Below are 57671 nucleotides of genomic sequence, written 5' to 3' on the forward strand. Positions count from 1 at the left end.
GGCGATGTCGGGCGTGGTCACGTCGATCCAGGAGATCCTGCGTAAAGACATCTGGCAAAATAACAGCGCCCCGACGCCGACGCTTAGCAACGTGCCGCTCAACGGCACGACGACGTTGCTTCCCAATCGCGACGAAGGCAACGAGCCGTGGGATGCACCGGGCATCGACGACCGCTGGCTCGCTTCGTCCATGCCGTATTTGACGCTTCAACTTGATCCGGCGCTGCCGGGCTACGGCAAACCGCGTCTGTTCCAGACGGGCCGAACGCTGCCCGATCCCGTCGTGGAGGATCAGGTCCTGACGTGGCCGCACGTTTCCTACCTGGGAAACGACTTGACGCAATCGGCCTCGACGAACGCCTTCACCTGGGGGCGCAACGCCAGGAGCCCCGCGGTGTCGCAGCCGGTTCGGTACAGCGCCGATAACCTGTCGAACGTTCGCGTTCAACAGGTTCCGCCGCCGGGCTTCAACAACGCGATGGTGACGGGTTCAACGACCAATGTCACGATCTCCGAGGCGCGGCAGATCTGGTCCGATGCGTCGCACCTGCTTAGTCCGTTCAATCCCGCGAACACGCCGCCCGCCGGCTTGGTTCCGCAATTCCCTTATTTCGACACCAACGCCGACGGCCAAGTGGATCTGTACGACGCCGACGGGGACGGCGTTCCGGATTCGCCCTTGAGCTTCTGGATCCCGCTCGATGGGCGTAATCCGAACTCGGCCAGGCGGCTTTACGCGGCCGTGCGCATCGTCGATCACGGGGCGATGCTGAACGTGAACACGGCGTCGAGTCTGCGGCTGCCCGGCGGCGTGACGACCGTACTGATGTTCGACGAATCGACGCCCGATTTGCAGCGGCGCGGTCGCCGCGTCGGTGAGATGCTGCTGGACGACCTGGTTCATCCGCAGGACGGCGCCTTCGGCAACGATCGCACGCGCAACATGGTGAACCATCGCAGCGGGGCTGATCCGATCGCATGGGAGTACCTCATCCGCAGCAAGCTGGTAGGCGGCGCGGCGGCACTGCCGCCGGTTGCAGGCTCGTTCGTCTATCGCCTGTACGGCTTGTCGGACGAAGCGTCGCTGCGGCACCGCGGCATGCTGGTGCCCTATGAACGGCGCGGCGATCTTTCACTCGACCAGTACGACACGATCGATCGCGCGCTGGCCGGGAGTCTGCTCTGGACGCGCCAGGTCGATTCGGCGGGGAATTACTCGGGTACGATCGCCCGGTGGAATCGCATGTCGGCCAACATCATGGGCGCGGCCAGTTCGTACGAGGGGTACGATTCGGCCGGCGGCGCGGGCTGGCGCAAGCTGATGACCGAGGACGAGACGTCGGCCGTTCGCCGGCGGATGATGACGACGGTCAGCCATGAGGTGGCGCTGCCGCCGCGCGGCGTTGTGCTGGATGCGTCCGGCGATTACGCCGCCAACCTGCTTCCGGCGGCCTCACCGTGGGCGCCGGTGCGATTCATCGATTTGCCGAACGTCTATACTTCACCGGACTATTCGCTCATGGAATGGCCGATTGTCGGGCGCACGGCCTATCCGACCGCGAACGAGAACCTGCGCATTCAAGCCATCGATCTGAACATGACCTACGCGGGCAACGCCGCCCTGGCCAAGCGCGATTTCATCCTTTACAGCGCCGCGGCCATGTATCGCGCGCTCGCCGGCGTCAGCCACTATCAGGGCTTCCGCCTCACCGATGATCCGGCCACCCCCTTCGACGAATCGGCCAATCGCGTCTGGCTGGCGTGGCAGTTCGCGCTGAACCTTGCCGACTACCGCGACGGCGACAACGAACCGACGGCGCTGGAGTGGCCGGCCGGTTCGGGGCGATACCTCATCGGCATCGAGCAGCAGCCGTTCTTCACCGAAGGTTACGCATACCTGATCGCGGGCACTGGTCCGCAGCCGGGGCCACAACCGTTCGAGGACCCCAACGCCGAGGACAAATGGTTCCACGCGGTCGAGCTGTACGTGCCGCCGCATTACAACATTTCAACGACGGACTTGTACATCCGCACACCGGGCGCACAGCCGAATCCCGGCCTGTTGCCGTTGACGACTTTCACGCGGGTGGTTGGCGGTTCAACGCCTTCGCTGGTCGGCGGCACGGCGGGTCAATACATCGTGCTCTGTGGCGGACTGACCAACAAACCGGCGACGCTCGTGGCGGATTCGTTCTATCGCAACGGGCTGTTCCGCATGGCGGTCGACGGTTCGGCATCGGTCGAACTGGTCTATGCGCCGGGCGGCAATGTCAACGATCCGCGTTCGTACGTCGTCGATGCGCTGTCGACCGCGTTTGCGCCCGGCGCCGCGCTGAGCTCGACGCCCGACCCGACGACGCCCTCGCCGTGGGCCTATCGTCTGCCCAGCATCGCCGCGGGCAATCACCATGCTTTCAGCCTCCGCCGCAGCACCAAGGGTTGGCGTTTTGCCACCGGCTGGCACCACGCGTCGGATCAGCAGCAACCAGCCCCGTTCCAGCTTCCCGGGTTTGAAGAATCGCTCGGCCGCGCGAACAGTGTCAACTCACTGGCATTCTCCGGCGGATTGGACGTCGAACTTCCCGAACTGCCCTGGCCCGCTCGCGTGGGAATCGGCACGCCCGGCAACCTGCCGACCGACGGTTTCGCCCTCGCGCAGCCGTACTCGGTCTTTGATTCACCGGGCGAACTGGGCCGCATCATGATGCTCGGTCCGATCAATCGGCCGACCGGCACCGAACCGCCTTATCTGCCATGGACCACCTGGACGGCGCAGCAGATTCCGGTGACCGGCGTCCTCGGGCTGATCACGAATACGCGCGGCGCGGGCATGGAAGACCTGCCGTCGAGTATCAAGGCACGCGTCGCGGTCGGCCGGCCGGACTTCGCGCCGTTCCCGCCGAACGACGGCTTGCCGGACGAACAGCTGTGGGCGCGGCGGCTGCTGAACTTCTTCACCTGCGCCGGGCCGATGTACGACGGCATCAACAACGACGGCGTCGGCCCTGTGGACGACGCGCTGGACGGCTCCGGTACGCTCAACCGCATCGCCGGACGGATCAATCTCAACACGGCGCCGGTCAGCGTGCTGCGCGTCGTGCCATACATGTGCCTTCTCCCGATCTCGGCGGAATACGAACATCACGCCGGCCCGGTGGCCGACCCGTACGCCGCATACACCGCGCAGCCGGCGGCGTTTTGGGATCTGGCCAGCGCGATCGTCTCGCGCCGCGAAGAACGTCTGGTGCCCGTGCGATTGCTCGATCCGACACCGGGACCGGATCAGGGCTTGCGCGTCGTGGCGGTCGCCGGCAAAGCGGCCGGCCCCGCACCGACGCAGCCGCCGCCGGGCGGAGCAGCGTTTCGCAACGTCGCGCAGATTCTCGATCTGGCCCGCACGTCGCCCCCGATGAGCGACGTTTACGCGCTGGGGCCGGGCAACAATTTGATGTTCCGGCCGGATCGCTATCTGTTGAACCCCGCGGTCACGCTCGGCCAGCACAAGCTACCGACCTCGGCGGAGCCGGCCCTGGGTCCTGCGGATGTCTACTCGCCCGACTATCGCGCAAGGCAGGTCGGGCCTAACCAGTACGTCGCCGATTACGTCGCCCCGGAGACGGGCCTCTTCGTCGAAGACAGCGAGATCGAGACGGCCGGCATCCGTGCCCGCGACGCCTTCCTTGCCCGCTGGGCCAACGTGCTGACGACGCGCTCCGATGTGTTCACGGCGTACATCGTGCTGATCGACGAGAACGGGCAATACGTGCTGCGCGGCCAGGTGACGCTGGATCGCAGCGAATGCTTCCGCGAAGACCCGACGCGCACCCCGCGAATCCCGGTGCTGCCGAAGATTCTGCTGCACACAGTGACCAGCTATACAGATGATTTGAGGTGATGCTGTGTGCAGATTACCGGCCGAGAGCGGCGCTTCGCGTCGAGTTGAAAGAACCTGGTCCGATGACCATGCCGGACATCTGGGAGCGGCTATAAAGAGGGTGGCGGTCCGACCTTACCGGGCCATCCGGCTTTACATGCGTCCAAGTGCCCGCCTAGAATAAGGATGGGCACCGGCCGCTCGAAATCATACCTTCGTTCGTCCTGCAAGGAGAGCCTGTCATGAGGTTGCGAAACAAGACAAGCAGAGCTTTTACGCTTATTGAGCTGCTGACGGTGATGGCGATCATCACCCTGCTGATCGGCATCCTTACGCCGGCGCTGGGCGCGGCGCGAGATCGCGCTCGACAGACGGCGATCAAGGCCCAACTCAACGCGATGGAGGTTGGACTCGAGTCGTTCAACGGCGTGGAAGGGTTTTACCCGCCGTCCAATGCGTTTCTGATGGCCAACAATCCGGCCGCCCCGGGTACGCAGTTGCAGACGCCGGGCTGGGAAGTGCAGACCGGCTCGACGGTTCTGCAAGGCGCGCACCTGCTGCTCGACGCGCTGGTCGGCCGCGATTTCCTCGGCTACGACCCCAAGGCACCGGTCCCGGGCCACGGACCGAATACCTACGATCGCTGGAATGCGCTGAACGATCGACGTCAGCCGTACATTCCGGTCGACGGCGTCGACACCACGTCGCTGACCGACCCGCCCGAAGACAAATTCGGCACGATTCCCAGCACGCTGGGCGATCCGCAGCCGACGATCGACAATGTACTCTGTCGCGTCTTTCGCGATCGGTTCGGCTGGCCAATTCTATATTATCGCGCGAATCCCTCGGCCAACGCCAACACGCCGATCATCAACCAGACCGACGCGGTGCCGGCGCCGGATGCCAGCGGCAACTTCGGCAACGGCATCTACGATGGCGTGGATAATGAGGTGTTCACCAGTTACAACGCCGCGGGGCCCATCAATCAGCGACATCGCATTTCGGATGCGAACATCCCGATCACAACAGCCAGCTACGACATGCTGGAGGCAATCAACCACAACTTCGCCGAGTTCATCCGGTCGTTCCGTTCAACGACCTACCGCCCGCCGCCCAACGATCAGCAGATCAGCTTCCCTCGCCCGGTGAAAGCGGATCGCATGATCCTGCTTAGCGCCGGCAAGGACGGCATCTACGGCACGCTGGATGACGTAGGCAACTTCCCCGTGCTGTCGACGGAGCGCTGATTGGCACGACGCAAGGCTGCATCGGGCGTCCCTGTTTGACGCAACCTCCAGGCCCCGGGCAATCGCCCGGGGCTTTTTTATTTTCTGCGAATCGGAAACAATCCAAGCGGTGCGTGCACCGATCAAGGCTTGGCCGGACCCAGCGCCTTGTCCACAGCCTCCCGGCAGCGTTTGTAATCGCGGTTGATTTCCGTCAGCTTCGGGTCCAGTTCCGCGATTTCCTTCAGCTTGCCGTCGGCCTCGCGCCAACGCTCGGCGTCCACGTCCTGCCGAACTTCCTTCAGCAGCAGACGCACCCGGGCCTCTTTGTTCATCTGCGGCTCGATCTGGCGCTCGACGCCATGCGTCAGGAACTGCACCAGCTTCACGCTGCCGTATGTGCCGCCGCCCAGCACCGTCGCGAGCAATACATATTTCACGAATAGATTGCTCATCACCGCGCCGAACGCATCGGCGATCTTCACCACCAGCGTGCGCTTCTTAGGAAGTTCCTCGGTCGGCCGTTTCTTCTTCCCCTCGGCCTCGGCTTTCTTGTCTGCTTCGGTTTTCCCGCGCCCGGTGAGCTGGTCGTAGCTTTCGATGAGTTTGTTCTGCTCGGCCTTGTAGGCGGCCTCGTCCTCGAAGGATTTCTGCTTTCGCTTTTGGGCTTCTTCGTAGCGTGCCAAGGCCGCCATGATATTGGGAGCGTCGTCGCCGCCGGATTTGGCGTGTTTGCCGGCCGGTTTCACCGCCGAGGACTTCGCGGGCGCCGCGTCAGCTTCGGGCACGCGCAGGGGCGACTTGCATTCCGGGCAGCGGACGGCCTTGCCGGCGAGGTGCTCTTTCACCTTGAAGTGTTTTCCGCACTTGCAGGCGACCTGGATCGACATGAGGCAACGTGTGCTCCACCGGACGGATTCGGGCCGAAAGACGGATCGTGCCGGGATTGCAGGCCCTTTAATGAATTATTGGCAGACCCATGCCCAAACGCAAGCAGCCGCATCCCCCTTCCGAGCCGGAGGCCTCCGCACCCCCGTCACTTGACCACTCCCATGACGGCTGTACGATCATGCGACCATCATGCCTCGTCGTACTCCCCCCAACCAGCGTTGGCCGTTCCGCCCGGCGATGACACTCGTCGAAATGGCGATTGTCCTGTGTGTCGTCAGCGCCGCGGTGTATCTGCTCGTCGGCTGGACCAGCCAGCTTCAACAGCGCGCCAAGCGCGACCTCGCGATGCGTTTGCTGTCGGACCTCGATAAGGCCCTTTGGCGTTATTTTCGCGCGACCGGGAGTTACCCAGTTTCCTACGGTCCGGACTCCGCCATCACAGCCATGGTCTGTTTCCTCGATCACGATAAGACGCGACCCATCATGGAAGCTCTGCCCGACAGCCTGTGGCGCGGCCCCGGTCGGCGCATACCGGTGGATCCATGGGGGACCCAGCTTCAATACCTCGATGCCAAGTCCGGCTCGCCGCTCGTGAAGGCCAACGACGGTCGCCCGGTCTTTGTGTCGGCAGGGCCGGACCGGGATTTTGGCGACGTGAATCCGATGGGCAAGGGCGACAATCTTCGAAGCGACGATCCCGGGCCGGACGGATTCCGGCTGCACGATGTGCTGCGCGAATCGATGGGGGAGGAGGGAGCCACGGGTGGCGAAAAAGGTAATTGATCAAGTGGAGGTCGCTGGGCGACGCGTGCTGATGCGCGTCGACTACAACGTCCCAATGGAAGGCGTCGCGATCACCGACGATCGGCGCATCCGCCAGTCGCTGGAATCGGTTCGCAGCGTGATGGAGCGCGGCGGAAAACTTGTGTTGATGAGCCATTTGGGGCGGCCCCAGGGCAAGGGTGTGGAAGCGCAGTTCAGCCTCGCGCCGGTCGCGCGGCATCTCGGAAAGCTGCTCCAGCGCGACGTGACGTTCGCGGCCGATTGCGTCGGACCGATGGCGGATGAAGCCGTCGCGGCAATGAAGAATGGCGACGTCCTCTTGCTCGAGAATCTGCGCTTTCATGCAGCGGAGACGCTGATTGACTCCGCGAAGAAAAATCCCGACAAGAAGCCGACGGCCGAACAGCAAGCTGCCATTGAGTCGTTCGCAGCGGGACTGGCACGACATGCGGATATTTACTGCAACAACGCGTTCGGCACCTGTCACCGCAAACACGTGAGCATGTACGACGTGCCGATGCGCCTGGGGCCGGGGCGGCGCGTGTGCGGCCACCTCGTGCAGAAAGAGTTGAAGTTCCTCGGCGAGGCGACGACCCAGCCGCGGCGGCCGTTCGTTGCGATTCTTGGCGGCGCCAAGGTTTCCGACAAAATCGGCGTGATCGAGCGCCTGCTGCCGCGCGTCGATTCGATCCTGATCGGCGGCGCGATGAGCTACACCTTCTATGCGGCGAAGGGCCTGGGGGTCGGCGCGAGCCTTTGCGAGCGCGACAAGATCGACTTGGCGCGCGGCCTACTGGACAAGGCCGGCGCGAAACTGCATCTTCCGCAGGACAGCGTCTGCGCCGCGAAACTCGAAGCCGCTGCGGCAACATCAATCCACGCCGGCAGCGTTCCGGATGGCTTGATGGGTCTGGACATCGGCCCGGCGACGGCGGCCGCGTACGCGAAGCAGATTGAAACCGCCGCGACGGTGCTGTGGAACGGGCCGATGGGCGTGTTTGAAACGCCTCCGTTTGACGCGGGCACGCTCGCGGTGGCGCAAGCGCTGGCGAAGGCGACGCAGCGCGGCGCGACAACAATTGTCGGCGGCGGCGATTCGGCGGCGGCCGTCGATGCGGCCGGTCTGGCGGATTCCATGTCGCACATCTCGACGGGCGGCGGTGCAAGTCTCGAATACCTGGAACGAGGTTCGTTCGCCACACTTGACCTGCTGGACGACGCGTGAGCCGCGCGGACGGAACCCGCCATGGCTAAACTGATTCTGGTTGCATCGGGCGAGACCGACTGGCGCGCGCAGGAGCGCTTCGCGGGCGATGTGGATCTCGCGCTGAATGAAACCGGCCGACGGCAAGCGCTGACCGCGGCGCAGGCCATCGCCCCCCTGATGCCGCAGGTAATTCGATGCGGACCTGAACAGGCGACGCATCAGTCGGCGGCGCTCATTGCCCACGAGCTGGCGCTGAAGTTCCGTGCGGCGCCGGAGCTTCGCGAAGTGGATCTCGGCGTCTGGGAAGGACTCACGCTCGACGAATTCAACAAGCGATTCAATCGCGTCGCGAAACAGTGGAGGCAGGATGCCTCCTCGGTCGAACCGCCCGACGGAGAGTCCATCCCCGCTGCCGAGGCGCGGCTGCTGGCGGGCTTGCGAAAAGTGCTCAAGCGTCACAAGTCCGAGACGATAACGCTGGTGCTGGGGCCGATGGCGCTGTCGATCCTGCGCTGTCGGCTGGTCGAGGGGAACTACGACAATTTCTGGGAACATTTTGAAGCGGCCCCCTCCCATTATGTGATGGATCCCGCGCCGGCGCTGTGAACCGAAGGCAAGACGCGGCAAACGAGCGCGGGCCGATCGCCTGGTGGCCGCTTGATGACCGCGCACCGATTGAAGTATCATGAAGGACCGGGGGGAACAGGAGCGACACCATGACCGAGCGCGTACGAGAAATCCTGAGCTGGTACAAGAGTGAAAATCCCGGCGTCCTGACCAACTTGGCGCGAATGCTGAACCACGGTCGACTGGGCGGGACCGGTCGCATGGTCATTCTCCCGGTGGATCAGGGTTGGGAGCATGGCCCGGCGCGGAGCTTCGGCCCGAACGACGCAGGCTACGATCCGCACTATCACTTCAAGATCGCGATTGAAGCAGGGCTGAACGCGTACGCGGCGCCGCTGGGTTTCCTCGAGGCTGGCGCGGCCGACTTCGCGGGCGATGTTCCGTTGATTCTCAAGGCGAACAATCACGACTCCCTGGCGGATGAGAGGGATTCGTGGCAGGCCCTGACGGCGTCTGTGAAAGATGCGCTGCGCCTGGGTTGCGTCGGCGTGGGCATGACCATCTACCCCGGCTCGGCGCATCGCAAGCAGATGTATGAAGAAGTACGCGCGTACGCCGAGGAAGCGAAAGCAAACGGCCTGACCGTGATCATCTGGAGCTATCCGCGCGGCAGCAGCTTGAGCAAGGATGGCGAGACGGCGATCGACGTGGCGGGCTACGCGGCGCAGATCGCCTGCCAGCTTGGCGCGACGATTGTGAAAGTGAAGCTGCCCTCGGCGCACATTGAGCAGGAGGCGGCACGAAAGGTGTACGAAAAAGAGAAGATCGTCATCGGCACGCTGGCGGATCGCGTCAGACACATAACACAGTGCGCCTTCGCCGGCAAGCGCGTGGTGATCTTCAGCGGCGGTGCGAAGAACGACAACGACGCGGCGGTTTTCGAAGAGTGCAAGGCCATTCGCGACGGCGGCGGCTTCGGCTCGATCATCGGGCGGAACACGTTCCAGCGAAAGCGAAACGACGCGCTGAAGTTCCTCGATGAGATCCTGAAGATTTACGGGAAATAATGCCAGCGGCCCGGGTCGCTCGGGCAAGTGAAGCTTTGCGGCGCGAACAAAGCCGGACCGCCAACTCCGACGGCGTTCGCCGTCATTCAGCGTCCAGCATTTTACGTTGAAGCAAACTTCTCCATTTCCATCGCAATCGCCGTGATGCGATCGTTCGCCGCGGACCGCGCCGCCGCCAAATCACGCGATCCGATCCGCGCGAGAATGTAAAACTTGATCTTTGGCTCCGTGCCGCTGGGCCGGGCGATGACTTTCGTCTCGTCGTCGAGCGTGAAGACCAGCACGTCGCTCGATGGCAGTTGATAGCGGCCGATGAGCGCCCCCCGCCCGTCGCGAATCTCGCCCGATTTGACGTCGCCGATGGACACGACCGGGCGACCGGCGATCTGGTCCGGCGGGGCCTGCCGCAGCGCCGCCATCAACGCGGCGATGCGCGCCGCGCCATCCGCGCCGGGCATCGTGATGCTCTTGGCGCCCTCCGCGTAAAAACCATGCCGAAGGAACAACTCATCGAGCAGGCCGGCGAGCGTCTTGCCCTCCTTCGCCAGCGCCGCCGCCAGTTCCGCGAGGATCGCCGCGGACGTGACCGCGTCCTTGTCGCGCGTGTAAGTGCAGGGCATGTAGCCGTAGCTCTCTTCCGCGCCGAAGAGAAACTGCCGCGCGGGTTTGCCGGGCGCGCCGGCCAGCTCGTCCTTTCGAATGGCCTCGGCGATCCACTTGAAACCCGTCAGCGTTTCGACGACTTCCACGCCGTAGGACCGCGCGATCACTTTCATCAAATCGCCCGACACAATGGTTGAAAGTACGACGCCGCTGGACGGCAGTTTGCCGCCGCGCTTTAACTGCTCACAGATGTACCAGGTGAGCAGCGCGGCGATGTGATTGCCGGTCAGCAAGCGGTAGTCGCCGGTCACTTCGCGCACGGCAATGCCCATTCGGTCGGCGTCGGGATCGGTGGCGAGGACCAGTTCGGCGCTTTCGCGACGGGCGAGCTTCAGGGCCAGGTCAAACGCCGCGGGTTCTTCGGGGTTCGGCGATTTCACCGTCGGAAACGCGCCGTCGGGCTTCATTTGTTCGTCGACAAGGTAGACGCGCGAGAAGCCCCGGCGAGCCAGGGCATCGGGAATGAGCGTCGCACCGGTTCCGTGGAGCGGGGTAAACACAATGCCGAGCCTCGGTCCGAACTCGCGGCACGCCTCCGGATTCAAACAAGACGCCTGTACGCAATCGAGGAAGGCATCGTCCAACTCGCGTCCGATCATGCGGATCAAGCCCGCCGACTTCGCGATCTCAAAATCGCTCGATTTCACGTTGGAGAATGCGCCGACCCGTCGGACCTCGTCGATGATTTCTCCGTCGATCGGCGGCGTCACCTGCGCGCCGTCGTTCCAGTACGCTTTGAAACCGTTGTATTCGGGCGGATTGTGGCTGGCCGTGATGACGACGCCGGCCGTGCAGCCGAGGTGCCGGACGGCGAAGGACAACTGCGGTGTCGGGCGAAGCGCCTCAAACAGGTGCGCTGTTATGCCGTTGCCGGCCATGACGCAGGCGACGCGCCGCGCGAACGTCTCACTATTATGACGACAATCGTATGCAATCGCGCAGCCGGCGCGCTTCGCCGCGTCGCCCTGCCGCGCGATCACGGCGGCCAGGCCCTGCGCGGCCGCGCCGACCGTGTAGACGTTCATCCGATTCTGCCCCGCGCCCATGACGCCGCGCAAACCGCCCGTGCCAAACTCCAGGTCGCGATGAAAACGGTCGGTCAGCTCGCGTTGGTCCCCCGCTTCGATCAGGCGGCGAATCTCAATCTTGTCCGATTCGGCGATGGCCGGATCTGCCAGCCAGGCCTCGGCCCTGCGAAGGGCCGCATGGTCACTTGCGTTGCTCATGGCAGGCATGATAAGGCAATTGAACGAGGCCCGTATCGGCTTCGTGCGGGAGGGTTGAACACCGGGACGACCCGCATAGAATACCTCTCCGTCACACGGGCGATTAGCTCAGTTGGCAGAGCGTTCGGATCACACCCGAAAGGTCACAGGTTCAAGTCCTGTATCGCCCAGTCCCGCTTTCGCAGACCGGCCCAGCTCCGCCGGGGCAAGCGGCTACGGCCGAAGTGGCGGAATGGCATACGCGCCGGTTTCAAAAACCGGTTCCCGTAAGGGATTGAGGGTTCGAGTCCCTCCTTCGGCAATCTTTGCAGGTTCACGCCCTTTCATTCGCCGCGCTCGCCTCTGAACCCTTCTCCCTACATCCACGCCTGCCCGCGTTCTGGACGCGCAACAGCGCATCGACACGTCAATTCAGGCTTATCTCCCGGTCACAACCCCGCCGATGACACTGGTGGAGTGTTTGAGAGCTCAAGTCTTGCAACCTTCAGGGTTCACGAATCGTGATGTCCTTTAGTCCCCAGTCCCGTGTGCGTACCGGCGCGGGAAAGCGGGCGATTAGTTTCCGCCGCCGCATTCTTTTCCTGTCGATCCTTCTCATCGCGATGGCCGCTGTGCTTGAGTTGGGCACGCGCGGGTACAACCGCCTGCGCACCGGTCGCTGGACCGTCGGTGATCCCGAGCGCGCCGCGGTCAACGCGGGCCTCTACACGAGCAATGTCTGGACCGGTCAGATTCCGCGGCCCGGCGCGGTCGTCGAGTTTCCTGGTCGCAGCATTCACATCAACAGCCTGGGCTTTCGCGGATACGAGATTTCGCCGCACAAATCCGCCGGAACGGTGCGCATCGCCTGCCTCGGCGGATCGACCACGTTTGACGTCAAGGTGAGCGATGACACGCGCACCTGGCCGGCGCAGATGGAAGCCGTGCTTCGCGCGCGGCATGGTATTCACAACGTCGAAGTCATTAACGCGGCGACGTGCGGCTATTCACTGCAACGGTCGCTGATCGACCTGATGACGCGCGTGCTCGACGTGCGACCCGACTGGATCGTCTGCTACGCCGGCGTCAACGACCTCGCCGCGGCGCACCGGCCGGATCATCAGATCGGCCGGTCGCACCTTGCAATCGTCACGCCGCAGGAGACACCCTGGTATCGCCGCTTGATGGGCACAAGCGAATTCTGCAACGAGGTGATCTCCCGATTGCGCTATGCCCGCCAACTCAAGTATGGCAACTGGGAGGGCCGACCGATCGAGCGAAGCGACGAGCCGGACGCACGAGGAATCGCCGCGTTCGGCCGCAATTTGAAGACCCTTGTTGGAATCTGCCGGGCGCACGACATCCGCCTGGCGCTGGTCACGGTGCGCACGGCCTATGCCCCCATGCAGCCGATGGACGTGCAGATGGAGCTGGCCCGCATGGACTTGATGGACCATTCGAATCTTTCGCTTCAGGGGCACTACCGCGGCTATGCGCTCATCAATCAGGTGATTCGGGAAGTCGGCCGGGCTTATCAGGTGCCGGTGATCGATCAGGCGACGGCGCTGCCGGCGGGCGACATGCACTTTGCCGACTCGGTGCACTTCAACGATGCCGGCGCGGCGGCACTGGCGATGCTGGCGGCGGACGAGCTGGCGCCTTACCTTAAGCCCGACACCCTGCCGGGCGAGCCGATTGTCGTATCGCCGATTATCGCAGAATAAGCAGCACCGCGAGCGACGCGACGGCGACGAGGCTCAAGATCGTCGCGGCGATGGTCTGCCGTCGCGCTTGATTCGCACGATGTCGCTGAAGGCTGGCATGCGCTTCACGAACCAAGGCCCGCCAGTCCGGCGTGATCGGCGACCGAGCCAGTTCAATCGTGACTCCGGCTGAATCCCAACGATCCAAATCAGCGTGGTTCTTCCAGATCATTTCCCAAAGCGCGTCGAGATCCGCGAACAAAACGGACGTGAATCGCCCCGCCGACAACGCGCCGTTCAACTCGTCGTCGTCCTTGGCTTCAAACCACGCCGGCTCGGCGCCGGGATGCGCGGAAAGGTACTGCGCGAGAGCATCCCGCCCGGTCGCGTCGCTCGCGCGGCGCGCGGCCCAGAGGCCCCTTGCCGCTTGAATCTCTCGTTTCACGCTGCTCATGGCGTTGAGCCTCCGAAGGCATGATGCACGATCGCCGTCAGCGTGACGAGCGCGGCGATACCCACGACGCCGGCGAATGGAAAAATGCTCGCCCCCGTCAACCACGCAGGCCCGGCGTAGCGCACGAACGGACGCACACCCATGATGACCAGGATGCCGCCTGCATGCAGTCCGGCCGCAAGCCAGAGCGATCCGGTATCGAGAAACGCAACCCCCAGAAGCACGCCAAGTGCGACATGGCCGGGGAACGTCCAGCGTCGCTTCACCGTGCGGACGTAATGCGCGATGGCGAAGACCAGCCCGCTGATTGCCACGGCCGCGCCAGGCGACCAGTCGGCGTGCAACAGATCAGCCATGAGCACGCCGCGAAACAGAAGCTCCTCGACGAATGCGCCGAACAAGGCCGTCGGCACGAGCAACACAAGACGGCGGATCCACTTCTTGCGCGCGTGATGGACTTCTACCACCAGGCGCTGGGTCGCAAGCCAGATCACGCACAGGACGGACAGAAACACTGCCGCAGATGCGACGCCGTAGCCGAAGTGCACGGCAGCCGGCGCATGAGGCAGCAGGCGGCCGTAATAAACGGAAGGCGTCTCCCCGCGCAAGAAAGGGTACAGCACGATGACGGCAAGCAGGCTCACCTGGGTCGCGATGCGCACGACCAGGCGCAGATGCTCCGGCCCGCCGCGCGCGTCAATGCGCCAACGAATTGGCTGTCGCGCTGCCGCCAGCCAAGCGGACTGCACCGTCCAAAGGACGATTGGAATCACCAGGAGCATCGCCAGCGCGGTCATCGAACCATGCCCCTTGTCGCGCTCCCGGGAACAGCACCGCGGTACGCGGCGTCCGTCTCTTCCAGGCGCGTGACATATCGCTCATCGGTGAACTGAAACACGCGTGTCCAGCGACTGTCGCCCCAGAGGAACCACGCATCGGGCGACGCTCGAAGGAACCGCTCGAATCCCGCGGCCCATTGCCGCATGGCCGCCGCCAGCCCTGCTTTGCGCCCGCCCTCGACGCGCGAGCGCGCGCGCACCTCGATTGGCGTTTCGGCGTACAAAACCTGTCTTCCGTTCACAATCCGCCCAAACAGCGGAATCAGCGGCGCTTCGGCCAGCATGGCGATCGACGCCGGACCACTCGGCAGATACATGCGTCGGTCGAACAGTTCCACCGGTACGCCCTTGTCGGATTTCTGCGCGATGTCGGGTGTCATGACCAGCGCCGCCCCGCGTTGCAGGGCCTCGACGCACGCGGCGGCGCGACTCGTCGGATCCGTGGCCATTGGCTGCTCGATGATCAACGGCAGCCTCGCGGCGTCGCACCAGATGCGCTTGAGACGCAGCCGCCTCGCGTCGGCCGTCCAGCGCAAATAGACACTGATAGGTGTTTGCTGATTGAGCCGTGCGAGCGTGAGGAGAAAGTTGCACGTATGCGCCGCGGCGACGATCACGCCCCGCCCGGCCGCCAACGCCTCGCCGATGATCGCGGTCGAAGGATCAAGCACGATGTGCCGCGCAGCCAACTCCATAATTCGCTCGGGCCGGCGCTGATGCTTGAAAACCATCGCCGAACACGCAAGATGCAGCCCGACCTGATCGAAATACGCCGCGACGGCATCCGGCCGATCAATTCCCGCGGCAATCAGATTGCCCCGAACGAGACGTCCCAGCTTCGGCACATGTGGCCCCGCTCGGGCGATGACACGCCCCGCGCATCGAATGAAACCGACGGGCAGGATCGGCGCGCACGCGCAGGCGGCGTTCGTCGCCAGACTCGTCAACCATCGGCGAACGGCTCGGGCGGAGATGGGCTGCCTCCCAGCAAATTCGTCGTGTGCGTTGAGATGCGTCACGACGCGTATCGCTCGGCATCTTAGGGGCGCGGCGCAAGCCGCTCAATTCGCACGGAGGCCGGTACTGTCCTGATGAACTGATCCGGTTAGAATCTTCGCCTTCCGTTTCGCGAGCCTGAAACACGATTCAACTGGAGGAGCGTTTTCCATGTTTCGCTGCACCGTCCGCCGATTCGTCGTTGCCCTCTTTCCGCTTGTCGCCCTGTCGGCGCCGGCCGCCGCAGAGCCGCATCCGTTCAGCATTCACGACATGCTGGCGATGAAGCGAATCGGTGCGCCGGCCCTGTCGCCCGATGAACAGCGCATCGTCTTCACGCTTCGCACGACGGATCTCGAAGCCAACAAGGGCCGCACCGATCTCTGGATTGTGGATGTGGATGGCGAAAACCTCCGCCAACTCACCACTCATCCCGACGCCGACGGCAGCCCGCAATGGAGCCGCGACGGGAAGTTCATTTACTTCCTCTCCTCGCGCGGCGGGTCGTCGCAGGTCTGGCGCATCTCGCCCGACGGCGGCGAAGCAACGCAAGTCACGACTCAACCGCTCGACGTCGCGGGGTTTCTGCTCTCGCCCGACGGCAGACACCTGGCCCTCGCGATGGAAGTCTATCCCGACCTGCGAAAGCCGGCGGAGACCAAGGCCCGCCTCGACGAAGTGGCGAAGAAAAAGTCGAGCGGACGTATCTACGATCGTCTCTTTTTTCGCCACTGGGACACCTGGAAGGACGGGCGACGCTCGCACCTCTTCATCGTTCCAGTCGATGACAGGGGCCGCGCCGTCGATGACGAGGTCGTGGACCTCACCGCCGGCATGGACGCCGACATCCCCAGCAAGCCTTTCGGCGGCATGGAGGAGATCGCCTTCTCGCCCGACAACAAGCAAATTGTCTTTGCGGCGCGCGATGTCGGACGCAACGAGGCGTGGTCGACCAACCTCGATCTGTTCGTCGCGACCGTCGACGGAAAGGACTTGCCTCGTCGGCTGACGAAGGACAACGAAGCGACGGACACGGCGCCCGTCTTCTCGCCCGATGGCAAAGCACTGGCCTACCTCGCCATGTCGCGCCCGGGCTATGAGGCCGATCGCCAGCAGATCATGCTGATGGACTGGCCGGGCGGCAAGCCGATGGTACTGGCCGAGTCGTGGGATCGCTCGGCGTCGGAGATTGCGTGGGCGGCGGATGGGCGCAGCCTGTTCGTCACGGCGCAGAACCTCGGGCAACATTCGCTGTTCCACATTGATCTCGTGACGCAAGAGGTCAAGCCTGTTGTGTGGGAAGGGACGGTGCACAACCCGATGCCCGCCAGGGATCGCGTGTACTACACGTTGAACAGCCTCACGTCGCCCGCCGAACTGATGAGCGCGACGCTCGCAGGAAAGGATGTTCGCGCGGTGACGAAGATCAACGCGCCGATGCTGGCGGCGGCGAAACTCGGCGATCCGGAACAGTTCGCCTTCGAGGGCGCGGGCGGCGATCAGGTCTATGCGTACGTCGTCAAACCGGCAGATTTCGACCCGGGGAAAAAATACCCCGTCGCCTTCCTGATTCACGGCGGGCCGCAAGGCTCCTTCGGCAACGACTTCCACTATCGCTGGAACCCGCAGGCATACGCGGGTGCGGGCTATGCGGCTGTCATGGTCGATTTCCACGGTTCAACGGGCTACGGCCAGGCGTTCTGCGATGCGATCCGCGGAGACTGGGGCGGCAAGCCGCTGGAAGATCTGAAGCTGGGCCTTGAGGCGGCACTGAAGCGCTACCCGTGGATGGACGGTGAACGCGTCGCGGCGCTGGGGGCGTCGTACGGCGGGTACATGATCAACTGGATCGCCGGCAACTGGCCCGATCGGTTCAAGTGTCTGGTCTGCCACGACGGGAACCTGTGCGAGCGGATGGCGTACTTCGACACCGAGGAACTTTGGTTCCCCGAATGGGATCACATGGGCAATCCGTGGGACAACCCCGAGCATTATGAGAAACACAACCCCATCAACCACGTCGGCAAGTGGAAGACGCCCATGCTGGTCATCCACGGCGGCCAGGACTTCCGCGTCGTCGAGACGCAGGGCATGTCGACGTTCACCGCGCTCCAGCGCCGCGGCATTCCGAGCAAGTTTCTTTACTTCCCCGATGAGAATCACTGGGTGCTCAAGCCGGCCAACAGCATTCTCTGGCACGAGACGGTCCTCGGCTGGCTGGACCAGTGGACGAAGGAGTAGAGTTGCCGCATCGCACGCATCATCAAATCGCCTACTTTATCTAGATGGATTTCGATACGGACGATCCGGGCAGCCGTCTGCGCATAAACTCATATCGCAGGCAAGCTTGCGCAAGCCGGAGACGATCGCGGTCCATCGGGCGACTGCTCCGGAGCGGATCAAAAACCAGCCGCGTCATATTGACGAACTTGAATTATCGCGTGCCGGCTTGCATTCAAGACCCGTTTTGACTTATTATGAGTCCAGCAGGTTGGATTATGGTGTTCGGATCCACCTGCAAGGAGTCGAAACCGTTGTTTGGCGCAGCCTGCCAGTGCACCGCCAGCAGCGGTTGATGGAAAGCGAACACATGCACAGTAGGAGGAGACAACCATGTATAAAACACTCACTACCTTGTCGGCCGCCCTTGTTCTGTGCGCATTGAGCTCCCAATCACAAGCCGCATTGATTACGTTTACCGGCGGCACGGTCTATCGACTCAATTCGACAACCGAGACAACCAACAACCTCGTGTCGTGGGATAACGTCGACTACTACGAGGAAGGCGGCTTCCGGATCGACTTTATCCCAAACAGCGGTTCGGCCGGTTTCGCCAGCCACATCGGCAACTACTACGGTGCCGGCAACGACGTCATTCACATTCACTGGGCTACAGGCGACTTTGGCGGCGTCACGGCTGTCGAAATCACCAAGATCGGCGGCGGCGCGTTTGATATCAACTACTTCGACCTGACATCCAACACCGATACGGGCGGCTCGTTTGCGAGCGGCAATGAACTCGCCTGGGTCGAAGGTTTCCTCGCCGGCAACCCCGTCGCCGGCCCCTTCCTGCTGCCGCAGGAGGACTGGGGCTTCCCGGCGACGCAGGTGGGCCTGGGGGCCGCGTTTGACAACGTGGACATGGTTCGCTTTTACGTCACCAACACCGTCGATTGCTTCGGAATGGACCAGTTTTTCATCGATGAAGTACCGGAGCCGGCAAGCCTTGGCTTGTTCGCGCTGGCGGGCTGTCTCGCCCTGCGGCGGCGACGAAGCCGCTGTTAAGCCGGACTTGCTCAACATTGGCGGATGACTAATCAATTGAAAGCCCCACGTTTGCATGCGTGGGGCTTTTTTTTCGCAGCATATTTAACCCACTGTGATTCGGCATCCGGCATGGCGAGCGATACCCGCCCTGTGAACCGCGCCCTGTTCCCGGCTTCCTGTCCACGTCGTTCCCCTGTCCTCGTTTCGATTGATTGACGATCCGGTGTTTCAGTCTTCCCACTGCGTATAGTCATCCGTCGTTTTTTTCTCCGTCATCACCCAGTCGATGGCCGCGGCGATGTTCTGTCTGCGGTAGCGCGTGAACATGCCGCCGGCGTTGCGCATCGGCTCGGGAATCTCGTCGTACTCGTGCAGCAGGACGCCGACGAACAGCGGCCGCGGCGTGGCGTCGCGAGCCGTTTGCAACTCCCAGTTGACCCAGTCGCTCTGGGCCGTCAGGTACGAGATGACGCACAGAACGATGTTGCACCGCGCCAGTTGCTCGCGCGTCGCCCGCTTGTGCGGTTCGGCGCCGGGTGATTCGATGGGCACGGCCGCTCGCGCGACGTACGCCGTGAGGTCATGGTTCACGACGGGGAATTCGAGCAGCTTTTCGGCGCAGGAAAGCTGCTCGGGGTCGAAACAGAGATACACCTTCACATCTTCGGCGGAGTAATCAGCCGGCGCGGCGGCGTCTTTGACCGGGGAATCCGGCGACGCAGCGTCCAGCCTGTCGTCGTGTTCATCATGATCGTGGCCGGCGTGCTCGTGCATATGGATTAGCGATACTCGGATTCACACTGCTTGAAGCAGGGGTACGCGTCGGTGTGTGCCGCTGCTTCAAGCGGGGTCACGAGCGTGCATCATGCCGCGCGGGCGCCCATCGCGCGGGCCATGGCAATCGCCAGCGCATCGAACACCAATCCGACGTTGGCGTTCAGTTCCAACTGGCGCTCGGCGGCCGACACCGCGCGAATCGCCTCGCCGATGCGCCGCGGCGAGGCGCCCGCAGCGATCGCCCTCGCCTGCCCCTCCTCCGTCAGCGCGTGTGGCAAGACGCCTGCCGCAGCCCGCAGCGCATCTCCCAGTAGCGCTCCCAAAACCGCCAGCAACAGCTGCTGTCCCTCGCGGACGGTTCGCGCGTCCGGGCCGGTTTCGATCTCATCGCCATCGTCCGCATCCTCGTCGTCGTCATCAGCGGCATCGTCACCCTTGGGTTTGAGCGGCGCGATGGAGCGCTTCGATTTGGCGGCCGGTGCTTCATCGGCCTCGTCCTCGTTGTCGGTCTCGTCCGGCGGTTTGAATCCGGTCAGCAGCTTGGCCAGTTCCTGCCACTGCCGGCTGGTGCCAAGCGGGTCAGCCGTTACGCCCCGCAATGACGCCATGACGGCATCACGCTGCGCCACGACCCCGCCGCGCGTGAGTTGCAGGGCCGCGCCGAGACTCCCCTGCGACAGCGCGGCAAGAAAGCGGGCTTCGTCCGGAGCCGTCGCGCCGCGCGCGATCAGTTCCTGCACGATGTAATCCGTCGGCAACGCCTGAAACGCCACATGATGACAGCGTGATCGCGTCGTCGGCAACAGCTCGTCGGCGCTGGATGCGATGAGGATCAAATAGCTGTGGCCCGGTGGCTCCTCAAGTGTCTTCAGCATGGCATTCTGCGCCCCAATGCTCAACCGCTCGGCCTCCGACACGAGGAAAACCTTCGCCCGCCCGCGCGACGGCCGCAGCGTCACCGCGTCCAGCAGGAAATGGCGAATGACCTCGACGGAATGCTCCAGGGCCTTGCGCTTCTGCACAAGCTTGTCGGGGTGATGACGATTCAAGCCGCGGTAGATCGGGTGATAATCCGGGTGCGTCCCGGCTGCGAACATGCGACAGTCCTCGCACGTGCCGCAGGCATCTGGCGCCGGCGTCTTGGCTGGCGATTGCATCGGCTCACTCGCCGACGAGAACAATCCGCCGCCATCGGCTTCGGCTGCGTCGTCCTGCCGCGCCGCGCAGAGCAGGTACTGCGCCAGCCGCTCGGCGAACATCTGCCTCCCCACGCCCGGTCGCCCCGTGAACAGGTACGCATGCGGCATGCGCCCCGATTGCAGCGCCCGGCGCACACGGTCGCGCGCGATGCCCTGGTGTTTCACATCGTCAAAAGGCACGGGCCAATGCCTCCATCACGCGCGCCTCCACTTCTTCCACGCTGCCGTGGCCGTCGACAATGGCCATCGGCCGCGGATACAGACCGGGCAAATCGAGAAACATCTGACGAACCTTCTGGTGAAACTCCATCGGTCGCGCTTCCATCGCGTCGGTGTGGGCGTCGTGAAACAGGACGGGGTGGCCGACGGCGCCCTTCTTCTTCTGCTCGTTCAGTCGCTCGGCATGGGATTTGCGCCCCGTGCGGCTGAAACCCGTGTCCGGCGGCAGGTCGATCACGATCGTCAGATCAGGCCACGTGTTGTCGATGGCGAATCGCGCCAGCTCGATGACACGCTTCGGGTCGTAGCCGGCCGCGCCCTGATAGGCGCAGGTCGCCGAGACGAATCGATCACAAAGTACGACGTGCCCTGCCGCCAGGGCCGGATCGATCACCTCGCGCACCAGCTGCGCTCGCGACGCCATGAACAGGAACGCCTCGCAGCGCACATCCATCGCCGACAGGTCGTAATCCAATAGCACATGGCGGATCCGATCGCCGATCACCGTGCCGCCCGGATCGCGCGCCATCACGACGGTCAACCCGGCGGAACGAAGCGCCTCGTGCAGGCGCTTGATCTGCGCGCCCTTGCCGGCGCCGTCGACGCCGTCGAAGACGATGAACTTCCCCCGCAGGCGCGTGAGATCAAACGGCGGTTCAGGATGCCCGTGCGGCGTGGATCGCTTCATAAACGGCGTCGGCGTTGTAACTGGACCGGACAAACGGACCGCTCGCCACGGACAAAAAGCCCATGTCGCGCGCCTCGCGGCCGATCGCCTCGAACTCCTCCGGCGGCACGTACCGGACCACCGGCACATGCAAGTCGGACGGCCGAAGATACTGGCCGACGGTCAGGATGTCGACGCCCACGTCGCGAAGGTCCTGCATTGTGCGCGTCAGTTCGGCGCGCGTCTCGCCCAGCCCCACCATCAGACCGCTCTTGGTGAAGAGCGACGGGCGAATCTCTTTGACGCGGCGAAGCACGTCGAGGCTGCGGCGATAGCGCGCGGCGGGTCGAATAAACGGCGACAGGCGCTCGACCGTTTCCTGGTTGTGGTTGTAAATGTCCGGACCGGCGTCACACAGGGTCTGCAACAACTCGTCGCGCGCATGAAAGTCGGCCGGCAGGACTTCGATGGCGCAATCAGGCACGGCGGCGCGAATCCCGCGCACACATTGGGCGAAATGCCCGGCCCCTTCGTCGGGCAGATCGTCGCGCGCGACGGCGGTGATGACCACGTGGCGCAGGCTTAATTCCGCGACGGCCTTGGCAAGCCGAATCGGCTCATCAGCCTCGGGCGGATCGGGTTTGGCGGTGTCCACGGCACAGAAGAGGCAGCGCCGTGTGCACTTGTCGCCAAGAATCATGAACGTGGCATGGCGCTTCGACCAGCACTCGATGAGATTCGGGCAGTGCGCCTCTTCGCAGACGGTGGCCACGCCGGACCGCTCGACGATGCCGCGCGTTTGCAGCAGAACCTCCCCGGTGGGCAGCCGCTTTTTGAGCCAAGGCGGCAGGCGCGGGCCGCCGGGCCTGGGAGCCGGGAGTACGTTCAGTCGCACCATGCCGGGATTGTATCGGACAGCCGCGCCGTCGGGCAACTCGACGCCGATCAGGCAGCTACTTGCTATAATCCTCCGTCGAGTGATTGTCGCGCCGACACACCTCTTTCATCGGAGGCGCCCGCCCATGAAACTCGAACGCATTCTTTTCCCGACCGACTTTTCCGAGTTGTCGCTGCACGCGCTGACGTACGCGCGCTCCTTTGCGGAGTCTTACAAAGCCGAGTTGCACGTGCTGCACGTCGTTGATGATGCATATCAATACTGGATGCCGATGGGGCCGGGCAGCGTGCCGGTCGGGCCGCCGATGGAAGAGCTGATCAGCCTCGCCAACAGCGAACTTGGCAAGTTCGCGCGGGAACACCTGAACGGCGCCTCGTTCAAAATCGTCACCGCGTCGGCTGCCGGGCGGCCGTTCATGGAGATTATCAAGTACGCACGGGATCGCGCCATCGATATGATCGTCATGGGCACGCACGGTCGCAGCGGCCTGCGCCACGCGTTGCTAGGCAGCGTGGTGGAGAAAGTCGTGCGCAAAGCACCTTGCCCCGTGCTGACGATCCGCGATCCCAGGCACGAATTTGAGATGCCATAACCGCCTCGCGACGGCCCTTTCGGAGTGGGATCGTTGAATCCGCAAGCCCAGCCCGTCTACGCGCTTCGCATCGCGTCCAGCCCCAATCAGCCCGAATCGCTCGCCCTGTGCCTGCGTGCGATCCTCGGCTGGAGCGGGAGCCATCTCGACTACAGCGAAATTTGTTGCGCGCTCGCAACGGCGGTGATGGTCTCTTACTGCCGGACGGCTCGCTTGGAAGATCGCTGGAACACCTTCGGCCGACATGCGTTTGTCGAGGAGGCGGCGCGCGAGGCAGGATTGGAGCTGCGAGCGCTGCATCCGCCGCAAGCCGCGCCGACGCCGCCTGCGCCGAGTGAATTCGAATGGCATTGGCGTGACAGCTACATGCCACTCGTCCGTGCGTCGCTCGAACGTGGCGAGCCGGTGCTGGCGTGGATGGGCTGGCCGCCGCCGAACGATTCGGACTGGGGAATCATTACGGCGATTGACAACGACGGCGTCGCACGGGGGGTGACGCCCGGTTGCGGAAACGTGCCGGTCAGACTGGCCGGCCCGCCGGTTCAAGTGTATTGCGCAACCAGGATTGATGCGCAGGAGACCCTCCGACACGACCGGCTGAAATCAATGCTGATACGATTCGGTCGTGTCTTGCGAAATGAGCTTCCGGAAGCGTTCGGAGTGGTGACCGGTGTTCCGGCGCTGAAGGCGCTGCAAGGCCAGCCCTCCGCGGAGATCGTCCAATCCGCGATAAAGCGAATGGTGTCGGATCGCGCCGGCGCCGGTTCCGTGTTGCTCAAGTTTGCCGTGGATGCCGATTCGCGATGGCGCACACGCGTCGAGCGAATCGCGGATGCGATCAACGAGCAGGCGTCCTTCGCGGAACGCGTCGATCAATCGCCCCAGCCGGATGATATAGACAAACTAATTGAACTCGAGGAGAGGATTGCGGACTTGATGCCGTGACGGATTCCTGCCCGCCGGGCAACCTATTCAATCTTTCGGCGACGAACGTTGCGCAGATCGCAACTCGGCGCGTCGTCGTTCCCGATCCAGCGATCCCACGCGCCGTGATCCGAAATGTCTACGCCATCGGCCCGGGCTTTACGCTGCAAGTGATTCTGCAACTCGATCAGAAAATCCGTATCCATCAGCTCGGGATGCTCGCCCAGATGCTGGTGCAACACGCGGTAAATCAGCTTCAGTTCTTCGCCATCCAGCGCGGCGATCACGCCTTCGCCCTTTTCCTCGAAACTCATGCCAGCTCCTCCCGCAAACCGGACATTATAGCTGCGGCACCGGCTCGCGGGATTTTGCGTTTTCGCGCGAGTTCACTGGCTCGCGCGAGCGCGGCTTGCGGCTGATTGTCTGCGGCTGCGGCCTGGGCTTCATTTCCTGATGCAATGCCATGTTGGCCATGCCGTTCAGTAACGGGCCGTATTGCTTCAGCACTTCGTTCAGATTCGGCAGGCCGGCAAGACTCATACGCACACTGAATTGGCTCGGCCCCTGTTCGACCGCGATGCAGGCCACGGTGTCGCGACAATAGCCCGCCACCTGCTGCGCCACCATTGCGAGGCCCGGCTCGCCGGAGTCAACCGCCACCGCAGCACATCGCCCGATGTGCGCCGCGCCCATGATCGTGCAATCAGCAGGAAGTTTGGCGATCACCGCGCCAAGCTGCGCATCCTTGAGGATCGACTCGCCCTTCGTCGATGCGCGAATCGCGGACTTCAACGCAGTGCGCGTCAGCCCGAGCGCAATGCAGCCATCAAGTTCTGCCAGGTAGATCGACCCGACCGACGGAATCTGATAAGCCGTGACCGGCGTCTCGCCGATCTTGATCCGCCGCGGCGGAGCCGGATCATGCCCTTCCACGAGACCGGGCAGCGAGAGAAACTGGTCCCATAGCGCCCGGCTCCGCGCGACATCATTCACCGCGATGATCACGCCTGCATTGGGCACACGTTCCAGTTCCGAATCCCCTTCGCCCTTCTGCATCTTGCCCGGAACGACGAACGCACACACTTCCTGAATGTTCCCGAAAAACTCGCGACCGATGTCCATCGCACTGATCGCCGGTGATGCGCCGGCGGAGGAAAGCGTTTCCGCACCCTCCTTGCGTCCGCGCGAGGTCGAGTCGATCGCGAAGTTCGCCAAAGCCGGATTCAGGCCAAACCCGAAGACGGCCGCCGCGTCCATCGGCACCTTCGCAAGCCCCTTGCGCGACATCGGCGGGAGCCGCGTGAGGTTGTACGCGATGCTTCGATGGTTGTCGGCCAGTCGCAGTGTGATCCGCGAATTGAGCACTCCGTCGTGAATGCCCCACGAATACGACGCCCAGCGGAAGCTCTTGAGATCGGCGATGGCATCAACGACCGCCATCTCCTTGCGGTCACGCTCGCTCATGTGGCCTTGCGCGACTTTCAGAATCGCCTGAATGTCAGCCAGCGCGAAGATCGTCGCGCCGCTGCGCGAGGCCATCAGTTCGGACAAGTCCGGGCGCGAAGCCAACGACGGCACGTTGCTGTCGTTCAGCCGCGCCACCGCACCTTCAACCAGGTCCCGACTGGAACCGACGATCAGCAGCGCCTCGGTCAGCACACCGACGACGCGGACGCCTTCTATCGTGACGCCGAAGGTCGGGAGATCCATGATTTTTTCAGTGGTCGGCGCGAACTGGAATGCGGTCTCGAGCAACCCTCGCAAAAGGTTCACATCCCCATGGTGAATGACCATCACGCCGCGCGGGTTGTCGCCGATCTCCGAATCAATTCCGGTGATGGAAACCGCCGCGCCGCCAAAGCTGCGCAGCACCTCAAACAACGCGGGGCTGATGGCCACCTGCTGCGGAATGTGAAAGAACGCGTTCGCATCCGTGCCGGGGCGCTGCGCGAGCACCTGACTCATGTCCGTCGTCGTCAGGCCGACCATCGAGGCGAGCTTCTCAAACACGTCACCGGGCCGGCTCAACTCGACGTAGCCCAATGCGTCGGGCGGCATGATCGTCGCGAAGTTCTGCGCTACCAGATGATCGCGGCAGCGGTTCGCCCCGGCTCGCGCGACCGCTTGCTGATCCGCCGGCAAATCGGACTCGATCGCCGCAAGGTACAATTCGCGCGCGGCCGAATAGTCACGTTCCTGATGTTCGAGGAAGTAGGCACGGTACAGGTCCGGCTTCTCGGCGCGCGTCTCCGCGACCGGCATCCATACGGCGGTGAGGGATGCAAGGGAAAACGTCGCTCGAATCATTAAAAGGGACGCGGTCATTTCACACCTCCAGGCCAGGCTCGCAACGTCCGCTGAACAGGATGCAACACGACGAGTCGCGCACGGCCATGGAGACCGAGCGCGCATTGAGAACGCAAACATCATCTCCCTATTGTAATGAGTGGACGGGATATTTATTGGGGGCGCGGAATTCAATCGGAGGCCCCGCAAGCCGAGCGGATGGCGATGAACTGCCAAACCGAATCAGCCGCCTCACCGGCCGGGGATGGACTGGTCGTCTGCGGTTCCGGTCGAGCGCTTACTGCGGCGTCGGCTGGTGGGGCCTGCCCATCGCGTTGTCGACCGGTTGCACCACGCCACAGCTTGGGGAAAAGATCGGCCCAGAAACACCGATGGGGAATGCCGTGAGAGCCCCCATCCCGGGAGCAAGTGGCGAAATTCCCATCATCGTGCGTGCGGGTACGTGGGATGCGGGTATCGACTGCTGGGCGATCTGGCGCAGCGTGTTATCCGCCGGGGCGAACTCGCGATCCTCCTGTTCGCGAACAGCATCGCAACTGGTCGCCAGGTGCTGCATCAATCGCCAGAATCGAATCCACAAACGACCGGCGGTCTCGGCGTCGCACGCCACGTCGTACGCGGCGCGCAATCCGGACAAGGCGATGTGCGCCGGCATGCGCGAATCGCCACCCGATTCGATCCAGCGGAAATCCTGCTCGGATGCTCCGGACGCGTCGGACGCGAGCAACCACTCGCGCACGCGCTGGCCGCGCTGCGCGTCGCTCGCCAGAAACGGCTCGGCGACATCCACAAGCCGCGCCATGCCCAGCGCCGTCAACGGCGTGAAGGCTGCGAGCTGCGCGACGGCCCGGCAATCCATCGTCCAGCGGCCCCAGGCAGCGCCAAGCGACGCGCCGTAGCGCTCAAAATCGCCAAATGTCTGACGCAGCGTCCGCTCCCACTGGTTCGCACTGTCCGCGAGGTTGAGCAGGTGCAGCGCCTGGATCATGACCTGCCACCGGATCAGCGGAGGCGGTGACTCGGACGTTGGAGTCAACGCCGCCACCGTCGCGGGAGACGCGCTCCATTTTTCAATCGTCCCACTCAAATAGGCCGGTCCGAGTTTGATCGTTGCGAACACATCGGCGAATACGACGCTGCTCCAGCACGCCCAGAGCCGCGACGAGATCGTCCAAAACGACGAATCCCCCGTCCAAGACGCGGCGCCGGATTGAATTCTTGCCGCGATCTCACTCTCCAAATTCAGATCGTCCTGAAGGCAGCGACCGACTTCGAACGCAAGATCAACCAGATTCCACGGCTCGGCCAGCCGGCGGCGAGGGATGGTCACCAGCGACAGCGGCAGTTGTCGGCCGCATCGGGAGGAGACCATCGCATGGTGTCGCCAGGAGTGAATACTCTCCGCGTCGTCCGTCACAAAAGCCAGCGGCGTGCGCGAGAGCGCCTCGCGCGAAAGCAACCCGCGCTGGTGCGCCGTCTTGGCGGTCGGCAGGTACAAGCTGCGCAGAATGGCGTCAATCGCGCCGAGCTTCTGGTGATACTCGTGGCTTGCATGCTGCGCAAGGCAACGGAAGAAGAAACCAAGCGTCTCCTCGTTTGGCTCGATCAACCGGGCTTCGAGATCGGCGAGCGCCGCGACGCATTCCCGGCCGCGCGACTGCTCCTGGAGCGCGGCGGCGTGATCCAAACGTGCGAGAACCTGTTCGAGGACAAACTCATACCATTTCATCACCGTCTGAATCTGCGCGGACACCGGTCGCAACCGCGTCCGGGTCAATTCCAGATCGGCCTGAAAGGCCGACTCCTCGGCCGGGGTCATCCGACCGAGGAGCGGCGCCTTCCAGTCATGGGGTACCTGGTCGTTGTAGAGCGCCCATCGCCGTAGGCAGGTTTGCAGTTCCACCGCCCTGCACCGCAGGCTATTCAATCGTTGTCGAAGCAGGTTCATCGCCATCATCCTTCCTGGGATTCACCCCAACGCCTGGTCCCCGTTCTCATCAACCACGCCTCCCAGCCATCAAATGCAGCCAGTCGGCGAACACGTCATCGGAGCTGTGCCGTAGCCGCTGTTGACGAACGGCGTCGTGTTCCAGTTCGCGATGGTGTTCCAGGGATTGCTGAACATTCCAGGTGTTCGGTTGAACAGCCAAGGTGTGTTCACGGCGCTGTTCCACGGCGTCGAAACGGGAATCGTGCCGTACGTCGCCGCCAGATTCCAGGCGGGATTGAACGTGCCGAAGGGATTACCCGGATTGAAACCGTTGATCGGAAACCCGTTGTAGCTGTTCCAGCTGTTCAGCCACGGGTGGTTGATGGTGTTGTACGTCGGGTTCACGAACGACGCCGGCGTGCCGACGTTCGACGCGAAGAAGGGGTTGACGGTGCTGAAGTTCGCCGCGCCGAACGTGTTGAACGGCGCCGCGGCGTTCGGGATCGTGGCCTGGAAGTTGTTGGGAAAGCAAAAGGGATTGGGTTGGCCTCCCCACAACCCGGCCGGCGAATAGAACATGTAAGGGTTGGTGTTCACGAACGGATTGCCGGCGTTGGCGAAACCGGTGCAGCCGATTGTCGGATTGACCGTCGCAATCACGTTGGAGTACGGATAGCTGACCCAGTTCGGAGTGTTGACGTACGGGTTGAAGGCATACGGACTGGTGATCGGCGTGTTGAAGCCGTAGGTGTTCGGGGTGCCGTAACCGGGGATTCCGAAACCGTTCACGCCCATTCCAAACGTGTTGATCGGAGTGGTGATAAACGGATTGACGTACGGCGTGTGAGCGAAACCGGTGAACGGATTCACGTTGCAGCCCCACGGCGTGTTGACGATCGGCGTCGGATAGAACGACGGGATGCCGAAAGTCGTCGGCGTGTTGCAGAAGTAGGGGTTGACGCCGATCGTCCCGAACGCGGGGTTGTATACACCCGTCGTCTGAACGGGAATCTGGCCGATCGGGTTGAAGGCCGTGGGTGTGCCGTAATTCACGCCGGGGATGCCGGTCGTGGGGATCGCACCCACGTTGTTCTCGGGGATTCGCGACTGGCCGTTCATGCCGGGGGCCTGGCCCTCCAGCGTGGCGGCGCCGCCCTGAAAACCATAAGGCTGAAACATAGACACTTTACTCCTTGCCCGAAGGCAAAAACGGTGCGGCACGGCTGACGCTGTCGGTCCTTCCGATTCGACCCGGTGACCGCCCCGGATCTCAACACAGCCGCGCCAAATTGACTGTGAACCACGGATCACCCTCGGTCGCGCATTCGCCGGCGAACGCCGCCGCCGCACGACCTGCACGTTAAGGGGATGTCCGTCCGCACATTTATCGTCCGTGAAACGTCCGCGGCGTGTGCCATCGGTCGATGGTTCGACTAAGAATTTGTTGCCTCAATCTGAATCGGCGTCACCGTCAGCGGGGTCGATACGCCAACATCGCCGTAGGCCGCTCTTTCAGTACTGAAAATGCGATTCGAGTCGTGTAGTCCATCAGGCCGACCGCAAGCATGCGGCGATACCGCGCCCGGCGGACCCGCGGCTGGCCGAACGAATCCATTCAGCCGCCCGCCGGCTTTGCCGAGCGCCATCGCCAACCGCGCAAACCCTGCGCCCGTCCATCAGTTCCCAAGTCCGGCTTTCAGTATTGAAAACAGCATGAGGCGTCGGCCCGCAAGCAAGCCGCGTTATCAGTACGATTTTTCGGGGTTGGCATCCGCCTCGACCGATGCGGCCGATCAGGCCCCTGTCCGGGCTGAATTTCGAGGTCGAAGTCACTAGAATGCGTGCATGGGTGAAGTGTCGAACGGGAATGGTTGTGGCGTCGATTTTGGGCGATGGATACCCATTTTTCCCCTGCCCGGCACCGTCCTGCTCCCCCGCGTGGTTCTGCCGCTGCACATTTTCGAGCCACGCTATCGGCGCATGATGCGGGACGCCCTTGCCGATCAGCGGGCCATGTGCATCGCCCTGCTCAAGCCCGGTTACGAAGCGAGGTATCACACGCTCGAAGCTGCCATACAGCCGGTCGTGGGCGTGGGCCGCATCCTCAAAGCCGAACAAACAAATGACGGTCGTTACTACTTCCTGCTTCAGGGTGTGTGCCGTGCCCGGCTCGTCGAAGAAGATCGGAGCGGTCCCTATCGACGAGGGATCCTGAATCCGATGCATCCTCAAGCCCTGGCCTGCGACGAAGAATGTTCGCTGCGCCGAGAGATCAGAACCCTGCTCTCCGCGCCGCCCCTTGAAGAAATATCCCAGCAATCGCACTGGATGAATCTGTTCACATGCAATGACCTCACCCTATCAGACATTCTCGATGTGCTTGCCTCTTCGCTTCTGACTTGCCCCGAAGAAAAGCAGGTCTTTCTCTCCGAGCCGTGTGTGCGACGCCGCGCCGCCGTGATCCGCGATGCGCTGCGATTGCTATCAAACGAACTGGTGGTCGCGACGGCCCGCTGCGCCAAGCCGCGCTCCTGGCCTCCGCGATGTTGTGATAATTGAACCTCCACGCCCCGTTTTGCAGCCCACTGCCGGCTTTCCCGAGTGGCAATCTCCCGGCGAACGGCCGACGGCCTGACCTGAAACCACCCGATCCAAGCTCCTTCCGGACCTCGTCGCCGGCAGGAGGAGTCACTGGCCGATCTTGGTAGAGGCGATTAGGATAGCGGGCGTCAAGCCCGGCGAGGGTGCCGCAGCCTGACGGGAGGATGCCACGTGCGCAAACGGATTTCGCCTTGGAAGATCGCCCGATGGAGCGGGCTGGTGTCCGCGTTGACCCTGTATCAGGTTGGTTGCCTGCCGGACGGGGCCTTCGCGCAGGTCACGGCCGAGAACGTGATTTTCTCGTTCGCCGTCGCCATTACATCGTTTACCTCACTCTTCTTCAACACGCTCTTTGGCGTCATTTGACGGAGGCTCACGCATGCGACCTGCCCAGCGCCGATCCGCCGCTACAAGTCATGTTTCGCGCGGTCTTGCGATGAACCGATGGAACCACCGAGCGCGAAGGCTTCTGGTCGTCGCGGCCGCCCTGCCGATCCTTCAAGGCACGGGCTGCTTCCCTGACCCGATCGGCGCGCTGAACTTCCAGCTTCAGCAGCTCGTCAACACGACGCTCATCGACTGGGTCAGCGTTATCGTCGCCAACATCTTCCGGCTGTAGAATGGGCTGCCCCTGCGGTGAAGGCTGCGGGTGACCAGTCTTCGCGAACAGATCCTCTGGACCGCCGCGAACCCGGGAGGTGCGAACGATGGACACGTTGCTTGATCGCTTTCTTCGATACGTCAAGATCGAATCGACGGCTGCGGAGGATTCGAAGACCTACCCCAGCTCGCCCGGGCAGTTGGAGATGGGCAAGCTGCTGGCGAGCGAGCTGCGCGATTTGAAAATCACCGATGCGGTACAGGATGAGCATGGCATCGTCATGGGGACGGTGCCGGGGAACGTACCCGGCGCGCCGACGATCTGCTGGTGCTCGCACGTCGATACTTCGCCGGAGTTCAGCGCGAAGGACGTGAAGCCGCAGGTCATTCGCAGTTACGATGGCAAGGACATCACGCTGCCGGGCGACAGATCCCGCGTCATCAAGGTCGCCGAGTGCGAGGCGCTGAAACACCTCAAGGGCAAGACGCTCATTACCACCGATGGAACGACGCTGCTGGGGGCCGACGACAAGGCTGGCGTGGCGGTCATCATGACGGCCGCGGCGCACCTGATGGCGCACCCGGAACTCAAGCACGGGCCGATTCGGATTGTGTTCACGTGTGACGAGGAGATCGGTCACGGCACCGACAAGCTCGATCTCAAGAAGATCGGCTCGCACGTCGCCTACACGCTCGACGGCGAGGATGAGGGCAACATCGAGAACGAGACGTGGTCGGCGGATCTCGCGACGGTGACGATCACCGGCAAGAACATTCACCCCGGCTTCGCCAAGGGTCGGATGATCAACGCGATTCGGTTGGCGGCGGAGTTCATCGCGCAGATCCCAATGGACATGGCGCCCGAGACGACGGAGGGCCGCGTTGGATTTTTACATCCGTATGTATTGGACGGCGGCGTGCCGGAGGTGCGGCTGAAGGTGCTGTTGCGGAGTTTCGTGACGGCCGAGTTGAAACAGCAGGCGGACCGGCTGCGGGCCATCGCCGACGCGGTGATGAAGGCCCACCCGGACGCGACGATCAAGATCGAGCAGACCGAGCAGTATCGCAACATGCTGGAGTACCTTGCGAAGGAGCCGCGTGCGACGAAGCTGGCCGAGCAAGCGATGAAAAACGTCGGCCTGACGCCGAAGTATCAATCGATCCGCGGCGGGACGGACGGGTCGAAGTTGAGCGAGAAAGGCCTGCCGACCCCGAACCTGTCGGTGGGCATGCACAATTTCCACTCGCCGCTGGAGTTCGCGTGCCTCGAGCAGATGGAAAACTCGGTGAAAGTGCTGGTGGAGCTGGCGCAGTTATGGGGGAAGGAGAAGGTTTGAGCCAACAATAGATGGAGGCGTTGAGGATGTTGTAGAATGCCGTCGCGTTTCCAAGCGGCCCGCCCGTTTCAAAACAGCGGCCTGCGGGCGATCGCTTTCCGCCTTTGTCATTCAACAACGCCACATTCTGCCGTCCGTACTCCTGCGAATCCCGTCCCCCATACGGAACCCCATTCATGTCCGACCCAAACGCCGTCGCAACGCACCTTCCCGAGAATGCCTACCGCGAGTTGAAGCCCGGCGAGATCTACACGCCGATGGTGCCGGCCGCGGTGACCGTCCCCGAAATCACCGGCCGCTCGATCGTCTTCGGCATCATCATGAACGTCATCTTCTCGATGGCGGCGACGTATCTGGCGCTGAAGGTCGGCCAGGGCATCGAGACGGCGATTCCGATTTCGATTCTGTCGGTGGGGCTATCGGGATTTCTGCTCAAGACCGGCCGGCGGGCCAGCAGCCTTCTCGAAAACGTCAACATCCTGGCGATCAGCACGACCAGCGGCATCGTGGCCGGCGGCACAGTCTTCACCATGCCGGCGATTTACATACTCAAAATCAATGAGCAACTCGACATCAGCAACGTGCAGTTGTTCTTTACCATCTTCGCCGTGCCGCTGATCGGTGCGATTCTCGGCGTCGTCTTCCTGGTGCCGTTCCGGCGCTACTTCGTCAAGGACATGCACGGCAAGCTGCCCTTCCCGGAAGCCACCGCCACCAACGAAATCCTCGTCACCGGCGCATCCGACAGCACGGGACAGGCGTGGGTGCTGATCTACTCGTTCATTGTTGGTTTCGTTTACAACTGGCTCGGCGGCACGATGAAGCTGTTTAGCGAAGTCTTCACCACGGCCGTGATCCCGAAGCTGCACGACCTCACGCACAAGGCGAAGGCGGTGTTCTTTCTCGGCACCGGCGCGGAACTGCTGGGGCTGGGTTTCATCATCGGCCTGCGCTATGCGACCATCATCTGCGCCGGCTCGTTTCTCTCGTGGTTTGTCATTGTGCCGCTGCTTGGCTCACTCAATCTTGAGCAGCTGGCGGTCCTGAATCCAGCGATCAAGGGTGACGATGCCGAATTGATTTTCCGTGCGATTCCTCGCAACATCGGCATCGGCGGCATTTTCGCCGCTGGGCTTATTTCCATCCTCAAAATGAGCAAGGTCATCGCCACGGCCTTGCGCCAAGCGCTGGGCGGTCTGTTCGCCGGCAACAAAGGTGGGCCGGCGCTGCGCACGGACGATGATTTGAGCTATCCCAAACTGCTTCTCATCGGCCTGATTGCGACGATCGCCATGGCGATCTTCTTCCGAATGATCGTGCTGAATGGGATGGAAAACGCGAACAAGCTGACCGCGATTTCGGTCTTGCTGGCTCTTGGCGCGGCCTTCCTGTTCACGACCGTGTCGGCCTGGGCCATTGCGATGATCTCCACGACGCCGATCTCCGGAATGACGGTCACCACGCTCATTATTACGGCCGTCGTGCTGCTCAATGCCGGGCTGCCCAAGTCGCCGGCGGGGATGCTCGCCGTGCTGCTTGTCGGCGGCGTGGTGGCGTCGGCCCTCTCGATGGCGGGCACGCTGGTGACGGAAATGAAAATCGCCTACTGGACCGGCGCGACGCCCAAGCGCGTGCAGTGGAGCGCCATCGTCTCCGCCGTATTGGCGTCGGCCCTTGTGACCGGAACAATCATGTTCCTCTCGAAATCCAAGGGATTCGAGATCACTCCGCAGACGCCCGACGCGCTCTCCGCGCCGCAAGCCAACGTCATGGCCAGCGCGCTGCAAAGCTTCGTCGGTGGCGGAACGGTGCCCTGGGTTCTGTACGCGGTTGGTGCGGTCATTGCCATCATCATGACCATGCTCGGAATTTCGGGCCTTGCCTTCGCTTTGGGCATGTACCTTCCAATGGAACTGAACACGCCGATTCTCGTGGGCGGTTTCATCGCCGCGATGATCCCCAAGGGGGCGAAAAACGAAGCGATCGCCAAAGCGCGGAACGACAAGGGCGTTCTGATCGCATCCGGCCTCATTGCCGGCGGCGCGATTGTCGGCGTCGTCAATGCAGTGCTCACTTCCGTTAACGAGGAGCTGATCAAGCCCAGGAGCGCCAGCCAGCCGGCGGAAGGATTCGACCTGATGCAATGGCTCAACATGGGAAATCGACTGCAAGCATCGGGCTGGTCGAGTGATCGCGTCGAGCAGATGACGAACTGGCTGGGCCTCGCGGCATTCGGATTGCTGTGCCTGTGGGCATTTGCCGTATGCCGTCGCGCGAAACCCGGTGCGTCGTCGGGTCCGTCGTTGCAGCATTAGGCGCGAATCCCAATCGTTCGTCAGCCGATCGCGCGAGCGATCCATACAACTTTTTGTTTACTCGGTGACACGATGACGACCGCGCCGGCCGCCGCAGCGCAATCGCCCGACTCCGCACCGCGCGGGTTCTCGTTCGCCTACTGGTTGTTGATGACCATCGAGATGTTCGAGCGGCTGGCGTATTACACGCTTCGGCCGATCGCGGGCATCTTCATCATGCAGGCCACCGAGCCGGGCGGTCTGAAGCTCACCGCGCAGCACAAGGGCACGATTTTCGCGTGGTGGGCGATTATTCAGGTTGTCCTGCCGATCGTCACCGGCGGCTTCGCCGATCGTTACGGCTACAAGAAAATCATGGCCTTTGCCATGCTGTTGAGCGGCGCGGGCTATGCGACGATGGCGACGTTTCACTCCTACGAGGGCTTCTTCATCGGCGTCCTGCTTCAAGCCAGCGGGCTGTCATTCTTCAAGCCGAGCATCCAAGGCGCGCTGGCGCACTCGCTCTCGCGCGAAAAATCATCGCTGGGCTGGGGAATCTTCTACGGGGTCGTGAACGTTGGGGCGTACTTCGGCCATCTCGCTTCGCCGTTGATTCTGGGGAAAAATCACTCGGCCCAGGCCTATCAAACGCTGTTCATTTCCTGCGCGGGCTTCTGCATTCTCTGCATCGTCCTCGTTTTGATGATGCGGGACATTCCATCCGGCGGATCCAAAACCGACAGCCCGTTCACCGTTCTATGGAAGACCATCGTCAACATTTTCGAGCCGCGTCTGCTGGCCTGGCTGGCCATCATGTCCTGTTTCTGGATGATGATGTACCAGTTGTGGGACCTGGGGCCCAACTTCATTGAAGACTGGGTGGACAGTTCGCACGTGGCGTCGCTCGCTCCCTTCGACACCTGGCGCGAAACCGGGCCCGACGGCCGCCTTCGTCTGCCGCAACAGGTGCTCCTGTCGCTCAACTCTTTTCTGATCATTTTCTTCGTCGCGCCGATCTCACACCTGGTACGCAAGATGCGCACCCTGTCCGCCATGCTGCTGGGCATGTTCGGCGTAACCTTCGGCGTCCTCATGGCGGGTCTGACGCAAAGCGCGTGGATGCTGCTGGCCGGCATTGCTTTCTTTTCACTGGGTGAGATGCTGGTCGGACCGAAGAAGAGTGAATACCTCGCGCTGATCGCGCCCCCGAGCAAGAAGGGGCTGTATCTTGGGTACGTGGTCATCCCCACCGGCATCGGGCAGGCCGTCGGCAATTGGATTTCCGGGCATATCTACGGGCGCTTCGGTGAGAAAGCGACTTTATCGCTTAAGTACCTGCTTGAACACACCCCGTTTGGCGAAGGCAAGTCGTGGGACGGCAGCGCGAAGTCGCTGGAACTCGCCGCCGGCGTGACGCGCCCGGAAGCGTTTGCGAAATTGCAGGAAGTACTCGGCGTGGACGGTCTCGCGGCGACGCGGGTTCTATGGAACCAGTATCATCCGCAATACTGGAGTTGGCTGCCGTTCGCCGCGATCGGCGTTCTCGCGGCCATCGCGTTGTACATCTTCGGGCGGATGGCGCGACGGTGGGCGGACATGAACGCGTAGCAATGACGGAAGTCGACGGATTTCAATCCGCCGGCTTCGAATAGGCGTCAGCGAATGCAAGACTGGCGCCGACTCACTTCACGCCATGCATCATCTTCTTCAACACCGGCACGAGCAGGAACAGCAGCACGCCGGAGGCCACGGCCGTCAGCGCAATGTACTTGAAGACGACATCAAATCCGTAATGCTCCGTGCGACTTCCGACCCAACCGCCAAAGACGTTCCCCAACGAAGATGACAGGAACCAGACACCCATGAAGGTGCTGACCATGCGCGCGGGGGAAAGCTTCGTAATGGTTGAGAGCCCGACCGGAGAAAGGCACAACTCGCCCGTCGTGTGCAGCATGAAGCCAAGCACCAGAAAACTGATGTTGCATTTTCCGGTCGTACCAGCCTGCGCGGCCCCCAAATACATGATGAAAAAGCCTGCGCCCAATTGGGTCAGGCCCAGCGCGAACTTCAGCGGCGACGACGGTTCCATTCGACGTTTGTCAAGCCAGACCCAGAGTTTCGCGAACGGGAATCCCAGGATGATGATGAACAACGGATTGATCGACGCGGTCAAGAGTGAAGCCTTCAATTCGCCGAAGATCGGCACGTTTCGGTCCACGTGTGCATCGGTAAACAGATTGATCGCGCTGCCAGCCAGTTCGAAGAATGCCCAGAACATGATCGAGAAGCAGCACAGGATGATGATCACCAGCATTCGCCCGCGTTCTTCCGGTGTGCCGCGGAAGGTCTCCCACAGCAGGTAGATCATGACCGGAACGGCAACGAAAAGAGCCAAATTCTGGACGTACTTCGGATTGGCCATGAGATACCCTGCGACGGGCATGAACAGAATGACCCCCAGCGCCACGAGAACTCCCTTTGGGATGCCCGCGTTGGATGAGGCAGCGCTCGCGGCCTTCGCAGGAGGCATTCCCCTTCCGTGCAGCAGGTGCGTTGTGCCGCTGAAGATAACCTGGCCAATCAGCATCCCGGCGCCTGCCAGAACAAAGCCCCAGTGCCAACCGTACTTTTCGGCGAGCTGGCCGGAGAATCCGGCGGCGAAAGCGCCGATGTTGATCCCCATGTAGAAGATCGTAAACGCGCCGTCGCGGCGCGGATCGCCCTGCTCGTAGAGGCTTCCCACAATGCTCGAGATATTCGGCTTGAAGAAACCGTTTCCAGCCGAAAGCATGCCCAGGCCGAGGAAAAAGATAGAGGTGATCGCGATGCTCTGTTCGACCGGCGCCGTCCCAGCTTGGTCTCGAATAAGCCAGGCATGGGTGGCCAAAGTGAACTGCGCTGCCGCCATGAGGATGCCGCCGATCACAATGCAACGGCGCTGACCAAGTAATCGATCCGCGAGAATGCCACCTAGAAATGGCGCGGCGTACACGAATCCCAGATAGGCGCCATAAACTTCGTTGGAATGACCCGGAGCAAACGACATGGCCTTGGTCATGTACAGCACGAGGAATGCTCTCATGCTGTAAAAACTGAAGCGCTCCCACATCTCGGTGAAGAAGAGGCCATACAGCCCCAGCGGATGACCAAGAAACGTACGCTCGCCGCCGGCGTGCCCGGCGTTTCCGACGCTGCTGCCGCCTGATTGGTTCATGGATTCGATCTCCGATAGATCTGTCGTATCTAACGGCCGCGGCAATCGGCCGACTGGCCGGGCAGTCTAACCGACCGAGCCGCTGGGTCCAGCGCCAACGTGCAAGTCCGGGCCGTTTCGATTTACGGTGGGAACAGGCAACGAGACCTTCGATTGCTTGCGCGAATGGCTCTTTTTCCAATCGATTGCTCGCGCACTCGGGCCTGCGGAGCACGATGCAAAACGCCCGATAAGCCTGCCATGCGGCCTTTTAGCTAACGAACGCCTTGCGCCGATCCGTTATGGGGGCTGTATGACTTCCACACACGATTCCATTCAACCGGTTGTTGTAACCAACGAAACCAAATCCGCGTCGCGTGGCAGCCGATTCTGGTCGCGCGTGCTGACGATGGCGGGGCTGGCCGTCCTGGGCCTCACGCCCTGGGCCAACGCAGCCTTGCCGCAGCCGGACCTTCCAGCGATCTGTCCACCGCTGACGGCCTTCGCCCATCCGACATTTTTCGATTTTCTCTGGGGCACGACGCCGATCAAGTTCCCATACTGACCGCGCGCCGACACTCCCCCGCCACCGTCACGCGCCGCCAAAGTGCCGATTGCGCGAGCCATCGAGTTTCGTGAACTCGCATACGACACGGTATCGATCGCGCGATCCATCAATCGCGTTCCTGCCCGATCCCGAAAGCAGTCGTGCGTTACGCGTTCACCGGAGCGATACGCCCCGGCTCTGAAAAAGTGGTTCCACCATGCGACGGAACGTGCGCTCTGGATTCCAGACCGGTCCGCGCAGAATCGCCATCCTGCGGCGCACTCCATAGGTATTGGGCCGGATCCACCCAGACGGCGCGCTCCAGCGATGCGAGCGCCTCGCGCGTCAGATCGCCGTCATTCATTCCATCGCGCCAATCATGCGTTGAATGCCACGCCAGCGTAAAACGCTTCGGCTGCGGCGCACGACGGCACGTCACCACGGCGACCGGCACGTTGTACCATCGCGCCAGCCGCTCCAGCGTCGGATACGCCTGTATATCAACTCCAAGAAATCGCAACGGTACCCCCCGCCCTTGACGGCGAGCCTGCTCGCACACCATCAACACCGCACCGCCGCGCTGCAAGACCGCCGGAATCTCGCGCGCTGCGCCGGCACGCTCCACGATTCTCACGCCCTCGATGCGCGATAGATCGCGCTGCCACGCCGCGAGGACCGGTTGCGCGGCCGTGTCCGCTACGACGTGAATCGGCCGGAAAATCTGCCCCAATGCGAACGCCCCCATCGTCAGGCTGCCATAATAGCCGGTCGCCAACAGGCAGCCGCGCCTGCTGGTCGCGAGCCGCTCCAGTTCGTCGCGCCCCTCCACATCGAACAACGCTTCCCACCGGTCCGGTCGCATAAGCCGCCGCGTGAAAAGAACTTCCACCCAGAATCGGGCAATGTGCTCGTACATTTGCTCGATCATCTTGTCCGGGGCGACGCGTCGAACACCCGCCGCGGCGATCATTCGCTGCCGCGCGCATCGCCCGCCCGGCGTGTTCATCCGGTAAACGCCGTGCGCGATGGCCGCCGCCAGGCGGAATGTTGCGCGCATCCCCAGCGCGCGCAGCCCCGGCGCGATCACCCAGCGCAGATAAGCATGGCGAATCGATTCGAGATCCATCAAACGTAATATCGGATTTTTCGCGATTCGAGGCCGACCGATGCAATCCATCGGTCCGGGCGCATCAATCCACAATCCTACGCCACCATCGCGGAATCGATGATGCCGTCACCCGGTTCTCGGCCGGACCGCAGGTTGTCGTAAAGCCGCTCGCAATGGTCGGCGTACTGCCGCAGGCTGAAGACTTCGTACGCTTGGGCGCGGGCCGTGTCAGTCACCATGCGAGCCAGGGAGTGATCCTCGATGGCCGTCAGCAAGCGCGCCGCCAGCAACTTCGGATCGGACCGCTTCACGAGCAGGCCGTTGGATCGGTCGGCGATCATCTCGGCGATGCTGCGCACGGCCGACCCGACGATCACCAGTCGCGCCGCCATGGCGGACGCGAGCGGTTCGACACAAATCTCTTCTCGCGCAGGCGCGAGGAAAATATCGGCACACGCCGCCAGTTGCGGCCAGGTTTGACGACGGTCAGGGATGATGACCATTTCCTCAATGCCGATGGACCGCACGAATCGCAGTAGTCGCCGGGTCTCATGCGATGAGTACGGCAGGATGACGCGCAGATTCCGATGGATCTGTCGGATAATCGCGGCCGCCCAGAGACCGTAATACTGCCCGCCGTCGCGCGAGGCCGGCCCATGCATCAGGACCACCGGCCCATCACCGGGCGCGATGGATGCGCGAAGTCCGCTGTTCTGCGACGCGTTGACGGCCTTGAAATCCGCCGGTCCGCGAATGACCACGACGCGCTGCGGCGCGACGCCAGCCGTCAGCAATCGCGATCGGATCACCTGCGTCGCCGCGACCACGGCAACCTGCGTCGGCGCTGCCAATACAACACGCGCCACTCGTTGCGCCTCCGCCGGGTCCAGAACGGTCACAACACGCGGCAAAGCTCCCGGCAACGCCACAGCGGCGGCCAGCGCCGAAGCGCCCCATGCATGGATCACCCCCGCTCCGCATTGCGACACCAGCCGGTTCAACCGCGGCGCGTAGTGAAACCATCCCCCCAGCCGCAGCGGCGCTGCTGCAACAGGTTCATCGAGAAACTCGGCCTGCCACTGCGCTGCCACCCCATCAATGCCGCACATCGGATGCAATGCGGCCCCGCCCAGCCGGGCGCGCAGCGATGCCAACGTCTGCAATGTTGACTCATCGCAGCGGCCGTCCAACACATGCAAGACAGATGGCGCAGCAAACACCGCGTTCGTTATTTCTCCATTTCGCGATGGCCGTAGAACAGCAGGGAGACTTCCTTACCGAGCTTGATGCCCAGCTCCGCGGCAACGTCGCCGGCGGATTTGTCGCCATCCATCGGCGTCGGTTCGGTCGTGACGACCACGCGCTTGCCGGCCTCATTGTCGGGCCAGACGCGCGCGTCCTTCTTGCGGTCGGTCGAGATCACCTTCACCCGGACGGCGTACTCCCCGCGAAAGATCGGCGCGCCCGGTTCGGATTGCAGGCTGAAGCGATCCACACGCAGGTACAGCACGTTGGCCGCCCCCAGCTTTTCGCCGATCTGCCGGATGGACAGTTTGGCGTAGTCCTTGTCGGACTGCATCATCCGGCGCCAGTCCTCGATCGGCACGATCTTGTCGTTGACGTTCTTCGCGATGAAAACCGTCGCAATCGTCTTATGCGTCTCGTTGATTGCACGCGGCTCGGTCACATGTCCATCGCGATCGTCGATCAACACCAGCAGCGGCTCATTGGGAATCTTGTACTGCGCTTCGATGTAATCGCCGCCGGTGATGTTGGCCCATGCTCCGGCCATCGGCACACAACCCGTCGCACCCGCAAGCAGGATCGACATGCAAAACCCACATCCTGCTCGAATCATGGCACCATGCTCTTGCATGCGATCGCCTTATCGTCGCTCCGGCCCGCGGAGCGATTCCTCGTGATCATAGAACTTTTTCGCCGTCGCCTGGCCGAACTGCGCCACGGCCTCGCGCATCAGTTCGCCGTCCGTCAATTCGTTGATCGAGCTTTGGCGGTCCGTCGGGAAGTTCGCGACGATCTCCGTTTCGTACACGGCCTCGGTCATGGCCCCCTCGCCGCACTCGTACAGATTCACCGTGCCGCGCACGCGGCCCCGGCGCAGCTCCTTTGTCGCCGCCGCGCGCGTCGTGTACTCCAGCAGGTCCACGCGCAGCACCAGATCGCACTTAAGCTGCTTGCACAGCTCGCTGGCTCGCATCGATTCCCAGTTCAAACCGCCCTCTTCCTGAAACGCCTGCACGTCGCGGCTGGGAATCAGCACCGCATCGGGAAGGTGCTTCTTCATCTCGTATGTAATCGCATCGCACACACGCCGCCGAGCCTTGGGATCGATGTCCAGCGTCGTGCGATCCGCCCAGACCAGCACCGCCACCCGACGATTGCCGATCTTGTTGTACTCGGCCTGAACCGGCCGGCCTCTGTCAGGATCGGTCAGGAAATACGCCAATTGACACCCGGCCCACGGCGCGGACATCGCAAGGATCAGCAGCCCGGAAAGCACTCTCCGCATCGACCCACCGCCTCACCGCAACGGATACGTGCCCGTCGCAAAACCCATCGCCAGCTTGATCGCCCACCCCCCGACCAGCACGAATCCGACCGCCAAACTCAATCGCACCGCACCGATCCGCTCCCAGTTGATCGCCACAATCTCTCCGCGAATCGCAGCCACAAGCGACGCCACCATCAAAACGGCCGTCGCAACGCACAGCAGAAACCCCGCAGGTTGGGCCTTCAGCGACGCCAGCGGCTGCCCGTGCATCAGGTACGCGAATGATGTTGTCATCCCGCAGGTCGGACACGGCAAGCCCATCATGAAAACAAACCCGCAGGGCTCCATGCCGAGGGCTTCGTGCGTTCCGTAGCCGCGCGGATCGGGCTTCAGGATGGCTGCCACGGTCAGAACCGCTGCACATGCAAGCCCAACCAGCGCCCAAGTTGCCCGAAGCGTACTCCGCAACCGTACCGGCGGGCCCAGCCACGGGCCAGCGCAAGACCGAACGACCGGGGGCGGAATGGGGCGAGCGAGATGCACGTTCGCATTGTGGTCGCTGGGCGGCATTTGGCAAGGCTGGAACGAAGGCGCCGAACCACCGAGACGACGTTTTTCGCATACTGGGGGCGGCGGAGGATGCACACCTCGATTTTAGGCAACCACCATCGGATTGCGCTGAAAAATCTCACAGGCAGGGATGAATCCACTCGCACGGTCGTATAATCGAGCCGGACCACCCCGGAGGAGACGTATCTTTGAGTTTGCCAGCCGACCATTCGATTGCCGATGCCCTTCGCGATCGCTTCGAGTCCGACGCGATTCTGGGCGCTCGCGAGCTGCCCATCGCGCCGCGGCAGCCGGTCTCTCCCGCTCGCGCTACGTCCCATCGCCCGAGCGTGCCGACGCGGCAGACCGCGCCGGCGGGACCGGTGCGGCGAGTCGCGGCGATCTCGAAAACGGAGCACGCCGCGCGCACCGCGGCGCTGACGGTCATCGACGACGGCGAGGTCAAGGGTTGCGCGAAGTGCGGCCTGCACGCCGGGCGCACGAAAACGGTCTTCGGCGTCGGAAGCCCGGCCGCGCGCGTGATGTTCGTCGGCGAGGCACCGGGCTACAACGAGGACCAGCAAGGAATCCCGTTCGTCGGCGAGGCGGGCAATCTGCTCACGAAGATGATCGAAGCGGGCATGGGCCTCAAGCGGGAAGATGTTTACATTTGCAACATCATCAAGTGCCGCCCGCCGAACAACCGCACGCCCGCGCCGGATGAAATCCACGCCTGCAAGGATTATCTGTACCGACAGATTGGCATCATCCGCCCGGAAGTGATCGTCGCCCTCGGCGCGCCGGCCACGCAAACGCTACTCGAAACCAAACTCGGGATAACCAAATTGCGCGGCCAGTGGCACGAGCTTCGCGTGCCGGCGGCCCTTATCGGCTCATCCGAGGTACCGAGCAGCGGCGATCTTCCGCCGATTCCACTGATGCCCACGTTCCACCCGGCGTACCTGCTCCGCAGCCCATCGGAGAAAAAGAAAGCGTGGGAGGATCTACAACTGGTCATGCAGCGGCTGGGGCTGCCGATTCGCAAACCGTCGGGCGCCGCATGAGGACTCCGACGTCACACGGATCATGCGGTGGCCGGAACGATCTGGTTTACTTCAGCAGCCGCCGCAGCACCGTCGGAAGAATTCCGCCATTGCGGTAGTACTCAATCTCGATCGGCGTATCAATTCGCACGACCGCCTGGAAGGTTTTCGTGGCGCCGGTTGCATTCGCCGGTGCGGCTTTAACCGTCACTTCCTGCATCGGTCGGAGCGAATTGTTGATGCCTTCAATGGTGAAAACCTCTTCACCGGTGAGGCCGAGCGACTCGCGCGATTCGCCCTTCTTGAATTGCAGCGGCAGCACACCCATGCCGACGAGATTGCTTCGGTGGATGCGCTCGAACGAGACCGCCAGGACCGCACGAACACCCAGGAGCAGCGTGCCCTTGGCCGCCCAATCGCGTGATGATCCCGTGCCGTATTCGGCGCCGGCAATCACCAGCAACGGCGTGTGAGTTTCGCGATACTTCATCGCGGCGTCGTACACGCTCATCTGCTCCCCGGTCGGCAGGTAGCGCGTCACGCAGCCTTCGGTGCCGGGCGCGAGAAGATTTCGCAATCGAATGTTGGCGAACGTGCCGCGCGTCATGACGCGGTCGTTCCCGCGCCGCGCGCCGTAGCTGTTGAAATCCTTCGGCGCAACGCCCCGCTCCTGAAGGTACTTGCCCGCCGGGCTGTCGGCCTTGATCGACCCCGCCGGCGAGATGTGATCGGTCGTCACCGAATCACCAACCATCATCAGCACGCGCGCGCCGGCGATCGGCTGGATCGTGCCCGCCTCGCGCGGCAGATCGACGAAGAACGGCGGCTCCTGGATGTACGTGCTCTCCGGGTTCCACTCATACAAATCGCCCCCGGAGACCGGGATGCGATTCCACTTCTCATTGCCGTTGAACACGTTGGCGTACTGCTTTGCGAACATCTCGGGCGTAACATGCGTTTCCACCGCCTCGCGGATCTCCTCGATGGACGGCCAGATGTCGCGCAGGTACACGCCTTTTCCGGCTGCATCCGTGCCCAACGGCTCGGTCTCGAAGTTGATGTCGGCGCGCCCGGCAATGGCATACGCGACGACCAGCGGCGGCGACGCGAGATAGTTCGCCTTCACCAGCGGATTGACGCGCCCCTCGAAATTGCGATTGCCGCTCAACACCGCCGCCGCGACGAGATTGCCTTCCGTCACAGCCTTCGCCACCGGGTCCGGCAGCGGTCCGCTGTTGCCGATGCACGTCGTGCAGCCGTAGCCGACGGTATGGAAACCGAGTCGCTCCAGCGGCTTCTCCAAATTGGCCGAACGGAGGTACTCCGTCACAACGCGCGAGCCGGGCGCGAGGCTCGTCTTGACGTGTGGCGGGACTTTCAGACCGCGCTCGACGGCCTTCCGCGCGAGCAGACCCGCCGCGAGCATCACCGACGGATTGCTTGTGTTCGTGCAACTCGTGATGGCCGCGATCACCACGGCGCCGTGGCCGATGCGCGACGAGTGCCCGTTGTCACGCACGTCGACCGTCTGGCCCAGCTTGGATTCTTCCAGCCCGAAGCCGCGATCCTTGACCGGCGCGGTCAGCGCCTTGCGAAACGAGGCCTTCACGTCCGACAGCCGCACGCGATCCTGCGGGCGCTTCGGCCCGGCGAGCGACGGCTCGACGGTCGACAATTCCAGGTACATCGAATCGGTGTAGGTCGGATCGGGCGTGTCCTTCGTTCGAAACAGGCCTTGCTCCTTCGCATAGCGCTCCACGAGATCAACTTCGTCGGCGGTGCGGCCGGTTCGACGCAGGTAATTGAGCGTTTCGTTGTCAATGGGGAAGAAGCCCATCGTCGCGCCGTATTCGGGGGCCATGTTGGCGATGGTCGCCCGATCCGGCAGGCTCAACTCGTCCAGCCCTTCGCCATAAAACTCGACAAACTTCTCAACTACGCCACGCTGGCGGAGCATCTGGGTAACCGTCAACACGAGGTCCGTCGCCGTCGCGCCCTCGGGCAGACGGCCGCTCAACTTGAACCCGATGACCTCCGGCGCGAGCAGGTAGATCGGCTGGCCGAGCATGACCGCTTCGGCTTCGATGCCGCCGACGCCCCAGCCCAGCACGCCCAGACCGTTGATCATCGTCGTGTGGCTGTCGGTGCCAACGAGCGTGTCGGGAACGGCCCACTTCTTTCCGTTCACGTCGCGCGGGAGAACGACCTTGGCGAGGTACTCGAGATTGACCTGGTGCACAATGCCGGTGGCGGGAGGGACGACGCGAAAGTTGGCGAACGCCTTCTGCCCCCAGCGGAGAAACTCATACCGCTCGCGATTGCGCGCGAATTCGATGTCCTCGTTGATCCCCAGCGATTCGCTGGATGCGAAACTGTCCACCTGCACCGAGTGGTCGATGACCAGATCAACCGGAACGAGCGGATTGATCTTCTTCGGGTCGCCGCCCAGCCGCACCACCGCGGCACGCATCGCCGCAAGATCGACAATGGCCGGCACACCGGTGAAGTCCTGAAGCACGACCCGCGCCGGCATGAAGGGCAGTTCGAGCGGTTCGGGCTTGGCGGCGTTCCACGTTGCCAGCCCGGTGACATGGTGCTCCTCAACGATTCCGTTGCCGCAGTGCCGAAGCGCGTTCTCCAGAAGGATGCGAATGCTGACGGGCAGGCGATCCAGCCCGGAGAAGCCTTGCGCGGCGAGGTTGGGCAGGCTGGCGATCGTCCATTCGCCGGAGTTTGACTTCAGAATTGTGCGAGCGGATTGTGCGTCGAAGGCCATAACGTGATGCCACCTTTCAAGAGGTCAACCGCAAAACGCAAACCGAGCCAACGCCGAACAGCGGCGGCGTCCGCGGCGAATGGAGGATTATACCGTTTGCGTCGGATTGGCCAGTACCGGCAGAGCGAGGGTGGGCTGGTTGGACAAATCAGCCGCTCGTGTGCGACGTGACAGCGCCCGATTCCCCAGTTGCCCGCAGGCGGCCATGAAGTCGCGGCCCTTGGTGATGCGGCGTTTACAGAATTGACCCTCCTCTTGCAGCGTCGAGAGAAACCGTACGACCTGCTCCTCGGTCGGAGCGGGCCAGGGTGAATCCAGTCGCGGGTTGTAGGGAATTACGTTCACGCAGCACTTCACGGGACGAAGAAACTCCGCCAGCTCGCGCGCATGCTTCGGTGCATCGTTCACGCCGGGGATCAGGACATACTCGATCATGAAAAACTGGCACGAACGCAACGGGTAGGCCAGCAACGCGTCGCGCAGCGCCGCCATCGGCTCGGCGCGATTGATCGGCATGATCCGCGAGCGAATCTCGTCATTGGGCGCATTCAGCGACACGGCGAGATTGATCCGCCGCCAACCCAGCGCAGCCATCCGGCGAATCCCGTCCATTCGGCCAACGGTCGAGATCGTGATGCGCCCCATTCCCATCGACAGGCCCATCGGGTCTGTCAGGACCCGCACCGCCTGAACGACGTTCTCGAAGTTGTCCATCGGCTCGCCCATGCCCATGAACACGACGTTGCGAACGTCGGCGCCGAATTCGTGCCGCGCGGCGACGACCTGGCCGACGATCTCCGCCGCGCTCAAATCGGCCAGCCGCCCCAGTTGCGCCGTTTCGCAAAACGTGCAACCCATTGCGCAACCGACCTGCGACGAGACGCAAAGGGTGGTCCAGCGCGATCCGCCACGCCACATGGGAAGGATGACGCTTTCGATTTCAAGGCCGTCGGGGCGGCGCTGCGCGAACTTCGTGACGCCGCGGTCCTGCACGCGCCGAGAAATCGGCAGCGGCGCGGGACCGGCCAGTGCCGCGCGATAGTGCTCGCGCAGCTTGTGGCGCGATGTGTCGTGCGTCCCTTGAAGCAATTCAAGAAACGTCCAGCCTAGCATCCGTTCGACACCGACGGTCATGCAGGCATTGTACCGCGTGATTCGCAACGAGCGGAACGAGGCGAGTATAGCGGCGGCGCGGGGCCGGCTTTGTCGCCGTCACGGCGGGACAATCCCTTCGCGAACCGCGAACCGAATCAACTCGGCCTTGGAGTGGATGTCGAGCTTTCGCATGGCGTTGGTGATGTGATGCTCGACGGTCTTTTTGGCGATCTTGATCATGTCGGCGATTTCTTTCTGGGCCAGACCGCGCGCGTAGTAGGCCACCATCTCGCGTTCGCGGCGGGTCAGAGTGGCCGCGCGGGAGCGGCTCGCGGCGGAGAGCGAAGCCGCGTGCCCGTCGATGACGATGCGCGAGCGAACCTGTTCGGAGAAGAACGCGCCGCCGGCGGCGACTTCGCGAATGGCCTGAATGATGCGCTCCGGCGATTCGAACTTCGTCACGTAGCCGCGGGCCTGCACCTCCAGCGCCCGATCGATGAAATGATCGGTGACGAACGCGCTTAAAAAGATCAGTTGAGTCATCGGGCATTCCGCGCGGATGATGTGCGCCGCTTCAAAACACTGCAAGCCTGCCATGTCGATGTCCATCAGCACGATGTCCGGCTGACGCTCTCGAATCAGGGGGAGCGCTGCTCCGGCAGACGCGGCGGTTCCGACCACATCGAAGCTCCCCTCGGCCTGCAACATGGACGCGAGCGGTTCGCGCATCATGGCGTGGTCATCAACAAGAATAACGGCGGTCTTTTTCTTAAGCAGCATGATCTCGGCCCCGGATCATTTCATCACCCTCTGTAGTAAATCGACAAATTCAGACATCTGGAACGGCTTGCGGAGCAACCACCTGCCATGGCCCTCCGGCGACGCCACCTCGGCGCGCCCCGTCATGCGAATCACCGGCAGGTTTGGGTACACCGCTCGCAGGTCTTCTATGACATGATCTCCGTCTCGCTGTGGCAGATCCAAGTCCACGACGGCTCCCAGCAGCCGCGTCACTCCCGGTTGTGCGACCCGAAGCGCCTCCTCACCATCCCCCGCGGGAATCGCCTCATACCCAGCCGCTCGTATCGCCGACACGATGATTGACCTTACAAACGAGTTGTCTTCGACAACCAATACGGTGTCGCTGTCCCTGCCAATGTGCACTGGCGCGGCGACAGGATTGAACCTGGGCCGTGGAGCGGGAGCGCATGCCGGCAGCGTGATGTAGACGCTCGTACCCCGGCCCGAGGTTGATTCTATATGAATTCGCCCATTGTGGGAATGGACTATGCTCTGGACCGATGGGAGGCCCAGGCCGGTCCCCTCGCCACGGGATTTGGTGGTGAAAAACGGCTCAAAAGCCCGGGAGAGCACTTCTGGTGACATTCCGACGCCTGTATCCGTGACGACGAGCTGCAATTCACCCGACTCCTCCCCCGCTTCAGGGTGCGAGTTGTGCTGTTTTGTCAGCTTGATTTGAAGGGTTCCGCCGTTGGGCATTGCGTCGCGCGCGTTGATTCCCAGGTTCATCACCGCCTGCTGTAGCAGCGTTTCATCCGCGACGGTCCATGCCGCTTCGGTCGGAGGCATGTCAACGTGCACCGTGATATGGGGCTCCAGGAGCCGCTTGAGCAAGCGAATCGTCGGCGCCAGCGCTGCCGCAAGATCGACCGGTTTAAAGTCGGCCAGGGTGCGATGAGCGAAGTTCAGGAGCGTGCCGGTGACACCGCGGGCCTGAAGCGCGGCATCTTCAATCGCATTGATGTACGGCGTCGCCGCGTGGGTTTCGTCGAGCGTTTTCCTGGCCAGCGCCGTGTTCAGAAGAATGCCAGTCAGCAAATTGCTGAAATCATGCGACACATTGCTTGTGAGCCTGCCGATCGTCTCGATGCGCTGGACGTGGCGCAGCTGCGCCTCCAGGCGAGCCTTCTCCTGCTCGGCCAGCCGTTTCTCGGTCACGTCGCGCACGACCGCGATCGAGCCGATGCGCGTGCCGGATTTGTCCAGCACGGCCACCAACGACACGTCTCCCAGCACGGCGTGTCCGTCCTTGTGCAGGTGGCACACTTCCCCGTTCCACCGGTGGCGCGTGTCCAACGCATGTCGGATTCTCGGCATCAGGGCTTGCGCGGTTTCGGCGCTGAGCAGCATCGAGATCGGTTGACCGATCAACTCGTTGCGCGCGTAGCCGAACATCCGCTCGCAGGCGGGGTTGACATCGGTGATGCGACGTTCGATGTCGATCATCAGGAGCGCGTCGGCGATCGTGTCGAAGGCGATCGCTTGGCGACGCAAGGTCTCCTCGGTACGCTTCAATAGCGAAATATCGGTGGAGATGCCGCACGTGGCGTAGGGCTTGCCGTCCGCATCGAACAGCGGAAACTTCACGGATATATAATCGTGCACGCCGTCGTCGTGCAGGGCCTGCTCTTCAATCGTGATCGCCTCGCCGGCACGAAGCGCCGCCTGGTCGTTCGCGCGAAAGCGCTCGGCGAACTCCGGCGGAAAGACGTCGTAATCCGTTCGGCCGATGATGGCCTGTCGTGAGACGTTGAATAGCTTTTCGTAGTACGAATTGATCAGCAGGTAGCGGCCTTCCAGGTCTTTGACGTAGATGACCGCCGTCGCATTGTCGAGAATGTCCTGGAGCTGACGCGTGGCGCGCTGCTGGGCAATTTCCGCTTCTTTGCGATCGGTGATGTTCTCGGCGATGCCAGCGATGCGAACGACGCGACCATGCTCATCCCGGATCGGGAAGCCGCGATCCATGATCCAGCGCGTCTTGCCGTCCGCCGTGATGATCCGATACTCGATCGCGCTCTCGACCGGCTTTCGCTGCTCCGAAAGGAATGCCGCCACAACGCGATCGCGGTCTTCCGGGTGAATGCGATAGGTCCAGGATTTCGGGTCGTTGTACAGCACGTCTTCCGAATCACCCCAGATCGCTTCATGGGCTGGGCTGACATACAGAATGCGCCCCGTCTCGCAATCGCGAAGCCAGAACACATCGCGGATGTTCTCCGTCAATTGACGGAAAATCTGCTCGCTCTCCCGAAGGGCACGCTGGTGACGCCGACGCTTTTTCCCCTGGATCGCAATGATGATCAGCGAAACGGCGGCCAGACCGCCGAACGGCCCGAGGAACTCCACACGGCGATAAAACGGGCCCTCGACGGTGAACGCGATTTCCTGCAAGGCCGACAACTGACCCGTTAGCAGGCCGTGCGCCTGCACTTGCAGCCGATGGCGCCCGGGAAGTAGATCGGTGAGCTTGGCCTCTTTCAAACGGGACCACGGCGTCCAAGGCTCGTCATTCAAGCGATAGCGTGTCTCCACGTTTTCCGGGTGAACTTGTGTCCGATGCGTTTGCGCACGCCAACGTAACAGGGCGACCTGGTGATCCACGATCGGCTCATGGATACGAACCTGCGGCGGCGGGCCTCGCAACGCTTCAAGTTGCAGGCGAGCAAGTCCCGCCCCGAGCATTCCCACCAGCGCTTCGCTCGGCGTCACCGCGATGGACCAAACCTGCGCCGCCGGCAGGCCTTCCGCAAGGCCGAACGTGCTCCATGTCCCGTCCTGATACCGACAGATCGCGCCGTCCTTCGCGACCCACAAGGCCCCGTCGGGCGCGACGGCGAGGTCGCTGACAAAATGGCGATCCTGATCGTTGATCTGTTCCACGTATTGCACGCGATCGTCGACATCGACAAATCCCAGGCCTGATTGCTTCTCATGACCGATCCACGCACGACCGTCCGGCGTCACGGCCACGGTATAGACTCGAAGGTCAACCAGGCCCTCTGCGTGGCGCCACCAGGTCCACGTCTCTCCGCGCCGCCGCGCCAGACCCATCGCCGTGGCGAACCACATGGTGCCGTCGGGGCCTTCACAGGCATCGTAGACCCGCCCCAGCGAGCGGCCGTCCTCACAGACCATCGGTTCGAAACGATCGCCGGTGAATAGGAAAACACCGGGGTCGTCGTTGGCGTCAAACCGATATGACGCATGCACCGCAAGAAACAAAGCCTGGCCATTTCGATTAACGTAGATATTATGGACGCGTGACGCAGGCAATCCCTTGCTTGGTCCGAAGTGTCGCCAGGTGTTTCCATCAAAACGCCACGCGCCATCGAAACTCGCTCCACTGCCGATCCAGACGTGCCCCGCGCCGTCTTCGGCGATCGCCGTAATCAGCCCGAGCCGGGTTCCTTCGATCTCCGGCAACGAGGTGACCGATCCGTCAGAGGCGAGAATGACGATCCCGTCGGCCGTGCCGAGCCAAGTCGTTCCGTCCCGGCGAGGAAGTACGAGATGAACCCGGTTTCGCCCATCGGCGACGGGCGCCTGCCACGATTTCCAGCGCTGGGGATTCGCGCGGAAGTACAGCAAGCCGTTTTCCGAGCCGACCCAGATGCCGGATTGCGGCGACCAGCACAACGCGCGGGCGGCACGTGGACTTCTCAATCCGGGAATGACACGCCATGGACCGGCGGCCGGCCCGGCACGGATGACGCCGGATTGAAACGCGGCAATCAAGTCCCCGGAATCGGTGACGTCGACCGCCTGGAGGTACTCGTTGACTTGCCGGCTGATGTCGCGGGGCGCCTCGCCCGGCTGCCAGGTCCAGGTGGAAAGATTGGAGTGAAGATCAGCGTACTGAAGAATGCCTGTACCGCCGGCGTTTTCCGCCAGCTTGAGAAGATTGGCGTGGTCAGCGGCCAAAGTGAAAAAGCGGTCCCACCCGTTGCCGTTCCAACGATACAGACGGTGAGGGGTGGAAAGAAACACGCGTCCACCGGGGAAAGGCCAGAGCTTGAAGGAGACAACAGGATTTTCTTCCGGTGGCAGTTCGATTCGTTGAAATTTCCCGGCGCGGCGTCGTACCAGTTGATCAGCCGGCGTGTTGAAAGACATCTGCACGAGGAAATCATCGTCGCCCGGAAGCGGCGCGACATCGATCACGGCGCCGGGTTTACCGTCCAGTTCAACGGGCACGCGCCGGAACCCGTTTCGCCCGCCGCAGTAGAGAGCATAGCGACAAACAGCAAAGATCTCGTCCCGGGGGCCCGGCACGACGTGCGTGATCCGCTCCTGTGGCGCGACACCGGGCAGCAGCACCGGCTGCCACCAGAATCCGTCGTACCAAGCCAGGCCGCGCGTCGTGGCGACCCAGTGCGTTCCGTCGCCGGATTCGATCACGTGCTCGATGCTGTTGGACGGAAGTCCGTCCTCGACGGTAAAGACGGCCCATCGCCAGGCATCATCAAGGCGCGCCAGCAAATCCCGGGATGAATCGTCCGCGCGCGCAGGCGCGGTTCGGCACGTGATGGCAAGGACTGCAACAAGCAGGACACGCGCGCAGCAGCGTGGAACGCACGCCCTGTTGGAATGCTCAAACAATCGCGGCGGGCGCGTTGCCATGGCTCGGCCTGAACAGAGCACGGTTCAAAGGCGGGAAACCGGCTTGATCCGGCCATTCTAAGCCGGGGCAAGTCGAAAGACAAAATCCGAACCGCGCCCAGCCGCCGCATGGCGAGGTGATCAGGGCGTTACTCTTCGTTCTTTGCGTCGCCGCGGGCGAAGATGCTGGCTACGTAATTGAGCACGTCGGTCGCGCTCTGCTCGTTGTAGCCGAAGTACTTGATCAGCCGCTGCTTGACCACGTCGATCTTCGCCTGGGTCTCGTCATCGACCACGCCGCTGACGACGTTCTTGAGTTTGATCGTGTCGCGCTGATCTTCGAACAACTTCAGCTCCAGCGCCTTGTGCAGCCGGGCGTTCGTATGATATTCGAACTTCTTGCCGTCCAGCGACAACGCCCCGATGTAGTTCATGATCTCCTGACGGAAATCATCCTTGCGACTGTCGGGGATGTCGATCTTCTCTTCGATGGACCGCATCAGCCGTTCGTCGGGCTCCTCGTCGCGGCCGGTGTACTTGTTGCGCACCTTCTCGCGCTGCGTGTAAGCGCGAACGTTCTCAATGTAGTTCGCCGCGAGCCGCTTGATGGCATCCTCGTCGGCGCTGATGGCACGCTGCACCTCGGCCTTGAGGATGTCCTCGTACTCCTCGCGCACGACGCTCAACAGCTCACGGTAGGACTTCTTCAATTCTTCATCGGAGATGAGAGAATGATGCGACAAGCCGCTCTCCAGTTCGTTCATCACCATGAACGGGTTGATTCCCTTCTCCTGGATCGCCTGATCGCTCACGAGCGCATTGGAAATCTTGTCCTGAATATAGCGCGGGCTGATGCCCTGCATCCCCTCGCGCCGAGCCTCTTCTATCAGTTCCTTCACCGAATCCTCGGTATAGCCCGGTATGCTCTTGCCGCTGTACAGCTTCAGCTTCTGCATCCGGGTCAGCCCGGCCTTCTTGGGTTCTTCCAGACGCGTCAGCACGGCCCACATGGCAGCCACCTCGATCGTATGCGGGGCGATGTGAATGCCGCGGATGCGTTCCTTGTTGAAGTCCTTGTTATAAATTTTGACTTCCTCATCCAGGATGCAGTTGTACGGCACGTCGATCTTGATCGTGCGATCGCGAAACGCCTCCATCAACTCGTTGTTCTGGAGCTTCTTGTACTCCGGTTCATTCGTGTGCCCGATGATGACCTCGTCGATGTGCGTCTGGGCGAACTTCTTGGGCTTGATGACGTGTTCCTGCGACGCCCCGAGCAGGTCGTACAAAAACGCGACATCCAGCTTCAGCACTTCGATGAACTCGATCAGCCCGCGATTGGCCACGTTCAACTCGCCGTCGAAGTTGAACGCGCGCGGGTCGCTGTCGCTGCCGTACTCGGCGATCTTGCGATAGTTGATGTCGCCCGTCAGTTCGGTGCTGTCCTGGTTCTTCTCGTCCTTCGGCTGGAACGTTCCGATGCCCTTGCGGTCCTTCTCGCTCAAGATCAGTCGCTTGACCACGACGTGATCCATGACCTTCTTCCAGTCGCCGTTGTATTGCTTGAGCAACTCGGCATACGTGCGGCGGCAGAACGGATCGAGGTCGCCCTCAACGATGACGCGCTGCTCGGGCGGCAGGTTCTCGTTGATCATCGCCAGCACATCGCGCCGCACGTCCCGCGGGATCAGCTTGAGCGGCTCCTCGTGCATCGGGCACTCGACCAGGTCGAACCCTCCGTCCTCGCGCGGCAGCTTCCACGCGAACGTATACATCGCGCCCTCGTCGGTGCGAGAGTAATGCTCCAGTCCCTTCTTGAGCAATCGACAGATTGTCGATTTCGCCGAACCGACCGGACCGTGCAGCAGCAGAATGCGACGCTCCGTGCCGTACCCCTGTGCGGCCGACTTGAAGAAGTCCACCAGCTGCATCAGCGGACGCTCCAACCCGAAGATCGCGTCATCGCCATTGCCGATCGGATCGGAGAAAAACTTGTACCGCACCATGTCCTGGCGGAACTTCGTGTACCGCTCGGAGCCGTACAGCATGATCATGTCGTAGATGCGCTGGAACGCATTGCGCGCCACACGCGGGTTCTTCGTCACCAGGTCCAGGTACTGATCAAACGTTCCCTCCCAGTGCTCGTGCTTGAAGCTCTCGGTGTCCAGACGCTTTTCGACGAGGTCGAGGATCGACTGCTTATTCACCATGGACCTGACTCCCGCTGCGGTTCTCAACCAACTCCGAGGACAATGAACCGACTCATTTGCCTGGGCGCCATCGCCGGAGCCGCTTACTGTCTGGACCCCGCGCTCCCGCGATAGTTTGATCGACGCCGGTCCCGGCCGACTGCCACTACAAATAAACGGCCTCGCCCCCCACACATATTATTGGACCATCCAAAACAAGTCCAGCAGGAACTGTACGAAATGCTCGCGCCGACCACGCCGGACGATCAAGTAGCCGCGCGCTGACGGGGACGCGTGCCGCCAAGCCGGTGCGTTCAAAGCAGAGTGGTCCGCAGCGCGCGAGCGTTCCGCGCGCGGACAGGATGCGCGCGGAAATTCGTCGCTATCGTCACACGAAGTCCTAATTTGAAGGAGCGGAGCGAACTCGCATCAGGCCAGCCACTGGCTTAGCGTGTGAAACGCCTGCACGACGGGCTGGCTCGTGCTGTTGCCCGCATCCTGGAGCGACAGGAAAAAGGCGCCAACAATCGCGTCCATCAGGCCGAGGATCGACGTCTGCACGCCTGTCAGGAATGCGTTGCGCACTTCGGGATCGCAGCTCGACAGGTTGAACTGCATCACAAGGCCGCCGGCGAGAAACGTAAGCCATTTCTTCGAAGTCAACATCCGGTGAGCGAAGGTGCCAAAGGGCTTCTTCGTGGGCGTCATGTCGTGTGCTCCTGTATAGCCGGCGAGGCCGCCAACATCTTATCGGCAGGACCGCCAACCGCCGAGTTCGGCGGACCTGACCGGTCCGGGGGCGGACCCGCCCCCCATCCGTTTACACATCGGACGTATCGAGGTAGCGGATTAGCAAGCAATTACAGGCTCGCTCGGGGCCAAATTATGAAACGGCCCAGGCGGCGATCGCGTCCATCCCATCCATGACCCGGGGACATACCTGTCGCAGCAGCGATTCCGAGAGCGGCTGCTCATCCGGAATGCCCTGAACGGCACGCAGCGCCTCGGCGCCGTCAAAGTCCACAAAGGCGAGGCGGGCCGCGAGGCAGTTTCGTGACCGGCCGAACGCCGCGCCCGGCAGCGTCGCCACGCCCGCCCGCTCCAGCAGGTCGGTGCAAAGCGTGCGGCCGTCGGTGATTCCTCTCGCTGCCAGTTTATCGGCCAGCGGCGAAAAGTCCGGGAAGAGGTAGAACGCGCCGTCGGGCTGGTGAACGGCGATGCCCGCGCGGCGAAGCGTCGCGACGGAATAAGACGCCAGTGCCTCGAGCACGCGTCGGGCCTTGGATAGATAGGACTGAATGGTCGGACCGCCGTTGAAGGCGTGAACGGCCGCATGCTGGATCGGCGCGCTGACCGTCGTAAACGTTTCGCTGGCCACTGATGCCATTGCGTGGCACAACCAGTCGAGGTCCGGCGGGAATGAGAACGTGCCCAGTCGCCAGCCGCCCGCGCCGCACCACTTGGAAAGCCCGCTGCTGATGATCGTGCCCTCGGGGTAGTACCGTGCGATCGACGCATGCTGTCCGCGAAAGTGCAATTGGCCGTAAATCTCGTCCGACAGCACGATGACTTCGTAGCGACGCAAGACCTCCGCCAGCGCCTTCAACTCCTCCTGCGTGTACGACACGCCGGTCGGATTGCTCGGATAATTCAGAATCAGCAGGCGCGGCCGGCGATCGTCGTTTACCCGGCTTAGCGCATCCTTCAGGCGGTCGGCGGTCAGTTTCCACTGGGTTTCGTACGTCGTGTGAATCATGCTGATGCGGCGGCCGATGATCCGCGCCTGCGGCAGATAAGACACCCAACAGGGCGTGGGGAGGATGATCTCGCCGTAATAGACAAGCTGAACGATGAACATCAGCTCCTTCGAGCCGGGGCCGACCAGCAGCAGTTCGGGGTGGGCCTCGACGCCGTCGTTCCGCTGATGAAACGACGCGACGGCCTCGCGCAGAGCGGGCAGCCCCTTCACGGGGAGGTAATCCTTCTGCGCCGCCGCTTCGCGCAGCCCCGCGACGACCGGCTCCGGCACGGGAAAGGGCGACTGCCCCAGGCCGAAGTCGAAGACCTCTTTCCCCTCGGCTCGCAGCGCTCGGCAGCGATCCTTGATCGCGAGCGTGGCGGACTGCGACATGCCGCGGACGTTGAGATTGAGGCTGACGAGCTTTTGGA

At 62.7% G+C, this 57671-nt stretch carries 45 protein-coding genes and 2 tRNA genes (2 of these 47 cut by a window edge); 21 read left to right on the plus strand and 26 right to left on the minus strand.

What is annotated here, in order from left to right; all coding sequences use genetic code 11:
• Together HRU71_02355 and HRU71_02360 are read left to right on the plus strand one after the other, a co-directional pair.
• A protein-coding gene (locus HRU71_02355) for a hypothetical protein (GenBank protein QOJ02392.1) crosses the window boundary here: on the plus strand, positions 1-3895 show its 3' portion. 185 nt of this gene lie to the left of the window's left edge; 3895 of the gene's 4080 nt are visible here — the last part of the coding sequence; the start codon falls outside the window, past its left edge; its stop codon occupies positions 3893-3895.
• A gap of 221 nt (positions 3896-4116) precedes the next feature.
• The gene (locus tag HRU71_02360; GenBank protein ID QOJ02393.1) at positions 4117-5121 is read left to right on the plus strand and encodes a prepilin-type N-terminal cleavage/methylation domain-containing protein; all 1005 of its coding nucleotides are present in this window, start codon (positions 4117-4119) and stop codon (positions 5119-5121) included.
• Positions 5122-5243: 122 nt separating this feature from the next.
• Here HRU71_02360 and HRU71_02365 read toward each other — a convergent pair whose 3' ends face one another.
• Entirely contained in the window at positions 5244-5990 is a 747-nt protein-coding gene (locus HRU71_02365; GenBank protein ID QOJ02394.1) for a hypothetical protein, read from the minus strand.
• A gap of 190 nt (positions 5991-6180) precedes the next feature.
• On the opposite strand from HRU71_02365, the gene HRU71_02370 reads away from it, so the two are divergent.
• The 4 genes from HRU71_02370 (at position 6181) to HRU71_02385 (ending at position 9615) form a co-directional block, all read left to right on the plus strand.
• Positions 6181-6774 (plus strand): type II secretion system protein, encoded by a 594-nt coding sequence (locus HRU71_02370; GenBank protein ID QOJ02395.1) that lies wholly within the window; start codon positions 6181-6183, stop codon positions 6772-6774.
• Complete coding sequence (locus HRU71_02375) at positions 6755-7999, plus strand: phosphoglycerate kinase (GenBank protein QOJ02396.1); 1245 nt, start codon at positions 6755-6757, stop codon at positions 7997-7999. The genes HRU71_02370 and HRU71_02375 overlap by 20 nt, the downstream gene beginning before the upstream one ends.
• Positions 8000-8020: 21 nt before the next feature.
• Positions 8021-8587 carry a histidine phosphatase family protein gene (locus HRU71_02380; protein QOJ02397.1) on the plus strand — a complete coding sequence of 189 codons (567 nt, stop codon included), beginning with the start codon at positions 8021-8023 and terminating at the stop codon, positions 8585-8587.
• 110 nt (positions 8588-8697) lie between these two features.
• On the plus strand, positions 8698-9615 hold the full coding sequence (locus HRU71_02385) for a class I fructose-bisphosphate aldolase (protein ID QOJ02398.1): 918 nt from the start codon (positions 8698-8700) through the stop codon (positions 9613-9615).
• Between the two features lie 101 nt (positions 9616-9716).
• On the opposite strand, the gene HRU71_02390 is transcribed toward HRU71_02385, so the two are convergent.
• Entirely contained in the window at positions 9717-11504 is a 1788-nt protein-coding gene (locus tag HRU71_02390) for a phospho-sugar mutase (GenBank protein QOJ02399.1), read from the minus strand.
• A 97-nt stretch (positions 11505-11601) separates the two neighbouring features.
• Between HRU71_02390 and HRU71_02395 the strand changes: the two genes are divergently transcribed.
• From HRU71_02395 to HRU71_02405, 3 genes are all read left to right on the plus strand, one after another.
• Positions 11602-11674 (plus strand) — tRNA-Val (locus HRU71_02395).
• 48 nt (positions 11675-11722) lie between these two features.
• Positions 11723-11805, plus strand: a tRNA-Leu gene (locus HRU71_02400).
• A 202-nt stretch (positions 11806-12007) separates the two neighbouring features.
• Positions 12008-13207 carry an SGNH/GDSL hydrolase family protein gene (locus HRU71_02405; GenBank protein QOJ02400.1) on the plus strand — a complete coding sequence of 400 codons (1200 nt, stop codon included), beginning with the start codon at positions 12008-12010 and terminating at the stop codon, positions 13205-13207.
• Here the strand turns inward: HRU71_02405 and HRU71_02410 are convergent.
• The 3 genes from HRU71_02410 to HRU71_02420 are packed head-to-tail and all read right to left on the minus strand — an operon-like array spanning position 13194 to position 15498.
• Positions 13194-13640: a hypothetical protein gene (locus HRU71_02410; GenBank protein ID QOJ02401.1), complete on the minus strand. Its 447-nt coding sequence runs from the start codon at positions 13638-13640 to the stop codon at positions 13194-13196. The genes HRU71_02405 and HRU71_02410 overlap by 14 nt on opposite strands.
• The gene (locus HRU71_02415; GenBank protein QOJ02402.1) at positions 13637-14437 is read right to left on the minus strand and encodes a CPBP family intramembrane metalloprotease; all 801 of its coding nucleotides are present in this window, start codon (positions 14435-14437) and stop codon (positions 13637-13639) included. Before HRU71_02415 ends, HRU71_02410 begins: the two co-directional genes overlap by 4 nt.
• Positions 14434-15498 carry a hypothetical protein gene (locus tag HRU71_02420; GenBank protein QOJ02403.1) on the minus strand — a complete coding sequence of 355 codons (1065 nt, stop codon included), beginning with the start codon at positions 15496-15498 and terminating at the stop codon, positions 14434-14436. Before HRU71_02420 ends, HRU71_02415 begins: the two co-directional genes overlap by 4 nt.
• A gap of 148 nt (positions 15499-15646) precedes the next feature.
• Between HRU71_02420 and HRU71_02425 the strand changes: the two genes are divergently transcribed.
• Together HRU71_02425 and HRU71_02430 are read left to right on the plus strand one after the other, a co-directional pair.
• A complete protein-coding gene (locus tag HRU71_02425; protein ID QOJ02404.1) occupies positions 15647-17716 on the plus strand; it encodes a S9 family peptidase in 2070 nt (689 codons plus the stop codon).
• Positions 17717-18088: 372 nt separating this feature from the next.
• Positions 18089-18760, plus strand: coding sequence for a PEP-CTERM sorting domain-containing protein (locus HRU71_02430; GenBank protein QOJ02405.1), 672 nt, complete (start codon positions 18089-18091; stop codon positions 18758-18760).
• A 210-nt stretch (positions 18761-18970) separates the two neighbouring features.
• Here HRU71_02430 and HRU71_02435 read toward each other — a convergent pair whose 3' ends face one another.
• From HRU71_02435 to lipA, 4 genes are all read right to left on the minus strand, one after another.
• On the minus strand, positions 18971-19516 hold the full coding sequence (locus HRU71_02435; GenBank protein QOJ02406.1) for a TIR domain-containing protein: 546 nt from the start codon (positions 19514-19516) through the stop codon (positions 18971-18973).
• A gap of 89 nt (positions 19517-19605) precedes the next feature.
• Positions 19606-20898 (minus strand): DNA polymerase III subunit, encoded by a 1293-nt coding sequence (locus HRU71_02440; protein QOJ02407.1) that lies wholly within the window; start codon positions 20896-20898, stop codon positions 19606-19608.
• Positions 20888-21625 carry a dTMP kinase gene (gene tmk, locus HRU71_02445; protein QOJ02408.1) on the minus strand — a complete coding sequence of 246 codons (738 nt, stop codon included), beginning with the start codon at positions 21623-21625 and terminating at the stop codon, positions 20888-20890. The genes HRU71_02440 and tmk overlap by 11 nt, the downstream gene beginning before the upstream one ends.
• The gene (gene lipA / locus HRU71_02450) at positions 21594-22502 is read right to left on the minus strand and encodes a lipoyl synthase (protein QOJ02409.1); all 909 of its coding nucleotides are present in this window, start codon (positions 22500-22502) and stop codon (positions 21594-21596) included. The genes tmk and lipA overlap by 32 nt, the downstream gene beginning before the upstream one ends.
• A gap of 124 nt (positions 22503-22626) precedes the next feature.
• Here lipA and HRU71_02455 point away from each other — a divergent pair, with 124 nt between their 5' ends.
• Both HRU71_02455 and HRU71_02460 read left to right on the plus strand, forming a co-directional pair.
• Positions 22627-23094: a universal stress protein gene (locus HRU71_02455; GenBank protein QOJ02410.1), complete on the plus strand. Its 468-nt coding sequence runs from the start codon at positions 22627-22629 to the stop codon at positions 23092-23094.
• Positions 23095-23127: 33 nt separating this feature from the next.
• Positions 23128-24039: a hypothetical protein gene (locus HRU71_02460; protein QOJ02411.1), complete on the plus strand. Its 912-nt coding sequence runs from the start codon at positions 23128-23130 to the stop codon at positions 24037-24039.
• 23 nt (positions 24040-24062) lie between these two features.
• On the opposite strand, the gene HRU71_02465 is transcribed toward HRU71_02460, so the two are convergent.
• The 4 genes from HRU71_02465 to HRU71_02480 form a co-directional block, all read right to left on the minus strand.
• A complete protein-coding gene (locus HRU71_02465; GenBank protein QOJ02412.1) occupies positions 24063-24332 on the minus strand; it encodes a hypothetical protein in 270 nt (89 codons plus the stop codon).
• A 25-nt stretch (positions 24333-24357) separates the two neighbouring features.
• The gene (locus tag HRU71_02470) at positions 24358-26343 is read right to left on the minus strand and encodes a hypothetical protein (protein ID QOJ02413.1); all 1986 of its coding nucleotides are present in this window, start codon (positions 26341-26343) and stop codon (positions 24358-24360) included.
• Between the two features lie 259 nt (positions 26344-26602).
• Positions 26603-28273 carry a hypothetical protein gene (locus tag HRU71_02475; GenBank protein QOJ02414.1) on the minus strand — a complete coding sequence of 557 codons (1671 nt, stop codon included), beginning with the start codon at positions 28271-28273 and terminating at the stop codon, positions 26603-26605.
• Positions 28274-28342: 69 nt separating this feature from the next.
• Positions 28343-29434: a hypothetical protein gene (locus HRU71_02480; protein QOJ02415.1), complete on the minus strand. Its 1092-nt coding sequence runs from the start codon at positions 29432-29434 to the stop codon at positions 28343-28345.
• Positions 29435-30100: 666 nt separating this feature from the next.
• Between HRU71_02480 and HRU71_02485 the strand changes: the two genes are divergently transcribed.
• The 6 genes from HRU71_02485 to HRU71_02510 all read left to right on the plus strand — a co-directional run bounded on the left by HRU71_02485 (position 30101) and on the right by HRU71_02510 (position 36695).
• On the plus strand, positions 30101-30814 hold the full coding sequence (locus HRU71_02485; GenBank protein QOJ02416.1) for an LON peptidase substrate-binding domain-containing protein: 714 nt from the start codon (positions 30101-30103) through the stop codon (positions 30812-30814).
• Between the two features lie 213 nt (positions 30815-31027).
• Complete coding sequence (locus HRU71_02490) at positions 31028-31222, plus strand: hypothetical protein (GenBank protein QOJ02417.1); 195 nt, start codon at positions 31028-31030, stop codon at positions 31220-31222.
• A 13-nt stretch (positions 31223-31235) separates the two neighbouring features.
• Positions 31236-31475 carry a hypothetical protein gene (locus tag HRU71_02495; GenBank protein QOJ02418.1) on the plus strand — a complete coding sequence of 80 codons (240 nt, stop codon included), beginning with the start codon at positions 31236-31238 and terminating at the stop codon, positions 31473-31475.
• A gap of 88 nt (positions 31476-31563) precedes the next feature.
• Positions 31564-32793, plus strand: coding sequence for a peptidase T (pepT, locus tag HRU71_02500; GenBank protein QOJ02419.1), 1230 nt, complete (start codon positions 31564-31566; stop codon positions 32791-32793).
• A gap of 176 nt (positions 32794-32969) precedes the next feature.
• A complete protein-coding gene (locus HRU71_02505; protein QOJ02420.1) occupies positions 32970-35108 on the plus strand; it encodes an oligopeptide transporter, OPT family in 2139 nt (712 codons plus the stop codon).
• 72 nt (positions 35109-35180) lie between these two features.
• A complete protein-coding gene (locus HRU71_02510; GenBank protein ID QOJ02421.1) occupies positions 35181-36695 on the plus strand; it encodes an MFS transporter in 1515 nt (504 codons plus the stop codon).
• 73 nt (positions 36696-36768) lie between these two features.
• Here the strand turns inward: HRU71_02510 and HRU71_02515 are convergent, their stop codons facing one another.
• Positions 36769-38301 carry a peptide MFS transporter gene (locus tag HRU71_02515; protein QOJ02422.1) on the minus strand — a complete coding sequence of 511 codons (1533 nt, stop codon included), beginning with the start codon at positions 38299-38301 and terminating at the stop codon, positions 36769-36771.
• Positions 38302-38593: 292 nt separating this feature from the next.
• Here HRU71_02515 and HRU71_02520 point away from each other — a divergent pair, with 292 nt between their 5' ends.
• Complete coding sequence (locus HRU71_02520; protein QOJ02423.1) at positions 38594-38845, plus strand: hypothetical protein; 252 nt, start codon at positions 38594-38596, stop codon at positions 38843-38845.
• Between the two features lie 148 nt (positions 38846-38993).
• Here the strand turns inward: HRU71_02520 and HRU71_02525 are convergent, their stop codons facing one another.
• From HRU71_02525 to HRU71_02545, 5 genes are all read right to left on the minus strand, one after another.
• Positions 38994-39953, minus strand: a complete 960-nt coding sequence (locus HRU71_02525; GenBank protein ID QOJ02424.1) for a hypothetical protein — start codon at positions 39951-39953, stop codon at positions 38994-38996.
• Positions 39954-40030: 77 nt separating this feature from the next.
• Complete coding sequence (locus HRU71_02530; protein ID QOJ02425.1) at positions 40031-41098, minus strand: glycosyltransferase family 4 protein; 1068 nt, start codon at positions 41096-41098, stop codon at positions 40031-40033.
• Positions 41099-41163: 65 nt separating this feature from the next.
• Positions 41164-41766, minus strand: coding sequence for a hypothetical protein (locus tag HRU71_02535; protein ID QOJ02426.1), 603 nt, complete (start codon positions 41764-41766; stop codon positions 41164-41166).
• 54 nt (positions 41767-41820) lie between these two features.
• Positions 41821-42465, minus strand: coding sequence for a hypothetical protein (locus HRU71_02540; GenBank protein QOJ02427.1), 645 nt, complete (start codon positions 42463-42465; stop codon positions 41821-41823).
• Positions 42466-42477: 12 nt separating this feature from the next.
• Positions 42478-42852 (minus strand): DUF2752 domain-containing protein, encoded by a 375-nt coding sequence (locus HRU71_02545; protein QOJ02428.1) that lies wholly within the window; start codon positions 42850-42852, stop codon positions 42478-42480.
• Between the two features lie 416 nt (positions 42853-43268).
• On the opposite strand from HRU71_02545, the gene HRU71_02550 reads away from it, so the two are divergent.
• Positions 43269-44060 carry a uracil-DNA glycosylase gene (locus tag HRU71_02550; GenBank protein QOJ04900.1) on the plus strand — a complete coding sequence of 264 codons (792 nt, stop codon included), beginning with the start codon at positions 43269-43271 and terminating at the stop codon, positions 44058-44060.
• A 46-nt stretch (positions 44061-44106) separates the two neighbouring features.
• Here the strand turns inward: HRU71_02550 and acnA are convergent, their stop codons facing one another.
• From acnA to HRU71_02585, 7 genes are all read right to left on the minus strand, one after another.
• Complete coding sequence (gene acnA / locus HRU71_02555; protein QOJ02429.1) at positions 44107-46815, minus strand: aconitate hydratase AcnA; 2709 nt, start codon at positions 46813-46815, stop codon at positions 44107-44109.
• Positions 46816-46902: 87 nt separating this feature from the next.
• Positions 46903-47949 (minus strand): 23S rRNA (adenine(2503)-C(2))-methyltransferase RlmN, encoded by a 1047-nt coding sequence (locus tag HRU71_02560; protein QOJ02430.1) that lies wholly within the window; start codon positions 47947-47949, stop codon positions 46903-46905.
• Positions 47950-48027: 78 nt separating this feature from the next.
• Positions 48028-48690 (minus strand): response regulator transcription factor, encoded by a 663-nt coding sequence (locus tag HRU71_02565; protein ID QOJ02431.1) that lies wholly within the window; start codon positions 48688-48690, stop codon positions 48028-48030.
• Positions 48691-48705: 15 nt separating this feature from the next.
• Positions 48706-53193 carry a PAS domain S-box protein gene (locus tag HRU71_02570; protein ID QOJ02432.1) on the minus strand — a complete coding sequence of 1496 codons (4488 nt, stop codon included), beginning with the start codon at positions 53191-53193 and terminating at the stop codon, positions 48706-48708.
• Positions 53194-53462: 269 nt separating this feature from the next.
• Complete coding sequence (locus HRU71_02575; GenBank protein ID QOJ02433.1) at positions 53463-55523, minus strand: serine protein kinase; 2061 nt, start codon at positions 55521-55523, stop codon at positions 53463-53465.
• A 408-nt stretch (positions 55524-55931) separates the two neighbouring features.
• Positions 55932-56210 carry a hypothetical protein gene (locus HRU71_02580; GenBank protein ID QOJ02434.1) on the minus strand — a complete coding sequence of 93 codons (279 nt, stop codon included), beginning with the start codon at positions 56208-56210 and terminating at the stop codon, positions 55932-55934.
• Between the two features lie 175 nt (positions 56211-56385).
• Positions 56386-57671, minus strand: partial view of an aminotransferase class I/II-fold pyridoxal phosphate-dependent enzyme gene (locus HRU71_02585; protein QOJ02435.1) — the 3' portion only. 16 nt of this gene lie beyond the right edge of the window; only the last 1286 of its 1302 coding nucleotides appear in the window; the start codon falls outside the window, past its right edge; the stop codon is at positions 56386-56388.

The organism is Planctomycetia bacterium (assembly GCA_015200345.1).
In the GTDB taxonomy this organism is placed as follows: domain Bacteria; phylum Planctomycetota; class Phycisphaerae; order UBA1845; family UTPLA1; genus PLA3.

Bases quoted from the DNA above. Each gene is read 5' to 3' on its own strand.
- HRU71_02360 (QOJ02393.1), top strand. From the start codon at position 4,117: ATGAGGTTGCGAAACAAGACAAGCAGAGCTTTTACGCTTATTGAGCTG.
- HRU71_02365 (QOJ02394.1), bottom strand. From the start codon at position 5,990: ATGTCGATCCAGGTCGCCTGCAAGTGCGGAAAACACTTCAAGGTGAAA.
- HRU71_02370 (QOJ02395.1), top strand. From the start codon at position 6,181: ATGCCTCGTCGTACTCCCCCCAACCAGCGTTGGCCGTTCCGCCCGGCG.
- HRU71_02380 (QOJ02397.1), top strand. From the start codon at position 8,021: ATGGCTAAACTGATTCTGGTTGCATCGGGCGAGACCGACTGGCGCGCG.
- HRU71_02385 (QOJ02398.1), top strand. From the start codon at position 8,698: ATGACCGAGCGCGTACGAGAAATCCTGAGCTGGTACAAGAGTGAAAAT.
- HRU71_02390 (QOJ02399.1), bottom strand. From the start codon at position 11,504: ATGAGCAACGCAAGTGACCATGCGGCCCTTCGCAGGGCCGAGGCCTGG.
- HRU71_02405 (QOJ02400.1), top strand. From the start codon at position 12,008: ATGTCCTTTAGTCCCCAGTCCCGTGTGCGTACCGGCGCGGGAAAGCGG.
- HRU71_02410 (QOJ02401.1), bottom strand. From the start codon at position 13,640: ATGAGCAGCGTGAAACGAGAGATTCAAGCGGCAAGGGGCCTCTGGGCC.
- HRU71_02415 (QOJ02402.1), bottom strand. From the start codon at position 14,437: ATGACCGCGCTGGCGATGCTCCTGGTGATTCCAATCGTCCTTTGGACG.
- HRU71_02425 (QOJ02404.1), top strand. From the start codon at position 15,647: ATGTTTCGCTGCACCGTCCGCCGATTCGTCGTTGCCCTCTTTCCGCTT.
- HRU71_02430 (QOJ02405.1), top strand. From the start codon at position 18,089: ATGTATAAAACACTCACTACCTTGTCGGCCGCCCTTGTTCTGTGCGCA.
- HRU71_02435 (QOJ02406.1), bottom strand. From the start codon at position 19,516: ATGCACGAGCACGCCGGCCACGATCATGATGAACACGACGACAGGCTG.
- tmk (QOJ02408.1), bottom strand. From the start codon at position 21,625: ATGAAGCGATCCACGCCGCACGGGCATCCTGAACCGCCGTTTGATCTC.
- lipA (QOJ02409.1), bottom strand. From the start codon at position 22,502: ATGGTGCGACTGAACGTACTCCCGGCTCCCAGGCCCGGCGGCCCGCGC.
- HRU71_02455 (QOJ02410.1), top strand. From the start codon at position 22,627: ATGAAACTCGAACGCATTCTTTTCCCGACCGACTTTTCCGAGTTGTCG.
- HRU71_02465 (QOJ02412.1), bottom strand. From the start codon at position 24,332: ATGAGTTTCGAGGAAAAGGGCGAAGGCGTGATCGCCGCGCTGGATGGC.
- HRU71_02470 (QOJ02413.1), bottom strand. From the start codon at position 26,343: ATGACCGCGTCCCTTTTAATGATTCGAGCGACGTTTTCCCTTGCATCC.
- HRU71_02475 (QOJ02414.1), bottom strand. From the start codon at position 28,273: ATGAACCTGCTTCGACAACGATTGAATAGCCTGCGGTGCAGGGCGGTG.
- HRU71_02480 (QOJ02415.1), bottom strand. From the start codon at position 29,434: ATGTTTCAGCCTTATGGTTTTCAGGGCGGCGCCGCCACGCTGGAGGGC.
- HRU71_02485 (QOJ02416.1), top strand. From the start codon at position 30,101: ATGGGTGAAGTGTCGAACGGGAATGGTTGTGGCGTCGATTTTGGGCGA.
- HRU71_02495 (QOJ02418.1), top strand. From the start codon at position 31,236: ATGCGACCTGCCCAGCGCCGATCCGCCGCTACAAGTCATGTTTCGCGC.
- pepT (QOJ02419.1), top strand. From the start codon at position 31,564: ATGGACACGTTGCTTGATCGCTTTCTTCGATACGTCAAGATCGAATCG.
- HRU71_02505 (QOJ02420.1), top strand. From the start codon at position 32,970: ATGTCCGACCCAAACGCCGTCGCAACGCACCTTCCCGAGAATGCCTAC.
- HRU71_02510 (QOJ02421.1), top strand. From the start codon at position 35,181: ATGACGACCGCGCCGGCCGCCGCAGCGCAATCGCCCGACTCCGCACCG.
- HRU71_02515 (QOJ02422.1), bottom strand. From the start codon at position 38,301: ATGAACCAATCAGGCGGCAGCAGCGTCGGAAACGCCGGGCACGCCGGC.
- HRU71_02520 (QOJ02423.1), top strand. From the start codon at position 38,594: ATGACTTCCACACACGATTCCATTCAACCGGTTGTTGTAACCAACGAA.
- HRU71_02525 (QOJ02424.1), bottom strand. From the start codon at position 39,953: ATGGATCTCGAATCGATTCGCCATGCTTATCTGCGCTGGGTGATCGCG.
- HRU71_02535 (QOJ02426.1), bottom strand. From the start codon at position 41,766: ATGTCGATCCTGCTTGCGGGTGCGACGGGTTGTGTGCCGATGGCCGGA.
- HRU71_02540 (QOJ02427.1), bottom strand. From the start codon at position 42,465: ATGCGGAGAGTGCTTTCCGGGCTGCTGATCCTTGCGATGTCCGCGCCG.
- acnA (QOJ02429.1), bottom strand. From the start codon at position 46,815: ATGGCCTTCGACGCACAATCCGCTCGCACAATTCTGAAGTCAAACTCC.
- HRU71_02560 (QOJ02430.1), bottom strand. From the start codon at position 47,949: ATGACCGTCGGTGTCGAACGGATGCTAGGCTGGACGTTTCTTGAATTG.
- HRU71_02565 (QOJ02431.1), bottom strand. From the start codon at position 48,690: ATGCTGCTTAAGAAAAAGACCGCCGTTATTCTTGTTGATGACCACGCC.
- HRU71_02575 (QOJ02433.1), bottom strand. From the start codon at position 55,523: ATGGTGAATAAGCAGTCGATCCTCGACCTCGTCGAAAAGCGTCTGGAC.
- HRU71_02580 (QOJ02434.1), bottom strand. From the start codon at position 56,210: ATGACGCCCACGAAGAAGCCCTTTGGCACCTTCGCTCACCGGATGTTG.